Origin of the sequence: Bacillus cereus group sp. BfR-BA-01347 (assembly GCF_022663835.1) — a bacterium.
In the GTDB taxonomy this organism is placed as follows: Bacteria; Bacillota; Bacilli; order Bacillales; family Bacillaceae_G; genus Bacillus_A; species Bacillus_A thuringiensis_K.
On record NZ_JAKUGG010000034.1, the window covers coordinates 1 to 54,215 of the forward strand.

Consider the following 54,215-nt stretch of genomic DNA (forward strand, 5'->3'; position numbering starts at 1 on the left):
TAGTTTGTCTAGCATCTAAAATAAAAATTGACGTTTCACGTTGTTTGTTTCGTTCAGTTTTCAAAGAACTACTTGGTCGCTCATTTGCGACTTCCTTATGTTAACATCTTCGTTTTTCGATGTCAACTAAGTTTTTCAATTTCTTTTTTGTCGTTTTCTGCGTTTCCGCATCAGCGACGGTTATTAATATATCATGCAGTAAAATGAAATGCAACACCTTTTATAAACTTTTTTTAAATTAACTACATTCCTTTTTTATTATCATATACTTAAACGAAATATCTCTTTCATTTCTAAGAGATTCCTACATATATTCTATATAAAGTCACTCTACCCAAAAACGTTTCTTTCTATAATAAACGTTTTATTTATATACGATATCATACAAGGAGGAATATATATGGACTATACCGATTTATTAATCAAACTAGGTCTTTCGGCTATTTTAGGGTTCGCCATCGGTTTAGAGCGCGAATTAAAACGTAAACCACTTGGTTTAAAAACGTGTTTAGTTATTTCTATTATCAGTTGCCTCCTGACGATTGTTTCTATTAAAGCAGCTTACAATTTACCACATACCGATCATATGAATATGGATCCACTTCGACTTGCCGCCCAAATTGTATCAGGAATCGGTTTTTTAGGTGCCGGTGTTATTTTAAGAAGAGGAAACGATAGTATTGCAGGACTAACGACTGCTGCTATGATCTGGGGCGCATCTGGTATTGGTATTGCTGTTGGAGCTGGATTCTATATCGAAGCAATTTTCGGGATGTGTTTCCTTATGATTAGTGTTGAACTTATACCGTTAACAATGAAATTCGTAGGACCTAGATCATTTCGTCAACGTGATATCGTAGTAAAACTTGTTGTGCGAAATATGGACAATATCCCAGTTGTAATTGAAGAAATAAAAGAAATGGATATAAAAGTGAAGAATATGAAGCTTAAAACGTTAGAAAATGGTTCTCATTATTTACATCTTAAATTATGTATCGATCAAAAAAGACATACTGCCGATGTTTACTATGCTCTCCAGCATCTTGAAAGTGTTCAACAAACTGAAGTGGAAAGTATGTAACGTAAAACAAACTCTCTTTATAAATTAGAGAGTTTTTCTTTTTTCTATAATGGCAACAATGAATGTAGTCCTGCAAAATAAGGAGGAATTGGCAATTGAAATCCCGTCCAAAATTAGTAGATACATTTCGTGATTCCATTATTTTTCGTTTAATTTGTTTTATTATTATACTTACCGCTTTTTCCGGCTTTCTTATACATAGATTAGAACCATCTCACTTTACCACATGGTTTGATGGAATTTGGTGGTCAATCGTTACAATTTTCACTGTTGGCTATGGTGACTTTGCCCCGCATACACTAATCGGCAAACTTATCGGTATGGGTATTATTTTATTTGGAACTGGTTTTTGTTCTTATTATATGGTGCTATTCGCCACTGATATGATTAATAAACAATATATGAAAGTTAAAGGAGAAGAAGCCGCGACTTCTAACAGTCATATGATTATTGTCGGCTGGAACGAACGGGCAAAACATGTTGTAAAACAAATGCACATCTTACAACCTAACCTGGATATCGTTTTAATTGATGAAACACTTTCTTTACTGCCAAAACCATTTCATCATTTAGAATTTATAAAAGGATGCCCCCATCACGATCAAACATTATTAAAAGCTAATATTACAACCGCTCACACTATATTAATAACTGCTGATAAAGAAAAAAACGAAAGCTTAGCTGATACACAGTCCATTTTAAATATTTTAACCGCAAAAGGGCTCAACCCAAACATTCACTGCATCGCTGAACTTCTTACTTCTGAACAAATACAAAATGCAACGAGAGCTGGCGCATCAGAAATTATAGAAGGAAATAAATTAACGAGCTATGTATTTACCGCTTCTCTTTTATTCCCTTCCATTTCAGGTGTACTATTTTCACTTTACAATGAAATCTCTGATAATAAATTACAACTGATGGAACTTCCATCTTCCTGCACCGGACAAACGTTTGCAAATTGTAGCTATACTCTTTTAAAGCAAAACATTCTCTTACTAGGTATAAAGCGCGACGAACAATATATGATTAATCCAGTTCATTCCTTTGTTCTCATTCAAAGCGACATACTCATTGTTATTCACCATTAGTAAAATGTTTTTCTAGTTCTTGCATGAGTACTTTCCCAATATCGATATACTTTCTTTTTACATCTCCATCTGGATCTTTCGGCTCAGCAAATTGATCCATTCCACTCGTTCCGGCTGTTAAAGTATTAACATGATCATCTAGTTCGTCTTGATATACGTGCGAAAGAATATACGGCGTTCCAAGACGAACTACTACACCAGGTACATCTAGTTCTCCATCAACCGCTGTAAATGGTACTCGTAAAAATTGATAGCCATCTTCTTCATCAATTTTATAATCAAAGCATCCTTTCTCATAATCCCAATTGCCGCCAATGCTATACCCAAGTGGCTTCATTATTTCTTCTAACTTATATAACGCATATGTACGTCCCTCTAAATTTGATTGAATCGGAATCAAGCCCATCCCTCCTAGACTTTTTCTTTAGCATACCCACTCTAGTTTGAATATACTAATGGACTTTTCGATGAAATAATAAAAAGCGGCCGGATTACGGCCGCTTTTTATTATTTTAAACGCTCTTCTAATTCTGCTTTTAATTCTTCAAATCCTGGTTTACCAAGTAAAGCAAACATGTTTTTCTTGTATGCTTCTACTCCAGGTTGGTCAAATGGATTTACGCCTAATAAGTAGCCGCTCATCGCACATGCTTTTTCGAAGAAGTATACAAGGTAACCAAATGTGTACTCATTTAATTCAGGAATATTGACGATTAAGTTTGGTACTCCCCCGTCGCTATGTGCAAGTAATGTACCTTCGTATGCTTTTGTGTTTACGAAGTCTACAGTTTCACCAGCAAGGTAGTTTAATCCGTCTAAATCGTTTTCTTCGGATTCGATTGTTAGTTCATGTGTAGATTTACCTACTTTAAGAACTGTTTCAAATAAGTCACGACGACCTTCTTGAACGTATTGACCTAATGAGTGTAAGTCAGTTGAGAAGTTTGCTGAAGATGGGAAAATACCTTTTTGATCTTTCCCTTCACTTTCACCAAATAACTGTTTCCACCACTCAGCGAAGTATTGAAGTGCTGGCTCATAGTTAACAAGCATTTCAATTGTTTTTCCTTTATTGTATAAAGCATTACGAACGACTGCGTATTGGTAAGCTGGGTTTTCTTCTAGTTCTGATGTTCCGAAGTCATCATGACCAGCAGCTGCACCTTTCATCATCTCTTCAATATTTAAGCCACTTACTGCGATTGGTAATAAACCAACTGGCGTTAATACAGAGAAACGACCTCCAACATCATCCGGAATAACAAATGTTTCGTAACCTTCGTTATCAGCTAATGTTTTTAATGCACCACGTGCTTTATCTGTAGTTGCATAAATACGTTTGCGAGCTTCTTCTTTTCCATACTTTTCTTCTAATAACTTACGGAAAATACGGAATGCTAGTGCTGGCTCTGTTGTTGTACCTGATTTGGAAATAACGTTAATAGAGAAGTCTTTACCTTCTAATACGTCCATTAAATCTTTCATGTAAGTGGAGCTAATGTTTTGTCCAACAAATAGCACTTGTGGAGTTTTACGTTGTTCTTTAGAAAGCGTGTTGTAGAAAGAATGGTTTAACATTTCGATTGCTGCGCGTGCTCCTAAGTAAGAACCACCAATACCTACAACAAGTAAAATGTCAGAGTCATTTTTAATTTTTTCTGCGCATTTTTGAATGCGAGCGAATTCTTCTTTGTCATATTGAAGCGGAAGATCTACCCACCCAAGGAAATCGTTCCCAGCTCCAGTTTTTTCGTGGATTGCGTGATGTGTTACTTTCACTGCATCACGTAAATAAGTGATTTCATGTTCACCGATGAAGGATAACGCTTTAGAATAGTCGAACGTTACATGTGTACTCATCTTTTTCCCTCCAATTATGGATATGTATTTCTGTATTCACTTTAGCGAAACTGAAGTTGTAAATCAAGCGATTCAAACATTGTAAACGTAACCAATATATATTTTTTAGAAAAAGTTCATTTTTTGCATAAAAATTCGTATTTTTCGGTATAGATGTATATACATCGTCTTTCGAACATTTTTTATGTATAAAAACAACATAACTACCCCATTCTATAAAAGAGTTAATTAACTCATCGCTTGCTCATGCTTCACAATTAAAAGGGGGGCTTTTTCATGAGTACTCTGCAACGTATCGCATTAGTCTTTACTGTAATTGGCGCTGTGAACTGGGGACTAATCGGGTTTTTCCAGTTTGACTTAGTAGCAGCCATTTTCGGTGGACAAAATTCAGCTCTTGCACGTATTATTTACGGCATCGTTGGTATATCTGGGCTTATCAACCTTGGTTTACTGTTTAAACCATCTGAAAATCTTGGTACGCACCCAGAAACAAACGAAATTCGATAATCAGTATGTCCTTTCACCTCCGACATACGAATATGATTGCATGCAATCATATTTGCAAATATATATCATAAGATAAAGTAAAAGAGGAACGCTCATATGCGTTCCTCTTTTACTTTGTTAACTCGGACTCTTCAATCCATTCTGCCAACTTTTCTCGCAGCGTATTAAATCCGTTTTCAGATGGGTTCGGTATAAGAATCCTTCCTTGCTTTCTTTTCGCCGCTTTTAACGATAAACTCATTTTTCTGTGCTCTTCATCAATTGAAAGTACCTTTACTTCTACTGTATCGCCGACTTTTAAAAAGTCATGAATATCCTTTACATATCCATTTGTAATTTCAGATATATGCACAAGTCCTTGTGTTTCTGCATCTAACGCTACAAACGCACCGTAATCTTGAATTCCAGTCACTTTCCCTGTTACAACCACTCCTGTTGTATATTGTTCTGACATATGAAACACTCCCATACGTTTACCATTCTCTCTACAATTATAGAGAGCAAAGCAGATATATTTATTTTAAATATCCGATTGGTTAGTACGCATTCTAGATAACGTTATCTAGAATGCGTATACCTTATATTAGTAAATTATACCACTATGACAGAACTCATTCAAAATTCATGAAAAATTTCCCTTAAAGAAGTATAATTCTCCAATATTGGGATAGACTACTAACACATGGCTTTCTAGTATTCCCCCCCTTTTATGGACAAAACGTATTACGTTTTGTCCTTTTTTTATTTTCGACAAACCGCTCCATTCTCTTCATTGCTTCCATAAGTTGTTCAAGCGACGTCGCATAAGAACAACGAATAAAACCTTCACCACTTTCGCCAAATACGCTACCAGGGACAACGGCCACTTTTTCTTCCAGCAATAACTGTTCTGCAAATTCCGCTGAAGATAATCCTGTTGAAGATATAGAAGGGAAAACATAAAATGCTCCGCCTGGCACATGACACGTTAAGCCCATTTCATTGAAAGATGTCGTCATGAAGTTACGACGCTTCTTATAACTATCTCTCATTCGAATTACTTCATCGTTCCCTGCGCGTAACGCCTCAAGTGCTGCAAACTGAGACATCGTCGGTGCACACATCATTGAATACTGATGGATTTTGAGCATTAATTCTGAAAATTGAACAGGAGCTGCAATCATACCGAGGCGCCATCCTGTCATCGCAAATCCTTTTGAAAATCCTGAAATTAAAATCGTATGCTCACGCATATTTTTAATACTCGCGAAACTCGTATATACTTCGTCGTATACAAGCTCTGCATAAATTTCATCAGATAATACAATTAGATTGTACTTCTCAACAATCACTGCTATTTCTTCAAGCTCGGATTTATTTAGCATTGCACCTGTCGGGTTATTTGGTGAACAAAGTAAAATTGCCTTTGTTTTCGCTGTAATAGCTGCTTCAATTTGTTCTGGTTGTACTTTAAACTCGTTTTCTAACGTAGTCGTCACAGGAACCGGAACTCCTCCAGCTAATGTCACAAGTGGTGCATAAGAAACGAAGCTTGGTTCAATAATGAGCACTTCATCATCAGGATTTATAATGGCGCGCATCGCTACATCTAACGCCTGGCTCGCTCCAACTGTAACAATGATTTCATCACTTGGATCATAAGATACTGCAAATTGTTTTTTTAGATACTTTGCTATTTCTTGACGGAGCTCCAATAATCCTGCATTTGCTGTATATGACGTATACCCTTGTTCCAAAGAACGAATACATGCTTGCCTTACATTCCAAGGTGTAACAAAATCCGGCTCTCCTACCCCGAGGGAAATAACACCTTTCATATTTGCTGCTAAATCAAAAAATTTTCGAATACCAGATGGTTTTAAAGATTCTGCTGATCTAGATAGTTCAAATTGCTTCATGGTGTCACCACAATTCGCTTATCATCATCGTCTTTTTCATAAATAACGCCCTCATGTTTATACTTCTTCAAAATGAAATGAGTAGTTGTAGAAACGACAGATTCAATTGTTGCTAATTTCTCAGAAACAAACATCGCTACTTCCCCCATCGTTTTCCCTTCTAATGTAATAGAAAGATCATATGTTCCTGACATTAAATAAACGGATTTCACTTCTGAATAACGATAAATTTGTTCAGCAACCGCATCAAACCCAACGCCGTGCTTTGGCGTAACTTTCACATCGATCATTGCCGTTAAACCTGTATGCTCTTTCACTTTCGTCCAATCAATATGTGTTACATAATCCACAATAATCTTTTCATTTTCTAATCTTGCAACCATCTTCTTTACTTCTTCTACTTCTATATTTAACAGCTTCGCTAATGTATCTACAGATAATCGACTACTCTTTTCAAGACAAGCTAATAATTCTAATTCTTTTTCTGTCACCATATAAATCATCCTTCCTTTTCGTTTGTGTCTAAATTATACAAATACCCTTTCCAGTTTGAAAAGAAGATTTTTCTATTGAATTATGTCAAAATAAAGTGAAACTTTAATCAGCGGAAAAATGTGGGATAAAGCGAAAGGGGATGGAACCGTGAAACCAAAAGTTTATATTGCTGAACCAGTTCCAACATTTGTAGAAAACTATTTATCAAAACACTGTGATTATGAAAAATGGGATCAAAATGAGAAAGTACCTCGTGATATTCTATTAGAGAAAATACAAGATAAAGATGGGTTATTAAATTTCGGATCTGCTATTAATGAAGAATTACTGACAGTAGCTCCTAACTTAAAAGTAGTGAGCAACATTTCTGTCGGTTACGATAATTTTGATTTACAAGCGATGAAAAACCGAAATGTTATCGGAACGAATACACCATACGTATTAGATGATACAGTAGCTGATCTCGTTTTCGCCCTTATGCTATCAGCTGGGCGCCGCGTTTGCGAACTCGATTCTTACGTGAAAAATGGTGAATGGAACGCTGAAATCGGAAAAGAACACTTCGGACTAGATGTACACCATAGCACAATTGGTATTATCGGTATGGGCCGAATTGGAGAAGCCGTTGCAAAACGAGCAAAATTCGGATTTGATATGAATGTTCTTTACTATAACCGCCGTCGTAAAGAAGAAGCTGAACAAAAATTCGATGCTACATATTGTGATTTACAGACGCTACTGAAGCAGTCTGACTTTATTGTTCTTCTTACTCCATTAACAGATGAAACATATCACCTTATCGGAGAAAAGGAATTTTCATTAATGAAAGACACAGCAATCTTCATTAATGCTTCTCGCGGCAAAACAGTAGATGAAGAAGCGTTAATCCATGCTTTAACAGAAAAGAAAATCTTTGCAGCAGGTATCGATACATTTACACAAGAGCCGATTCAAAAAGATAATCCACTCTTATCATTACAAAATGTTGTGACTTTACCACACATCGGATCTGCAACATTAAAAACTCGTCAGCAAATGGCTATGACCGCCGCTGAAAATTTAGTTGCAGGATTACAAGGAAAAACACCGCCTAATATTGTGCGCGGGTAATACCGAATAAGTGAAAGGCAAGATGACATCGTCATCTTGCCTTTTTTTGTTAACATATTTTCTTCTTCCTTGGAGATGATATGAACAAAAATCAATGGAGTGACAAAAAATGAATCATGAATATACTTGTCCTTATTTCACTTTTTCCACTCGCGGCACTACTGTTCATTACGAATTGTATGAACATGATAATAAAACAGAACGTCCTACTTTCGTACTCGTTCACGGCTTTTTATCTTCCTCATTCAGTTACCGCCGCCTCATTCCTTTACTATCGAAGGAAGGAACAGTCATTGCTCTTGATTTACCACCGTTCGGAAAAAGTGATAAGTCTCATCTGTTTAAGTATTCTTATCATAATTTAGCAACGATTATTATTGATTTAATTGAACATTTATCTCTCTCAAACATTGTATTAGTTGGACATTCTATGGGTGGGCAAATTTCTCTCTATGTAAACCGTATACGTCCTGAACTCATTTCAAAGACGATTTTACTATGCAGCTCTAGCTATTTAGCACGTGCAACCTTACCTTTACTATACTCTTCTTATTTACCGTTCTTTCATTTATACGTAAAGAACTGGATTATTAGGCGCGGCATCGTTCATAACTTAATGAATGTCGTTCATGATCACTCATTAATTGACGATGAAATGAAAAAAGGTTACTCCGCTCCTTTTTATGACGACCGTATATTTCCCGCTTTAACTCGCATGATACGAGACCGTGAAGGTGACTTATCTTCAACTGAATTACAAAAAATCGAAACACCTATCTTGCTCATTTGGGGTGAAAAAGACCGCGTCGTCCCTGTACATGTAGGTCATCGTCTACACAAAGATTTACCGAATTCAAAATTTATTTCTTACGAAAATACAGGACATTTACTACCTGAAGAAAAGCCTAAACATGTTTATGAAGAAATTATCGCTTTTTCCGCGCAATAAAGTGAAAATTTAATTAGTCCCGACCTAACTTCTTTGCTTCCGCTGAATTTTGAGGTGGGGTCTTACTACCAAGCAAATAGCGGGATAATATAAAAAAGGCTGTCGGAAATTCCGACAGCCTATAATGAACAACTTCCGCCTTCTTTTATTACAAGTAATTCCACAGCTAACTTCTCACATTTTTCAAGCGCAGGTACTTCCTCAAAAGACATAAAGTATATGTGTTGAATCTTCTTTGCGATGTATTTTGGATCATCAAACACACTTGCGACGTTCACAACATCGCTCGCTTCTGTTTCATAAAACTCCGGTCCCATTTGAAACGGATCCCAATTCTTCACAACCTCTATCATCTTTTCATATGTACCCATTCGCTTCCCGCCTTTTCACTTTTTAATACTTTTCTTTATCCTATCACATCAGCTATTCTATAAGAAGAGAGAGAACTTTCGTAACTTATTGGTTTTACAGAAGAAGGGGGCAAACTTATGCAACTATTTCATAAAGCAATCAATCGACGTGGAACGCATAGTATAAAATGGGATACATATAAAAACGAAGAACTTATCCATGCTTGGATTGCTGATATGGATTTTGAAGTACCAAAACCAATTCAAACTGCCTTAAAACAACGGATCGAACATCCGATTTTTGGCTATACACTTCCCCCTGAAAATATTGGGGATATTATTTGTAACTGGACAAAACAACAATACGACTGGGACATTCAAAAAGAATGGATCGTCTTTAGTGCAGGGATCGTTCCAGCTCTTAGTACGAGCATACAAGCTTTTACAAAAGAAAACGAATCCGTTCTCGTACAACCACCTATTTATCCTCCATTTTTCGAAATGGTCACAACAAATAATAGGCAGTTATGTGTGAGTCCATTACAGAAACAAAATGATACATATGTGATAGACTTCGAGCATTTAGAAAAGCAGTTTCAGCAAGGCGTCAAACTCATGCTTCTTTGTAGCCCTCATAACCCCATCGGACGCGTTTGGACGAAAGAGGAACTTGTGCAGCTCGGATCGTTATGTACTAAATATAACGTAATCGTTGTCGCGGATGAAATTCATTCCGATATCATTTATGCAGACCATACACATACACCGTTCGCTTCCTTATCTGAAGAATTAGCAGCGCGCACTATCACTTGTATGGCTCCAAGTAAAACATTTAATATCGCTGGATTACAAGCGTCGATTATTATCATTCCAAACGAAAAACTCCGTCACGCCTTTACAGCTATCCAGTATAGACAAGGCTTCCACGGGTTAAATATCTTCGCTTATACAGCGATGCGAAGTGCCTATACAGAATGTAATGATTGGCTAAACGAAATTCGATTATATATAGAAGATAATGCTCAATTTGCTTGTGAATATATTAAAACTCACATATCTGCTCTTTCTGTAACGAAGCCTGAAGGTAGCTTTTTATTATGGATTGATTGTTCTCGTCTAAAGCTTTCTCAAAACGAGCGTACCGCACTACTTGAGGAAAAAGGAAAAATCATTGTTGAACCTGGTGAGAAATACGGGTTAGGTGGCGAAGAACATATTCGAATTAACATCGGCTGTCCACGATCTGTTTTAGAAGAAATTTTGAACAGACTGCGTCATACGTTTTCATAATAAGAAAGGAGGCTATCTCCAATTATTTTGGACAACCTCCTTTATCAATATCTTTTCAATTACATTTCACAAAGAAAGCTACCATTCACGGTAGCTTTTATTTTTTCTTCATATCCGATGCTTTTTTTACAATTACGCCACAAGCAATTCGATCCCCTGATTTACCTGTCGGCTGTGTCATACCATCATCAGGATTTTCTGTAATAATAATAGACGCTCCATCTTTTCTATGAATCGTCGTTTTTCCTTCTTCAAGTGTAATGTGGGGTGCATCGATTTCCGCTTTAATCTTTCCAGAACCGTCTGCAACTACGTTCGGTAAATCACCGTTTTCTGCACCCTTCGGATTAAGAAGACCATGTTTTTTATCATCGGGATTAAAATGATTCCCAGATGATTCAAAACGAGGTGCCTTACACTCTCCGATTTCATGTACATGTAGTCCGTGTGGTCCTGGCGTGAAACCTTCCCCTTTAATCGTAATCTTCACTCCACTTGTTTGTTGAACTACTTTCGCAGTCCCTACTTCATCTCCTGAAGCATTATGTAATTTCACTTCAATTTCTTTCGGCTTTCCTTGGTCACAACCTGCCATCAGAAATAATAAACAACAACTGAAAAAAAGCCGTTTCTTCATTCTATTCCCTCCAAAATATATTCTGCCCTTAGATTGTCCGAGCATAGAGGGAAACATACAAAAATGCGTTACTGTTTCTTTTCAGCTAATAGTTTTTCTTCAACTTTCTGTAATCGCTCTGCTTCTCTTTTTGATACACGAATAAACATGCGCCACGTGGCAATAGCACCGATAATAAATAGAACGCAAACAATCCCTGGAATAATATATTCTGTTTTATCTTCCGGAAAATATAAAGGCATCATATAGAACACTCCTTATTATAGGATTTATAAAACATCAGAATTTTCTGTTATATCATTTTAAATTATAGTGGAACCTATCCATATTCTCAAGGGGCGTTCTGAAAACGAATGATTTCTTTGACTCCTTCCCGTACTTTCCTTACTATAAACTTGAGGTGAAAAATATGAGAGAAACATTTGAAATTGGCGAAATCGTTACTGGTATTTATAAAACAGGAAAATACATAGGCGAAATTACAAATAGCCGTCCTGGTAGTTATGTCGTAAAAGTATTAGCTGTTTTAAAACATCCGGTGCAAGGTGACTTACATAACGTAAAACAAGCTGACGTGCCATTTTTCCACGAAAGACGCGCTTTAGCTTATCGTGAGCAAACGAACATTCCAGAGCAAATGGTAAAGAAATATGAAGGAGAAATTCCGGATTATACCGAGTCACTAAAATTAGCATTGGAAACTCAAATGAATTCATTTTCTGAAGATGATTCACCTTTTGCGGTTCGTAGTCTAGAAACATTAGAACAGTTAAAAAAGGACTACAAACTTTAAAAAAACAAAACGACCAAATTACATACTGTGCAATTTGGTCGTTACTGTGTGCTCACTTTCTTTAACACTTTTGAAAAATCAACGAGTTCCCCTAACGTTGGAGGTGCTGGTTTTACTAAATACTCTTTATCTTTTTCTACTAGTTTAAAAATATTGTACGTCGTCATCGCATCGTCAAGCGCACAATGATGCTTCCCTGTCCCTACTTTTCCATACGCCTCAATTGCTTTCCATAATCCTGTTTGATTTCTTTCTCCAAAAAACTTCTTATACTCAAGCGATAAATCACGACACTGCCCGAAGAATGGAAAAGCTATCCCTGCCATTTCACAATTATGCTTCAGCACTTTCATATCCATATTTCCCCACGTTACAATTGTCGGTTTACATTTCGTTTCGTATTCTGCAAGCTTCTTAACGAGTTCAGGAAATGAAATCCCTTTATCCACGACTTCTTGTTTTATTCCTAAAAACTTCTTGCATCGATCCGTTAAAGAGGGAAATGTTTTCGGTCTGACATGTGATGAATACGTATCTTCTACCTTACAGCCAGCAACTGAAACGAGTCCTACCTCAATAATCTCCGGAAAAAATCCTTTCGGTTTCTTTCTATGCTGGGGCATCGTAAACTCAAAGTCTAAAAATAAAAATCGTTGTTCATCCATACAATCCCTTCCTTATCATTTTTGTCATTCCTTTCTATTTGACACTCCTACACGAACAAGCTCGAATGCTAATTCCATTTTAAATATTCAGATTGGATGTATCTTATATATATGTCAAATGCCCACAAATATTTTAAAAAATAAGAAAAAATGACCTATGCAGAAAATATGACAAAATCCCCCCTTTCATTTACATCCGCCATTTTCCTACTTTATAATGACGTTATGTGTGTTTCTTCTAGAACATTTTTGACACACTAAGAAAAAGTGAATGAAAGGAGATGAGATTTTTGCACGAAACAACGCAAGAACTCGCTAACTGGCAGTATTATTTTGCTATCGCAGTCTTTTTAATTACATATGCCATTATTATTTCTGAAAAAATTAATCGTGCTGTCATCGCACTTCTTGGTGCAGCACTCATGGTAATTGTGGGAGTCGTCGATTTACACAACGCCTTTACGAAACATATTGAATGGGGAACGATTACGTTACTTATCGGTATGATGATTTTGGTGAACATTACGAGTAAATCAGGTGTTTTCCAATACGTTGCTATTAAAGCAGCAAAAGGAGCTCAAGGAAATCCAATTAAAATTTTAATTTCACTTTCCTTACTTACCGCGCTTGGCTCCGCATTTTTAGATAACGTTACAACTGTACTTCTTGTTGTTCCAGTTACTTTATCTATTACGCGCATACTGCAAGTAAATCCTGTTCCTTATTTACTTTCTGAAATTATTTTTTCAAACATTGGAGGAACAGCAACATTAATTGGTGATCCACCTAACATTATGATTGGTTCTGCCAATAAGCATTTAGACTTCAATGCTTTCCTATTGAATCTAGCACCAATCGTAATTATTATTATTGCAGTTACAGCGATAATACTTTACTTTATGTATCGCAAACAATTAATTGCCGATCCTGTACAAGTTAAGAAATTAATGAGCCTAGATGAAAAACAATACATTAAAGATCCAGTATTAATGAAAAAATCTTTAACAGTACTTGGACTTACAATTGTAGGTTTCATGACTCATTCGATTTTCCACGTTGATGCAGCTATCATCGCTTTAACTGGTGCTACTGTACTTATGTTAATTGGTGTGAAAGAGCATGAAATTGAGGAAGTATTTGCAAGCGTAGAGTGGGTAACAATCTTCTTCTTCGCAGGGCTATTCGTACTTGTTGGAGGACTTATCGATATCGGTCTTATCAAAATGTTAGCTCAAAAAGTAATCGGTATAACAGGCGGAGATATTTCTTACGCATCCATCCTTATTTTATGGGTATCTGGTATCGCCTCTGCAACAATTGATAACATCCCATTCGTTGCAACAATGATTCCACTTATTAACGATATGGCAGTTGGGCTAGGCTTATCACCATCTGACGCACAAATCGATGTATTATGGTGGGCATTAGCACTAGGTGCTTGTCTGGGCGGAAACGGAACGTTAATCGGAGCTTCTGCTAACGTAATCGTTGCAGGTATCGCGAGCCGCGAAGGACATAAATTTAGTTACATGGACTTCCTAAAAGTCGGTTTCCCAATTATGATCGTTTCATTAATCATTTCTCACATTTATATTTATTTACGCTACCTTATGTAGTAGAAAAAGCGCTCTGATAATCAGGGCGCTTTTTTACTTATATATAAAATATATCGACTTATCAACAAAAACGAAAAATCTATTCTTTATATCTCACCGGTTCATTTCGAATAATAAATAAATGAATCGGTAAGAATACCGAAAATGTGATTACATGAATAATCGTAAATAATATAGAGTTCGTTCCGTATCTGTCTAAAATAGCGTAGATAAGGTAAATGGACAATACAATCGATACAGCTGTTGCTAGTAAACTTATAATTGGTACGAAATTAAAAATAAAACATGCAACGTATATGCCGAATACTTTCCACCCTGCTTCTTCTTTCAAAAAATCTGGTAATTTATCTTTCGCTAAGTCACCCCACGTCTTACTATTCAAAAACGGAATAAACGCAAGCACCCCGTCCGTTGCACCATCATTTTTCGCCATCGAATAAAGTGCAAAAGCCGTTAACAAATATGAAATAATTGCCCAAATCAATATAACAAGAATAAACGCAAAACTAAGAGCAAAGAAACCTGCTAATACGCCTTGATCCTCCATCTTATCCTCTCCTCTCTACTTTCAACATATTTCATTACATTGCAAGTTATGTTTTAAAATTTATCCAAACTCTTTGTATAATAAGAAAAGAAAGAGAATAAGAGAGGAGCAACACCTATGCATCCATTTGTAAAAGCATTACAAGAGCATTTTACAGCTCATCAAAATCCTGAAAAAGCAGAACCTATGGCTCGTTATATGAAAAATCACTTCCCCTTTCTAGGTATTCAAACACCGGAAAGACGTCAATTATTAAAAGACATCATTCAAATACATACTCTCCCAGATCCAAAAGACTTCCAAATTATCATACGTGAGCTTTGGGACTTAACAGAACGTGAATTCCAAGCGGCCGCACTTGATATTATGCAAAAATATAAAAAGCATATAAACGAAACTCATATCCCCTTCTTAGAAGAACTGATTGTCACAAAATCTTGGTGGGACTCTGTCGATAGCATCGTCCCTACATTTTTAGGCGATATCTTTTTAAAACATCCAGAATTAATTTCTGCCTATATTCCAAAATGGATTGCATCAGATAACATATGGTTACAACGTGCCACTATTTTATTCCAACTAAAATATAAACAAAAGATGGATGAAGAACTTCTTTTCTGGATTATTGGACAACTACATTCTTCAAAAGAATTTTTCATTCAAAAAGCGATTGGCTGGGTCCTTCGTGAATATGCAAAAACAAATCCGGATGTAGTTTGGGAATACGTGCAAAACAATGAGCTCGCTCCATTAAGTAAGCGTGAAGCAATTAAGCATATTAAGCAAAATTACGGAATAAATAATGAAAAAATAGGCGAGACTCTATCATAGATAGACGTGTTCCTCTATTGAGATTTAAAAAAGAACGTGTTAGAATATGTTCATTATTATTAATATAAGTAGCGATGACGGACTTATAAGTACTTGCATAAAAAGCGATTCAGGGATAGTGAAAGCCTGAAGCCGCAAGGAAACGGCAGTCTTGAGCAATACATGATAAAGTGGATGCACCTTTTGTGTATCAACTAGGGTGGAACCGCGGGCAAACGCTCGTCCCTAGGCAAATAAGCCTTGGGATGAGCGTTTTTTTATGTTCTTTTTAGCATATACTGCTCGTTTCCAAAGTATCAGAGTATGTCATCGCCAATACGTTAACTTTCAAAAGGAGGATTTTCTTATGTATTCAATGGAACAAGTTGTAAACTTAGCGAAACATCGCGGTTTTGTTTTCCCTGGTTCTGAAATTTACGGTGGTCTTGCAAACACTTGGGATTACGGTCCACTTGGAATCGAATTAAAAAATAACGTTAAAAAAGCTTGGTGGAAAAAATTCATTCAAGAATCTCCACACAACGTTGGTTTAGACGCAGCTATTTTAATGAACCCTAAAACTTGGATCGCTTCTGGTCACGTTGGTAACTTCAACGATCCAATGATCGACTGTAAAAAATGTAAAGCTCGTCACCGTGCTGACAAATTAATTGAAGATGCTTTAGATGCAAAAGGCATCGAAATGGTTGTTGACGGTCTTACTTTCGACCAAATGGCTGACTTAATGAAAGAACATGAAGTAAAATGCCCTGATTGCGGTAGTGAAGAATTCACTGAAATCCGTCAGTTCAACTTAATGTTCAAAACATTCCAAGGTGTTACAGAGTCTAGCACAAACGAAATCTTCCTTCGTCCTGAAACAGCACAAGGTATTTTCGTAAACTTCAAAAACGTTCAACGCTCTATGCGTAAAAAGCTTCCATTTGGTATCGGCCAAATCGGTAAGAGTTTCCGTAACGAAATCACACCTGGTAACTTCACATTCCGTACACGTGAATTCGAACAAATGGAACTTGAATTCTTCTGTAAGCCTGGTGAAGATTTAGAGTGGTTCGCATTCTGGCGTGAAACTTGTAAAAACTGGTTACTTTCACTTGGTATGTCTGAAGAGAGCATGCGTCTTCGTGACCACGGTGAAGAAGAGTTATCTCACTACAGTAATGCAACAACTGACATTGAATTCAAATTCCCATTCGGTTGGGGCGAACTTTGGGGCGTTGCATCTCGTACAGACTTCGACTTAAAACGTCACATGGAACACTCAAACGAAGACTTTAATTATATCGATCCACAAACGAATGAGCGTTACGTACCATACTGCATCGAGCCATCTTTAGGTGCAGACCGCGTAACATTAGCATTCTTATGTGATGCATATGAAGAAGAGCAATTAGAAAACGATTCTCGTACAGTTCTTCGTTTCCACCCTGCTTTAGCACCATACAAAGCAGCTATCTTACCATTATCTAAAAAGCTATCTGAAGGTGCTACTGAAGTATTCGCAGAATTAGCTAAAGACTTCATGGTAGACTTTGATGAAACTGGTTCTATCGGTAAACGTTACCGTCGTCAAGACGAAATCGGTACACCATTCTGTATCACATACGACTTCGACTCAGTTGAAGACAAAGCTGTTACAGTACGTGACCGTGACACAATGGAACAAGTTCGTATGCCAATTAGTGAACTAAAAGGTTTCTTAGAGAAGAAAATCCAGTTCTAATTATAAGAAAAAGAGGCTGCTCATAAGAGCGCCTCTTTTTTACTTTTCACGTTTTTCTTTAATTGCTACTGTACATCTTGATATACATAGTAAATCATCATTTTCATCAATAATGCGAACATCCCAAACCATTGTCGATTGTCCTCTATGTATCGGTGTTCCGATCGCTGTTACAATTCCATCTTTCTTTGAACGAATGTGGTTTGCATTAATTTCTAATCCGAAACAAATACATTTTTCTTGATCAATTAAATTGTATGAACCAACACTTGCCACTGTTTCCGCTAATGCAACCGATGCACCGCCATGTAAAAATCCAAACGGCTGATGCGTACGCTCATCAACAGGCATCGTAGCAACCACCTTATCTTCTGTCATCTCTAACAACTCAATTCCAAGTGAATCCATTAAAGTTTTTGCCATATCGCTTCCCCCTTCTCTTACTTTAATTAAATGTATAATTTTACCTATTTATTTTCAAACTACTTATAACACTTATATAAGGAGGCTTCACCTAAATGAAACAGAAATTTTGTATATTACTGCTTATGTTCTCCTTGCTGACTATTGTACCAAATTGTGCAATAACAGCCAAAGCATCTAACCTGACAATCGATGTTAAGACTGTAACGCAAAAAGGTAAGAAACCTTATATAGAATATCAAATAAATAGACCTTCTTTTCACAACTTTTCTGACTCTAAATTTCAAAACAAACTCAATTTATACTACAAAAAATCCACCGACAAATTTAAAAACAAATTAGAAAAAGAAGCAAAAAAATATTATAAAGAGACAGAAGGATCTAGTACACCATTTCATCCGTACGTAGCAAATGTTGATTATAAAGTCTCTTTAAACAAACCACCTTTCCTTAGCCTATATGTGAATTACTATCAATATACTGGCGGAGCACACGGTCTTTATACGTGGAAGGCAAATACATTTGATTTAAACGAAAAAAAGGTACTGCACTTAGACGATTTGTTTCAACAAAAGGATAATTATAAAGATGTAATCCGTGCAGAGATTGTACGACAAATTAAACAAAATGAAAGCATTTATTTTCCTGATGCAACTGAAAAGGTAATGAGTATGAAAAAGTTTCACTTCTTTTTAGAGCCAGACAATCTCGTCATTTATTTCCCTTTATATGAGATTGCTCCCTATTCAAGTGGAATTCCGCAATTTCGTATTCCATATACGTTGCTAAGAGACTATTTAAAGCCTTCTTATCAAAATATTTTGATTGACAACAAGTAAATATTTTCGCTACGATAATGTTAACCTAAAAACAACAGGAGGTTAACATTATGAGGAGATTTCATGTTTTAGATTTAGCATTAGCTGCCATGTTCGTTGCTCTTATGGCCATCGGTGCAAATATTGTATCTTGGGCACCATTCCTTCAAGTAGCAGGCATCCCATTATCTATGCAACCATTTTTCGCAATTTTAGCAGGTCTTCTTCTTGGAAGTAGACTTGGTGCCTTATCCATGACTGTATATATGGTCGTTGGCGTAGCCGGCGCACCAATCTTCGCTAACTTCAAGGCTGGATTTGGAGCACTTTTAGATCCTACTGGTGGTTTTATTATCGCATTTATTATCGTTGCTTATGTGTCGGGAAAACTAGTAGAACAAAAAGAAAGACCAACATTCATTACATTTGCAATTGCCTCTTTCACAGGAATTATTTTAACTTATATAATCGGTACTACTTACATGTACGGGGCAGTCAATCTCTTTATGGACGGTAATATGAGCTATAAAGCTGCTTGGATGATTATGATGTGGTTTGCAGTAAAAGATATTGCATTTACAATTATCGGTGCTATTATCGCACCTCGCATATACTATGCTGTGCGTCGTTCTGCTTATCAGCATTCTCATTCAACGATTTCATAATAAAAAAAACGAGTTATTTCAGTATACTGAAATAACTCATTTTTTTATTATGAATCTTGATTCGCTTGTTCTTCTAAAATTTTCTTCATCATTGCAACCATGTCATCACGTAATTCTGGGTGTTGCAGGGCCATTTCGATTGTCGTTTGAACGAATCCTAGCTTTTCACCTACATCGTAGCGCTTTCCTTCGAAATCGTAAGCAAATACACGTTGGATTTCATTTAAGCTTTGGATTGCATCTGTTAACTGAATTTCACCACCAGCACCGACATGTTGCTGTTCTAAGAACATAAAGATTTCAGGCGTTAAAATGTAACGACCCATAATTGCTAAGTTTGAAGGAGCTGTACCTTGTGCTGGTTTCTCAACGAAATTGCGGACTTGGTAACGACGACCTTCTTGTTCTAATGGATCGATAATTCCATAGCGATGTGTTTCCGACTCTGGAACAGTTTGTACACCAATAACAGAAGAAAGTGTTTTTTCATACTCATCCATTAATTGACGTAAACACGGTTTCTCAGCTTGGACAATATCATCACCTAGTAACACTGCAAACGGCTCATCACCAATGAATTTACGCGCACACCAAACAGCATGTCCTAGTCCCTTCGGCTCTTTTTGACGGATATAATGAATATCTACCATTTTTGAAGAAGCTTGTACTTTTTCAAGCAACTCATATTTTTTCTTCTCTAATAAGTTTTGTTCTAGTTCAAATGCGTTATCAAAATGATCTTCGATAGAACGCTTTGTTTTACCAGTAACAATAATAATATCTTCGATACCCGATTTCACTGCTTCTTCTACAATGTACTGGATCGTCGGTTTATCTACTATCGGTAACATTTCTTTTGGCATTGCTTTCGTTGCTGGTAAAAAACGTGTTCCTAATCCAGCTGCTGGGATTATCGCTTTTCTTACTTTTTTCATCACAAAATACCCTCTCTCCTGTCGGAATCAATAGCAATCATTTCCTACATAAAACAAAAGGGAGATTTCGCTCCCTTTTGTTCCTTACTACTTAAAATTACTTTGTATTATAAACGATTCATAATGTCTTCTTTAATAGTAAGTAACTTTTGTTCACTATTTTGTAAAGAACTATCTTTCACACCAAAGTAAAACTTAATCTTCGGCTCAGTTCCAGATGGACGTAGGCAGAACCATGAACCATCTTCTAATTGATATTTTAACACATTTGATTTCGGTAAGTGAATCTCTTCTTTATGTCCATCTTGTAAAGATGTAACGATGCTTGCTTTATAGTCTTCCACTGCTACGACTGTTAAGCCCGCTACTTCTTTCGGAGGATTCTCACGGAACGTTGCCATCATCTCTTGGATTTTTTCCGCTCCATCTTTTCCTTTTAACGTTAACGATACAAGGTCTTCACGGAAGAAGCCGTACTTCTCAAATACTTCTAATAGACCGTCATATAACGTTTTCCCTTGTGATTTGTAGTATGCAGCTACTTCACATGCAAATAGGACAGATTGTACTGCATCTTTATCACGGCAGAATGGGCGGATTAAATAACCATAGCTTTCCTCATAACCGAATTGGAATTCATATTGTCCGCTTTCTTCATACTGTCTAATTTTCTCACCGATAAATTTAAATCCAGTTAACGTATCAATTGTATCTAAACCGTATGCTTTTGCAATTGTACGACCAATTTCAGACGTTACGATTGTTTTTAATACGACACCGTTCTCTGGAAGCGTTCCGTTTTCTTTCTTTTGAGATAGTAAGTAATCAAGCATTAATGCACCTGTTTGGTTTCCTGTTAATACTTGGAACTCACCATTATGATTACGCACTGCTACACCAAGGCGATCTGCGTCAGGATCAGTTGCGATTAATACATCTGCGCCTACCTTTTCACCGTCACGAATTGCATACTCAAACGCTGCGTGCTCTTCTGGGTTCGGTGATTTTACTGTAGAGAAGTTTGGATCTGGTAACTCTTGCTCTTTTACAACTGTTACATCTGTAAATCCAACTTCTTTTAAACCACGGCGTACAGAAATATTTGATGTTCCGTGTAATGGTGTAAAGACGATTTTCAAGTCTTTACCAACCTTTTGCACCATTTCTTTATTAATGATGACATTGTTCAATTCTGCAGCATATGCATCATCTACTTCTTGTCCAATAATATGTAATAAACCGTCAGCTTTTAATTGCTCTACATCAGCAACTTCAACTGTTAATTCATCTTCTACTGCATTTACGTAGCTAATTAACTCATCTGCCTCTTTTGGAGGTAACTGTCCACCATCTTCACCGTATACTTTGTATCCGTTATATTCAGGCGGATTATGGCTTGCCGTAAGAACGATTCCACTTACTGTATGTAAATGACGAACTGCGAAAGAAAGTACTGGCGTTGGACGTAAGCTTTCAAACACATATGTTGTAATGCCGTGTGCACCAAGTGTAGCAGCAACTTCCATTGCGAACTCAGGTGATTTATGACGAGAATCATAGGCTACAACAACACCGCGTTTTTTCGCTTCCTCACCTAACTTTTCGATAAAGCTTGCTAATCCTTTTGTTGCTTTACGAACTGTATATACGTTTAAACGGTTCGTACCAGCACCAAGTTCACCACGCATACCACCTGTGCCAAACTCTAGATTTTTATAAAAGCTATCCTCGATTTTCTTCTCATCTTGCTTCATATTTTCTAGCTGTTCTTTTAATTCTGCATCTAATTGTGCGTAAGAAAGCCAGCGACTAAATTCTTGTTTCCAATTCATTCTTCTCTCTCCTCTCGCTCGTCATACCTTTATTATATGAAAAAAACATGCTGTATCTCAATATTTTATAAAATCTAGCAGGATTTTACTAGGAATATTTGTATACACTATTGTTAAATACTCCACTAAAGGGAATGAGGATTATGCACGAATGGGGCTTGTCAGAAGAACTCAAAATACAAACAAAGCAAATGATTGAAATTGCTGAAAGAGAACTATCGATTATGAGGAACGCAATCGATAAAGAAGACGAATGTATTTTATGCAAAATGGAAGATATTCATCATATGCTGGCAAATGTACAAACATTGGCAGCTACATACTATATTCAGGCATATTTATCACCTTATACGGAAAGTTCATCTTTTATTACGACAGCTATCCAACATTTAAGCGCTAGAAAACATGGTGCTCTTATCGTTGTAGAACGAAACGAGACGCTTGAAGCTTTCATTCAAACTGGAACGACATTAAACGCTCATTTAACTGCACCATTACTCGAATCAATATTTTATCCAGGTAACCCTCTTCATGACGGTGCCGTTCTCGTAAAAAATAATCATATTGTCTCAGCTGCTAATATTCTTCCTTTAACGAAAAGTACAGAAGTTGATCCTGAACTAGGAACACGTCACAGAGCTGCAATTGGCTTATCAGAAAAGAGTGATGCACTTATATTAGTTGTCTCTGAAGAAACGGGCCGTACTTCTTTTGCTTTAAATGGGATTTTGTATACGATTTCTTTATAAACACTTTTTAGCATTTTTTTGAACAGCGCGGTAGTAAATGAATTTATATCGAATTACCAACAAATACACCTACCATATCAATAAAAAAGGCTGTCTCCAAAATTTGAGACAGCTTTTTCTTCAAAAAATTATTCTTCTACAAAATGCTCGAAAAGTATACGAATTACCTACACCATTGCTCGAGCTGACCATAAATTATGTGCTCACAGGGATGTCTAAGTACAATAATTATCTCTTCATGGCTTGCTACTCTTTTTGTACTCAAAACATGTTTAGAGCTCTTTCATAACAACTACATTTTTCTAAAATGCTTCACTTCCAGCTATTATTTTCTATCTATTTTTAAGAAATAGTAAAAAAGGGTACTTTAGAAATCCTATCTAAAGTACCCTTTTATTAAAAATCTATTTTATTATAAAGAATAATTGGAGACTGCAAAATGATAAAAATATAGCATACTTTCAAAGTTATTTATAATTATTAATATTAATATTAAACATAAAGCAACTACTTTTACACGTCTCATCACTTTAAAACCATATGCCAATAATAACGGTATTGTAAACAGCATATGTGCGCCATAAATAAATGCTTCAGATGCCCCAAAACCAATAATTCCATGTAAAACAATATTAAATAGTAAACAGAAACTTAAAAACCTTACGAAAGGCTCTTTTCTAAAGTTTTTCCATACAGCTACTATTATAAAAGCATACACAGATACAATCACAATCCACCCGATCATAGTATGCGATGGAAGTATATTTAATTGTGCGAATTGCTCACCTTGTCTTAAAGTAACTTCCGAGAATGGTCCAAAGATGAATGAAGATCCTAATAATAGATGAAATACTAATATACCTGATGGCTTAACGTATTCTGGTGAAAAATTCTGTCCTTGCGCAGCAAAGTCCATACTACCCTTTAATCCTTCGATAAGAACTACATTATTTGCGTTCATTGCTAATACAAACAGGACCACGACAATAACAATCGAAATACCAGTCCAAATAATTTTTTTCCGTAGTTTCTTATAACTCATCACACTACCTAAAAACCACATAAACGAATTGGTTAATGTAACCCCTGTTATTCCTATTGCCAACAATACATTCGCAATACTAAATCCTATTTTCGCTTCTTTTTCCCCTGTAATAAATGGATAGCATACAAAGCACATAAGTACCAATGTGAAATTTGCATAGCTAAAAGATTCTGGTGTCCACGTAATAACTAACATAGTAGCTGAAAATCCATACATGACCGCTAGTAAAAAAGAAACAATCGTATTCTTACAAATTTTACAACATAATGTATAAATCATCACTACACTGAGCGCGCTTAAAAACGTTTGAATGAATATAATACCATGTATAATATCCCCTACTTTTACTGTCTCCAGCATCCACATGAATTGTTGAATAAAATAATAAAGGAATGGATGTCGGAACCAGGTCGCCGCTGCTACATCTACTTTTTTAAGGAAAAAGGAGATGATATAATATCCTTGATCAAAAGAAAAATAGGTATCAACCACCCACGCTTCAATAAAAAGCTTAGAGTGAGTATCCATTTTCCAACCGATAAAAAAATAAAATGACCAATAAAAAATGAAAAGGACAAGGGCTAACATCCCCTTTCCTTTATAATCATTCCAAATATTCAATACTTCTTCTCCTCTCTACGGTAGAAATAACATAATTAGATGTGCCACGTACCCAATAACTGTTCCTAACACAAGTCCACCAAAAATCTCATGCCAATGATGTCCTTGGCGCTCTCTTAATTTTTCTTCTTCCGAACTTATATGTTTATTCAACATTTTTGCATGTTTACCAACTGTACGGCGAAGTCCTGTGGCATCAATGATAACAATTGTTAAAATTGCCATCCCGATTCCAAACATCGGTGTATTAAACCCTTCATGAAACCCTATTGTCATGACCATACTTGATAAAATCGTTGTATGCGTACTAGGAAATCCACCATTTCCTACTAAACGAAAAGCATCTTTTCCAGAACGAAGATAATTCACTAAAAATTTTAATACTCCCGAAGCTACCCAAGCTATAAATGGAAGTATACAATATAAATATGTTCCCATTGCTTTACCTCCTATGATTTTGCAATAAATAAAATGCCAGCTACTATACATACCATTCCAGCAATTTTCATGAAATTGATTGTTTCACCAAATAATAATGCTGACGCAATAATAACAAATACATATCCGAAACTCACCATTGGGTATGCATAACTTAAATCAACCTTTCTCAGTACAATCATCCATAATAATGCACTTAAACCGTAAAAAGCTAGTCCGAAAAAGTTCGGTACGTTAATGAAATTCATAATACCTACAGCCGCTGAACTTTGTGATTTCATTGCGCCAAACTTTAATAAAATTTGCCCTACAACTCCCATACCAACTGATAAAATAATCATCAAAAATTGTTGCATCTCTATACTCCTTAACTGTTTATATTCAAAAAATGTTTTATTCCAAATAAAAAACGTTTAAGACACTCCTCTTAAACGTTTTAACAAACCCGAATAGAGTAATTAAAAGTTCAATAGTATAATAATAACTGTTATCGCATATAACAACACTGTTATTAAAATATGCTGATCCTCTAATAAAACTTTATCTGGTTCTCCACCTTTATCTTCCATGTGAACTAAATATAAATAACGAAAAATCCCGTAAATTACAAATGGGATTGTCCACATTAAATAGATACTTTTCCCTGCATTAAAAGTAAAGATAGCATAAGTTACAATAGTTGCCGATGTAACAATTGTACTTAATTGGTCTAACAAAGCAGAGGAATAACTTTCTAATACTTTTCTATGAGAACCTTTATTATTCTGTAACAATACTAATTCATGTCGTCTTTTATTAATAGCCAAGAATAGTGACAGTAATAATGTACATAATAAAAACCAAGGTGTAAATGGCACTTGAATAACTAATCCACCGGCCAACGCTCGTAAAACAAATCCAGATGCAATAATTAAAATATCAATGATTACAACGTGCTTTAAACGAATTGAATACGCTACATTTAAAATAAAATAGACTGCTAATACTAAGCACAATAACGGATTTAATACATATGAAACTACTAAAGACGCTACTAAAATAACACAACCTGCCGTAATAGCAAAGTACGGATTTAATGCACCCGATGCCATTGGTCGATATCGCTTAACAGGGTGCTGTCGATCTGCCTCGATATCCATAAAATCATTTAAAATATAGACACAGCCAGATATTGCACAAAATAGCGCAAAACAAATTGCAGCTTGTGCCACCATAGTTAAAGATACTTGTTTTATTGAAAAGACTAACGCTGCAAATACAAGCAAGTTTTTAGTCCATTGTTTCGGGCGTAACTGTTTAAAAAACAATACAACTATATTTTGTTGAGATAAAGTTCCTTCCCTCATAATAATAAGAGTGCTTCTATTTTTGTCACTCTCTTCTTCCCCTCCCTATTCAATTGTTATTTACTTCTAATACAGGAAAGATTATATCACATAAGTATAACATTGAAAATCAACTATTAAATACCAATAAAGAGGTCTCTCATCCATATTGGTATTTCTAATAGACAAAGCTAAAACAGCATTACACGCTCATTAATGAAATCAAAATTTTCTAAAAGTAACCATCTTCATGATAATGTATTCTCGTTAAAATAATCGTATCGTCTTCATTGCTAATATTCTTTCATTAACATAATTACAGAAGTTAATCTTGAGCTCGGGACACGCCTCAAAGTTACAATTGGCTTACCCGAAAAAAGCGATGCACTTGGTTCTGTAAAGAAACAGACCGTACTTCCTTTTTCAAATAGAATCTTATACAAGATTTCTTTATAAACATTTTTTTCAATAATGTAGTAGCAAACGAAGTTATATCGAATTACCAACAAAAAAGGCTGCCTCAAAAATTTGAGACAGCCTTTTCTTCAAAAAATTATTCTTCTCCGAAACGCTCCACAAGTGTTGCAAGTGTACGTACCATTGCACCAGTTGCTCCAGCTGGTCCTAAGTCGTGCGCGCCTTTTGTTTCTGATGTTCCAGCAATATCTAAGTGTACCCACGGTGTATCTTCAGCGAATTCGCCTAAGAATGTACCTGCCATAACCGCATGTCCTTCACGACCTGGTGAGTTATTTAAATCAGCAAACTTACTGTTTCGAACGCGTTCTTTATCACGATCAAAAATCGGTAGTTGCCAAATTGGCTCATCTGTTTCCATAGAAGCCTCTAGTACTTGCTCAAACAACTCTTCATTATTTGTCATTGCGCCTGTCGTATGGTTTCCAAGTGCAACAATTACACCGCCTGTTAATGTTGCAACATCAACAAGGTAGTTTGCACCAAGTTTTTTGGCATACGTAATACCATCAGCTAAAGCTAGACGACCTTCTGCATCCGTATTTAATACTTCAATTGTTTTTCCGCTCATTGATGTAATTACATCGTCTGGCTTAAATGCCGTACCACTTACAACGTTATCAGTTGAAGGAATAACAGCGATCACATTTTGTTCTGGGCGAAGTTCACCGATAATTTCCATCGCACCTAATACAGCAGCTGCACCGCCCATATCACCTTTCATACCGACCATGCCTTCACGTGGTTTTAAAGAATAACCACCTGTATCGTATGTAATACCTTTTCCAACGAACCCAATGACATCTTTCCACTCTTCTTTTCCCTTATAAATAAGAACGATCATTTTTGGTGGCTCTACACTACCTTGGTTTACTGCAAGCAACGCACCCATACCAAGATCTTCCATCTCTTCTTTCTCAAGAACTTTATAGTCCATATCATACTTCTCCGCTAACTCAACAGCATACTCAGCAAGCTTTGTCGCTGTTAATACGTTTGGCGGCATATTTACAAGTGTACGAGCTGAATTTGTTGCACGTCCATGTACGTAGCCAACTGTTAATGCTGCTTCAATTTCTTGTACATCTTCCGCTGTAATAGCCGTAAACTTCTCTAATTCCACACGATCCTTTTTATCTGATTTATACGTTTCTAATTCATATGTACCAAGACCTTGTACTTCTGCTGCAATATGAGCTACATCAATCACATCTAATTTCTCTGTTACGAAAGAATCCAGTAAGATTGCTGCATCTTGTACTTTTACTGCTTGCAGTGTTTTAAATGCCTTACCAAGAGCTACACGTAACGTTTCCGTCGTATAAGATTCTTTCTTACCTAAACCAACGAAATAATAACGTTTCACATTTGTTTTTCCTAAACTATGTACTTTTGAAATAGCTTTCTTCTTAGTAGAAAGTTCTTTCTCTTCTAATAAAACTTGTAATTGTCCTTCAAACGCTTTGTCCAGTTCTTGTACAAAACTACTTGTTTTCTCTTCTTCAAATAAGGCAACAATTACCGCTTCATGGCTTGCTAATTCTTTTTGTACTTGAAACATGTTCAGACCCCCTAAATTTCTCTATCACCATTATAACTTTATTTTCGATAAAATGCGACAATTCTAACTACAGTTATATGACGTTTAAAATCTCCTCTATTATGAAATAAGCCAAGAAAAAAAGTCTAGCGTAATTACGACTAGACTATCTTTGTTTTAAATATTGACCACGAAACACTTGCATCGTTTCGTCTTGATTTAACATCGTTAACTCTTCTTCTGTAAACTTACCATTTCCTACTTTTACTACGTACACATTGACTTTTTTCTTACCCCATTGGCTATAAACATCTTTCACCGTATCATAATATAGATCAAGACGGTTTCCTTTTATTGCACCGCCCTTATCAGCTACTACACCATATCCATAACCTGGTACGAATAGAATCGTTCCAATCGGAAATACGCGTAAGTCCGCAGCAATTGTGGAATATAAATCCCTTTTCACTTTGACACCTGAATATGTAATACCATACTCTGGATGCCCTGGCCTCTTACCGGTTGACTCAATCCCCGATGTATAACCTGTTGCAGTCATTTCAATTGAACGATATTTAGACCAGTCGTTTGCCTGCTCTAAAGCATTTATCACTTCTTTACTCGGAGCAACATTTCTCTTAACTTCTGCTGCATGTACTTCTTTTGCACTCATTCCTTCATATGTCTTTACAATCTCTAATAAAGAAACTCCTGTGAAAGCCTTCCATGTTACGCATAATGCAATTGCAAGTAAACAAGTCATCATAATGCGAATACAATATCGTTTTAACATTTTTATATTCCACACTCCTTCATCGTTAATCATTCCCTATAAGATGAAGGAATATGCAAAAAAAATAATCTCCAACTTAATTGGAGATTAAAACATTTGATATCCGCTTTTCCGAAGTTTCTTGATTACGACTCCTGCTAAAGCAGCCCCTACTAATCCAGTAGATAGAATAAACACATCTGCTTGTCCTAAATGCGATACACTTGTCCCAAATGAAGAAAATGTTTCTTTCGGTTTTGAAAAATAATCCCACATACTCGCTTTATTAATAATAAGCATACAAACAATCGGATACACAATAACCATTACCCAAGTAGCTCGCAAAATCATGTTGAGTAAAAATCCAATTCCAAAGAACAAAATAAAAAATAACATCATTGAAATAAGTAATACCGGTATACTCACTCTTTCTCCCTCTCCTTCGCATGCGCCGTAAATACGTGATAGGCTGTATAACCAAATGGTTCTCCTGGATTTAATGTTTTGTCCACTTCAAGATGTAGTTCTGATCTTCCTTCTAACAAATATTTAATAAGCACAGACGTATTCGGATCACCCGCAATCTTATCCGGATGTAAGAACGCCACTTCAGACAATTCTTTCTCCTGTACAATAATATTTTCTCCTTCAGGCTCCAAAAGGAAAATAATCATATTATCACTAATCTCATTACGAATAACACCCGATCGAACACCAATGATCCCCTTCACATGAGCGACAATGCCTGTCTCTTCTAACACTTCGCGTTTCACAGCTTCATCAACCGTCTCACCTTCATTTACAAAACCAGCCGGTAAAGACCATTTCCCTTTTAATCCACTGTATTTCTTCTTAACAAATAGCCACCTACCATCTTTTGTAGCTACTAGGCCACTAACAGCTAGCCATACCTTCCCTCGTTTCTCCATGATGTAATAACCTCCTCTATTAGAACGGACAGAATATTCTTTCTTTTTTTATATATTATACTATATTTTTAATATGAAAAAAGCAGAAACAGCTCTTAGCCGTTTCTGCTTTTTCTACTATATATTAAAAGAACTTTAATTTACCTTTTTTAAGAACTAATAAAGGTCCACCTAATAAGAATAGGTAACGGTTATCGATTACTTTCTTCATGAAGGAAGCTTTCCAACCTGTTAACTTTTTGCCCATAACAACGCCCATTGCATCGTCATGGCCTAAAGAACATACAGATCCTTTATTATCGAATACGAATTTCTTCATTTCACCCTTGCCACGAACTAATACAGTTAAGTTGTGTGCAATATTGTAACCTTGTTGAATTGCGATTTGTGCTGTTGGTGGGTATGGACGGTTAATTTCTTCGTTAATGATTAGCGCTGCGTCACCAACCATGAATACATCTTCGTATCCTGGAGCGTGCATGTACTCATCAACTTTTACACGTCCGCGCATTGCTTCAAAGCCAGACTCTTCCACAATGCCGTTACCACGAACACCTGCAGCCCAAACTACTGTTTCAGACTTAATTAATTCCGTATCATCGCCATTTGCAACGATAATACCTTCTTCAGTTGCTTCTTTAATTGCTGTACCGATGCGGAATTCTACGCCTTTTTTCTCAAGTTGTTTTACAGCGTATTCTACCAATGCAGGATCGAAACCTGGAAGTGCTGTTGGAGCAGCTTCTACACAGATGATACGTGCTTTTTCGCGTGGTACATTGTACTGTTTGCAAAGTTCAGGAACACGGTTTGCAAGCTCACCTACGTACTCGATACCAGTAAATCCAGCACCACCAACAACGATTGTTACTAACTCATCGCGCTTTTCATCTGCATATTTAGCGAAACTAGCTTCCATATGCTCACGAATTTGACGAGTTGCATTAATGTTAGCAATTGAGAATGCGTACTCTTTTAATCCTGTAATTCCGAACGTTTCTGATTCGAAACCAAGACCGATTACTAAGTAGTCATACTCTAACTCGCCGTCTTTTAAGATAATGCGTTTTTCAGCAGCTTTAATTTCTACTACTGTATCTTGCACAAAGTTCACTTTATTTGTATCAATAACGTCTTGAATATCTAGACAGATTTTTTCATCTTCTAATGTACCAGCTGCGCTCTCATGTAACCAAGTCGCTTGGTAGTGATAGCTGTTGTTGTTTACTAGCGTAATTTCAGCTTCATTTACAGATAATGCTTTTTGCAGACGAACAGTCGTAATCATCCCGCCATAACCTGCACCTAAAACTACGATTTTTGGAGTCTTCACCAAATCACAACCCTTTTCTTTATATAATAGTAATAAAAAATAATACCAAGTACTAAAAACTCTATTTGTCAAGAATGTGGAATTTATCACATTCTATATCATAACAAAACGCAGTCAAAAAATCGTACGAATTTTGTCATAGAAATTTAACATAATACTTCCCTATATTAGTCGGTTTTATTCCAGAATTCAAGCGTCTGGAGAATTATCAATATTTTAAAATAACATAGCGTTTTCAAGGGTTTTTTAGCCTTTTTTTCATGTATTTTCCTTTCTGTATATTTTATACAACAAAAAAGAACCTATGCGAAAACTTACACACAATTCAGTCGTTTTCAGAAGTATTATGAACTCAAATATGCTATCATTTATTTGAAAGTGTCATCATTTGCAGGATTTTCGTGTACATATGAACAATATATGAAATCAATATCAAAATTCCATCTATAGGGGGAATGAAAGTGGCAGAAAATCAAAAAGTTTACGACATAACAATTATTGGTGGTGGTCCAACGGGACTGTTCACAGCATTTTATGGCGGTATGAGACAAGCAAGTGTAAAAATTATTGAAAGCTTACCTCAACTTGGCGGACAATTATCCGCACTCTACCCTGAAAAATACATTTATGATGTGGCTGGATTTCCAAAAGTGCGCGCACAAGAATTAGTTGATAACTTAAAAGAGCAAATGAAGAAATTTGACCCAACTGTTTGTTTAGAAGAAGCTGTCGATACGCTTGAGAAACAAGCTGACGGTATATTTAAACTTGTTACGAATAAGCAAACTCACTATTCTAAATCAGTTATTATTACTGCTGGCAATGGTGCTTTCCAACCACGCCGCTTAGAATTAGAAGGTACTGCGAAATACGAAAAGAAAAACTTACATTATTTCGTTGATGATATGAATAAATTTGCTGGTAAGCGCGTCGTAGTATTTGGCGGTGGCGACTCAGCAGTAGACTGGACAATGATGTTAGAACCGATCGCTGAAAAAGTTACAATCGTTCATCGTCGTGATAAATTCCGTGCGCATGAACATAGTGTAGAAAGCTTAATAAATTCTCGTGCAGAAGTAAGTACACCGTACGTTCCAGTAGAACTTATTGGTGATGACAAAATTGAACAAGTCGTTCTTCAGCACGTAAAAACTGAAGAAAAAGTTATCATCGATGTTGATGATGTAATTGTAAACTACGGCTTCGTTTCTTCTCTTGGCCCAATTAAAAACTGGGGCTTAGATATACAAAAAAACAGCATCCTTGTGAATTCAAAAATGGAAACAAATATTCCTGGCATTTACGCTGCTGGTGACATTTGTACATATGAAGGAAAAGTAAAACTTATCGCTTGTGGATTTGGCGAAGCACCGACAGCAGTAAACAATGCAAAAGCTTACTTCGATCCAAATGCAAAACTTCAACCGATGCATAGCTCAAGTATGTTTTAATATGCAAAAATAAAGCTCCTTCCATACGTGGAAGGAGCTTTCCTTTTATATAACATGAAAGCACACTGAGTCCGATAAACTATCGAACTCAGTGTGCTTTTCGTCTAAAAAATTATTGTTTTCTTCTTCTACCTAATACGAATAATACTCCGCCAACTAAGAATGAAATTCCCGCACCAACTGACATCATCCATGAATGTGCTGCCCCTGTTTTCGGTAATTCTTTTTCTACTTTTACTTGCGGTTCTTTAATTAACTTTTCCAGTCTTACTTCCGGTTTCTCCGGTTTTACTTCTGGTTTCTCCAGATCTTTCGGCTTCATTTCTGGTTCCTTCGGTTCCTTCGGCTCTTCCGGCTTCACTTCTGGCTCTTTCGGCTCTTCCGGTTTCATTTCTGGTTCCTTCGGTTCTTTCGGCTCTTCCGGCTTCACTTCTGGTTCTTTCGGCTCTTCCGGCTTCACTTCTGGTTCCTTCGGTTCTTCTGGTATCTTAAAATCTTCTTTTGTTTTCGGTAAAATTGTAACTGTAGGCTCAAGTGGTGGATTTATTTTATCGTCCACTACCGCTCTATTTGTTATCCCTTTACTTGGTGCTGCTTTTACCTTCACTTTAAAAATAATACTACGTTCTTTCGTATCTGTAATTTCTAGATACTTCGCTATTACTTTTCCAAATTCCATTTTTAACTCTACTGGATTTGGTTCAGCCCCTTCAAATCTAATGCTATCTTGCACATACTCTAAACCGGCTGGAATTTCATCTTCTACCTTTACCTCAGCTATTTTTCCATTTTCTACTGTATTTTCAAAGCTAATTCGATATTCGATTTCTTCTCCTAGCTTCGGTTCTTTATTACTTACTGTCTTCGCTGCTTTTAACTTACCATCTTTATATTCTGGCTTTATTGTCGCTGTCGGTTCCATAACTGGATGATTTGGATCATCTACTTGAATGATCGCTTTATTTGTTATTTCTCCTCCAACTTTTGCTGTTTCTTTTACCTTTACTTTAAAGATGACACTTCTTTCTTTCGTATCCATAATTTCTGGATACTTCGCTGTTACTTTTCCATTCTCGACTTTAAGTTCTGTTGGTACAGGCTTATCACCTACGGCCTCCAGACTATCTTTCACATACTCTAAACCAGACGGAATTTTATCTTCAATCTTTACATCAACTAACTTCCCGCCATCTACCGTGCCGTTAAAAGTAATTCGATATTCGATTTCTTCCCCTAGCTTTGGTTCATGATTGCTTACTTCTTTCCTTGCCTCTAGTTTCCCATCTTTATATTGCGGTGTAATTGGTATAAGTGGATCAACTGGTGGATTGGTTGGATTATTATCATCCACAACCGCCTTGTTTATAATTTCTTTTCCTACTTGTACCGTTTCTTTTACTTTCGCTTTAAAGATGATACTTCTTTTTTTCGTATCCGTAATTTCTGGATACTTTGCTGTTACTTTTCCATTCTCAACTTTAAGTTCTACTGGATTTGGTTCCGGCCCATCAGACTTTATACTATCCTGTACGTATTCTAAACCAGCTGGAATTTCGTCCTCTACTTTTACCTCAGTTAGTTTGCCGTTTTCTACCGTATTTTCAAAACTAATTCGATATTCTACTTCTTCTCCTAACTTCGGTTCATGGTTACTCACTGTCTTTTCAGCTTGTAATACACCCTCTTTATGTTGAGGCTGTATCGCGACATTCGGTTTCTCTGGTGGATTTACAGTATCTTCCACAACCGCCGTATTCACAATCGCTTCGCCAATTTTAGCCTTTTCTTTCACTTTCGCTTTAAAGACGATACTTCTTTCTTTCGTATCCGTAATTTCTGGATATTCTGCGAGTACTGTGCCGTTTTTCACTTTTACATGCAACGGTTTTGGATTATCCCCCTCAGCTCTTTCGCTACCTTCTACAAACTCTAAACTGTTTGGTAATTCATCCTTAATTTTCACCTTCGCTAATTTTCCGTGCTCAACTACGTTACGGAACGTAATTCGATACTCTACTTCTTCTCCTAATTTTGGAGCTGGGTTATTTACTGTTTTCTCAGCTTTTATTTTTCCATTCTTATACTCCGGTGTAATAATCGCTTCTGGTTTTTGCGGAGGATTCTTCGGATTATCATCATCCACAACTGCCGTATTCACGAGTTTCTTACCGACTTTTGCTACTTCCGTTACTTTCACTTTAAAGATAATACTACGCTCAGCTGTATCAGTGATATTCTCATACTTCGCGATAATTTTCCCAGCTTCTTCTTTTAACTCTACTGGCGCTGGCTCATTACCTTCTGCTTTTAAACTATCCTTCACATACTCTAATCCATTTGGTAGTTGATCCTCAATTTTCACTTCTGCTAGTTTTCCATTTTCTACCGTGTTTTTAAAACTAATTCGGTACTCTACTTCTTCTCCTAGCTTTGGATCTTTTTTACTTACCTTTTTATTAGCTTTAAATTTACCAGCTTTATGCTGCGGTGTAATATCTACTTCCGGTCGCTCTGGTGGATTTTTTGTATCATCAACAATTGCTTTATTTACAATTGCTTTGTCCACTTCAACGGAATCTTTCACCTTCACTTTAAAGATAATGCTTCTTTCTTTCATGTCAGTGATATTTTCATACTTCGCACTAACCTTACCAGCTTCTTCTTTCAACTCTACTGGGGCTGGCTTATCACCGTCTGCTTTTAGACTATCTTTCACATACTCTAAACCAGACGGAATTTCATCCTCAATTTTAACCTCTGCCAGTTTTCCATCTTTCACCGTATTATTAAATGAAATGCGGTATTCGATTTCTTCCCCTAGCTTCGGTTTATGATTATTCACCTTTTTATGAGCAGCAATTTTACCGTCTTTATGTTGCGGTGTAATTTTTGCGGTTGGTTCAATTATAGGATGGTTCGGATCATCCACATGAATAATTGCTTTATTTGTAATGTCCTTCCCTATTGTAACCGAGTCTTTCACCTTTACTTTAAAGACAATACTTCTTTCTTTTGTATCCGCAATTTCTAGATACTTTGCCATTACCTTGCCGTTTTCAAATTTCAATTCTACCGGACTAGGCTTAGATCCTTCTGCTTGTAAACTGTTCTCTACATACTCTAATCCAGCTGGAATTTCATCTTCTATCTTCACCTCTGCTAGCTTTCCATCTTTCACCGTATTATTAAAAATAATTCGATATTCGATTTCCTCACCTAACTTCGGTTCATGGTTACTTACTTCTTTTCTTGTCTCAATTTTCCCATCTTTATATTGTGGTGTAATCGGTACATAAGGCTCTTCTGGCAGATTCTTTGTATCATCTACAATTGCCTCATTTACGATTTCTTCTCCCACTTTTACGCTTTCTTTTACCTTCGCTTTAAAGACAATGCTTCTTTCCTCTGTATCTGTAATTTCTGGATATTTTGCCATTACCTTATTATTTTTCACATGTAGCTCTGCTGGTTTCGGTTTAGACCCTTCTGCCGTGATACTGCCTTCCACATACTCTAAACCATTTGGTAATGCATCCTTTATATTTACCTCTGCTAGTTTTCCGTTTTCTACCGTATTTTTAAAACTAATTCGGTATTCTACTTCTTCTCCTAGTTTCGGTTTATGATTATTGGCCACTTTCTGCGCAGCAATTTTACCATCTTTATATTGCGGAGTAATTTCCACATAAGGCTCTTCTGGCTCATTTTTTGTATCTACTACGATTGCTTTATTAACAATCTCCTTGCCTATTTCTGCCTCTTCTTTTACTTTCACTTTAAAGATAATACTTCTTTCTTTTGTATCCGTAATTTCTAGATACTTTGCCATTACCTTACCGTTTTCAAATTTCAATTCTACCGGACTAGGCTTAGATCCTTCTGCTTGTAAACTGTTCTCTACATACTCTAATCCAGCTGGAATTTCATCTTCTACTTTAACCTCTACTAGTTTTCCGTTTTCTACCGTATTTTTAAAACTAATTCGGTATTCTATTTCTTCTCCTAATTTCGGTTTTTTATTGTTTACAAATTTCTCTGCTTTAAGCTTACCGTCTTTATATTCTGGCGTAATTGTTACTTCTGAAGTTGTTGGATCTTTTGTATCATCAACAACTACTTTATTGACAATACCTTCACCAACTTTAAATTCTTCTTTTACTTTCGCTTTAAAGACGATACTTCTTTCTTCTGTATCCGTAATTTCTGGATATTTTGCGATTACTTTTCCATCTTTCACTTTCAGTTCTACCGGATCTGGCTTAGAACCTTCTGCTTTTACACTATCTTTCACATACTCTAATCCATTTGGTAAATCGTCTTCTATTTTCACCTCTGCTAGCTTTCCGTTTTCTACCGTATTTTTAAAGCTAATTCGGTATTCCACTTCTTCTCCTAACTTCGGCGTTTCATTATTTACCGTTTTCTTCGCTTCCACTTTTCCGTCTTTATGCTGCGGAGTAATTTCTGCCGTCGGTGTTTCTGGCGGATTTTTCGTATCATCAATAATTGCTTTATTGACGATTTTTTTACCGACTTTCACTTCATCTTTTACTTTCACTTTAAAAGTGATACTTCTTTCTTCTATATCCGTAATCTCTGAATACTTCGCCATTACCTTACCATTTTCCACTTTCAATTCTACTGGATCTGGCTTAGAACCTTCTGCTTTTACACTATTTTCTACATACTCTAAACCTTCTGGTAAAGTATCTTCTATTTTCACCTCTGCTAGTTTTCCGTCTTCTACCGTATTTTTAAAGCTAATTCGGTATTCTACTTCTTCTCCTAACTTCGGCGTTTCATTATTTACCGTCTTCTTCGCTTTGATTTTTCCGTCTTTATGTTGTGGAATAATTTCTGCTGTCGGTGTTTCTGGCGGATTTTTCGTATCGCTCACAATCGCTTCATTAACAATTGAATCGCTCACTTTACCTTTTACTTTCACTTTAAAGGTAATACTTCTCTCTTTTGTATCTGTAATCTCAGGATACTTTGCCATTACCTTACCGTTTTCAAATTTCAATTCCACTGGATCTGGCTTAGAACCTTCTGCTTTTAAACTACCTTTCACATACTCTAATCCATTTGGTAAATCATCTTCTATTTTTACCTCTGTTAGCTTTCCATGTTCTACCGTATTTTTAAAGCTGATTCGGTATTCCACTTCTTCTCCTAACTTCGGCGTTTCATTATTTACCGTCTTTTTCGCTTCAAGTTTTCCATCTTGATACTGAGGAATAATTTCCGCTGTCGGATTAACTGGCTTGTTTTGCGAATCATCAATAGTTGCTTTATTAATGATTTTTTTACCGACTTTTACTTCTTCTTTTACTTTCACTTTAAAAATGATACTTCTTTCTTCTGTATCCATAATTTCTGGATATTTTGCTATTACCTTACCATTTTCAAATTTCAGCTCTACTGAATCTGTTCCGGCACCTTCTGCTTTCAAACTATTTTCTACATACTCTAAACCTTCTGGTAAAGTATCCTCTATTGTCACGTCTGTTAGCTTTCCGTTCTTTACCGTATTTTTCATACTAATTCGGTATTCTACTTCTTCTCCTAACTTAGGTGTTTCATTATTTACGCTTTTCTTCGCTTTAATTTTTCCATCTTTGTGTAATGGTGTAATTTTTGCTTCTGGTTCTTTCGGATGTTTCATATCATCAACAATTGCCTTATTGATGATTTCCTTACCCACTTCCGCTTCTTCCTTCACCTTTACCTTAAAGACAATACTTCTTTCTTTCATATCCGTAATATTGTCGTATTCAGCAATAACTTTTCCATCTTTCACACTTAACTTTAATGGAGCTGGTTTATCACCTTCAGCCTTTTCACTGCCTTTTACATACTCTAAACCGTTAGGAATTGTATCCTCTATTATTACCTTTTCTAGTTTTCCGTTTTCTACCGTATTCTTAAAGCTAATTCGGTATTCTACTTCTTCTCCTAGTTTTGGTGATGGATTATCTACTGTCTTCTTCGAATCAATTATTCCATCCTTATGTTGCGGAGTAATTCTTTCCTCCGGCTCAATCGGTGGATTTTTCGTATCATCAACAATTGCTTTATTGACAATCTCTTTATCTACTCTTACTTCTTCCTTTACCTTTACTTTAAAGACGATACTTCTTTCTTTCATATCCATAATATCGATATACTTAGCTTTGACTATCCCATTTTCAACAGCTAATTCTACTGGTCCAGGTGCTTCTCCTTCAGCCTTGATGCTATTTTCTACATATTCAAGACCTTTTGGAATTGTATCTTCCACTCGCACCTCTTCTAGTTTTCCGTTCTCAACCGTATTATGAAAACTAATGCGGTACTCGATTTCTTCGCCTAGCTTCGGTTTCTTATTATTAACTACCTTTGTAGCAGCAACTTCACCTTTTTTACTTTGCGGTGTAATAACAACCTTCGATTCAACAGGCTCATTTTTCGGATCTTTTGCAATTGCTTTATTTACAATTGCCTCCCCTACTTTTGCCGAATCTTTTACTTTCACTTTAAAGACAATACTTCTTTTTTCTGTATCCGTAATTTCTGGATACTTTGCCATTACTTTGCCGTCTTCCACTTTTAGTTCTACTGGCTCTGGTTTTATACCTTCTGCTTTCAAACTATCTTTCACATATTCAACACCTTTAGGTAGTGTATCTTCTACTAGCACCGTTTCTAGTTTTCCGTTTTCTACCGTATTATAAAATGTAATTCTGTATTCCACTTCTTCTCCTAGTTTTGGTGTTTGATTCGTTACGTTTTTTTCTACATCCACTTTACCGTATTTATAATCCGGCGTAATCTTTTCTTCTGGATGCTCAGACTGTCCATTTGGCTCACTCACAACCGCTTTATTAACGATCGTTTCTCCCGCTTTTGCCTCTTCTTTTACTTTCACTTTAAAGGCAATGCTTCGCTCTTTTGTATCCGTAATCTCTGGATATTTTGCGATTACCTTACCATTTTCTACTTTTAACTCTACTGGATTTGGTTCAGTACCTTCAGCTCTCTCACTGCCTTGAACAAATTCTAAGTTAGCTGGAATTTCATCTTCTATTGTAACTGCATCTAGTTTTCCGTTTTCCACCGTATTTTTAAAGCTAATTTGATATTCAAATTCTTCTCCTAGCTTCGGCTTCTTATTTGTCGCTTTTTTCTTTGCGACAATTTTACCAGCCTTATGCTGTGGTGTAATCTTCTCTTCTAGATTCTTTGGTGGATTTGTTTTATCACTAACGGTTGCTTTATTAACAATTTCTTCACCAATTTTTGCAGTTTCTTTTACTTTTGTTTTAAAGACGATACTTCTTTCTTCCATATCCATAATTTCTGGATACTTTGCCATTACTTTGCCATTTTCAAACTTCAGCTCTACTGGCTCTGGTTTTGCACCTTCTGCTTTCAAACTATCTTTTACGTATTCAAGACTACTTGGTAATTCGTCTTCAATCGTCAATACATCTAGACGTCCATCTTTCACCGTATTTTTAAAGGTAATACGATACTCTACTTCATCACCTAACTTCGGTGTTTTATTAGATGCTATTTTTTTAGCTTCTATTTCTCCAGGGATCTCTTTTGGAGTCGTAACCGTAATATCTGCATCGTCCTCAGTTTCATACTTTATCTCGGCACTATCTTGTCCCTTTACAACAACGATATTTTTTACTGTTGTATCTGATTGTACAGAATGTTTCACTTTTACTTTGAATGTAATAACGGCACTTTCCCCCGGCTTTAAAACACCGCCGTCTTTAGCATTAGCACCTTCACCAACACGGAAATCAATTTGATTATTTACAAACTCCGCTTCATCATCGCTTGCATCATCTGTTTTATTTCCTTTATTACTTCCAGAAATATATTGTATAGATCCCGGAACATACTCTAAACGATCATCTAATTTATCAAAACCTTTTACATTCGATACCGGCGCTTGATTATTTTTCGTATCATTTTTCACTTCAATTTGATACGTAAACTCTTCACCGGCTTTAATTTCCTTAACTTCTTTACCGGTACTATCTAATGCCTTTTTATCAACTTGTAAGTTTGGAGCATTATGTTCTGTAACAAATGTGGCGTTATTTAATACGTAAATATCACCAGTACCACCATATGCTCTAAAACGCATTTTCCCTTCTTTCAAACCATTCTTTACTTGAGTCGGTCCTTCAAGATGATACGTATGAATGTCAGTACTGAATGAATTTGTCCAAGCTGGTTTATATCCTGGATATTTTTTTGTAACAAACTCGTTAGTGCCATCTACTTGTACTTCTGTCATAGATGAGTCATTAACATCATTATCTTTACCTTTAATATTTTTAAACTTTTGATACCCTAACCCAAAATCATATTCTCCATAATCATAGGCATATCCATCATTATCAGCTGGATCACCTTGCGATGAAAAATAACTAAATTTCGCTTTAAAAGCACCTTCTTTTGGTGTGTTTATTTTATTAACACTAATATCCGTCCAAGCTGTACTTTTTTGAGAAACTAACCCTTCCCAAATTTTCATATCTTTTACTGTTTCTTTATAGTTTTCATAAACTAATATGAGGTTCCAGTTACCCCAGTAATAGCCGCCACCTGTTACATCTTTAATTTGTGGCACATTCGCAACTGTCAACGTTTGAGAAATACCTTGCTGTGCAATTACATTTGTTACATCTGCATACGCAACATATCCTGCACCACTACCTGAGTAATTAGAAATATAGGGTAGATAATCAGCTTTTCGTATGCTATCAGCACGTACCTCTGCATATTCTTTATTTCCCATTTTCATTTTGACTGGTTGTCGTACATCATTATCACTAACTCTTTGATTAACATTTGTACTAGTTACAGTTCCCATTGCAGCTGTCCAAAACAAATACGCCTTTTTCACTTTACTTCCAGCAGGAATGTTAGGAAATGCACCTGTTGACGAATTAAAAGTACTATCATCGTTATCAACGTCCACAGTCATTTTATTCGTTTTATAACCCATACTTTGTCTGCCATAATGATCAGTTGTCAAACCAAGGGTCACATTACCAGTTTGTACTAAATTACCAGGAGCAATTGTAGAATACAGCGGGTCTCCAAATCCTTGTTTATCTCCTGTTTGGATTTGAACCTTCGAAGCATTTTCTGATGCAGCTTGTACTTCTGCATCCTTCTGCTTTATTGTTAGAGGTGATTGCTTTTCCTCTTTTTCTAGTTGCTTTTCAGCTTCAGGTTGTTTTACCTTCTCTATTTCTGTTTTTTGTGTAGATGTATTTTTATCTTCTACAGATACTTTTAATTTTCCATCCACTTCTTTAGTTTTTGAATCAGTTGTTGATCCGATAGCTTTCTTACTACTGTCAGCCTCATCATCGGTATTAGCTTCTAACTTCTCTTCAGAAGGAAGCCCTTCAACATCTACAGACATGTTTCCTATTTGTAGTTGATCCTTTTGCACACTAATTTTTTGCTTATACTCTTTATTAAAATGTTGCGCACGACGAGCTTTTATTAATACATTCATTTTTTCATGTGATTTTAAATCTTGAATTTTAAGATTAGAAGAAAGAACCTTTCCTCCATTATCTTTTTCCTCTACATAGAAATCCGCTACCTTATTTTCAAGTAACTTCTCTCCGTTTACTTTCACAGATTGCGAAAGAAACTCAATTCCATTGTCATTATTTTGATTAATTACTAATTCTCGGATTGGTGTATCTCCCGTATTTTCAATCTTATATTGAAATACGTGCTCCCTCTCCGCTACTTCTCCCTTATACATTTCAGCATTCACTTGCTCTGCCTTAATTTTCACATCATTTCCTTGTAACTCATCCCAGCTTTTTTTATTTATCTCTGTAGCAAAAGCACTGGGCGAAGGCAATATGATGGATAGAAGAAGTGTGATCATTGTTACGACATTAAAACACTTCAATACTTGTTTCATATTTTCTACCTTTCTCCTTTCTATATACTTGCTATCCGTCTACTTAATTTCAGTAATCCTTTCATTTAGTAGCCGAATACATAGCAATATATATCCACTCGCAACAATCCGACCTACGAAAATGTATCGTTGAAATCCCAATGTCAACAATATAAATCTCATAGAATATTACTATTTTAATTTATCAAAAATAGCATATATATCGGACACTTATACAAACCTTTACCATATTTTTAATATAGTAAAAACACCGTGCTGTATAGGTTTATATAACAGTTAAAGGATACTTAAAAATTTTAACATACTCATTATCCTATTTATACATACAATAGAAATTTTACCATTTTTTAGTTATTTTCAGTTTGTTTTTTATGATTGAAATTTTCTAAAAATAACAACCGTTACATGTAAAAATATGTTATATTAAACAAGAACAAATGTTCTTATTTAAAAGGAGGAATTTTTTATGCTACACGAACCCATTATCGTAAAAAAAGAAGCTTTCCACGCAATCGGCGTTTCGGTTACAACGACTAATGAAAAAGAGGCATCTACTGAAGGAAACATTCCACAACTTTGGAACCGATACTTTCAAGAACAAATGATGCATCACATCCCAAATCAACAAACGAAAGAAACATTTGCTTTCTATTCCAACTACGAGTCAGATGAAACTGGTACATATACATTTACAATCGGTATGCCAGTTTCTTCACTAAAAGACGTTCCTGAAAATATGACAACTTTAACAATACCTACCGCTACATATGCGGTATTTACAACAAGAAAGGGACCAGTTGCTGAAGTCGTTTGTGAAGCTTGGGAATATATTTGGCAATGGTCGAAAGAAAATAAACGTGCCTTCACAACAGACTTTGAGCTTTACGACGAAAGAGCATTAGACCCAAATCAGGCACAACTGGATATTTATATTGCGTTAGCCTAAAAAAAGATGCCCATTCGGCATCTTTTTTTGTCGTTAAATAGCTACTGGGCAAATCCATTATTATTGTCTACAATGAGAAAGTGCAGTATAGAAATATTAGAAACTGTATAAAGTGAAACTATACTCAGCTGTGGGTATCTCCCATTGAGTATTAGCCCTTACCAATTGGGCGTTTACTGGTTTTTTAGTTTAAATTTGTCACATAGAAAGGAAGCAATATGGAGGAACTACAACAAAATAAAACTGCTTTAGAAGGAAGCGGAAAACCGTTATTAAAAAATACGAATTTCCTTTTTCTTTGGGCAGCTACTCTTTTTTCAAGCTTTGCTTTAGCCTTTTTTACTTTTTCACAAACGTGGTACATAGCAAAAACATTAAACCTTGAAGCTTCACTCGGTGTTGTTTTCGTAGCCCTTAGTGTTCCAAGGCTTATTTTTATGATTGTCGGCGGCGCTGTAGCTGATAAATTCCCGAAAAAAAACATTATGTTTTACTCCAATATCATTCGAGCGATTCTTGTCGCAACCATTCTCACATGGTTCATTGTCGGTGATGTAACGCTATATACATTTGCTTTATTCGCTTTATTCTTTGGACTTGCTGATGCTTTCTTCTGGTCAGCAGATGGATCTATCTTACCGGAATTGGTAGAAAAAAGCCGGTTAACACAAGCGAATTCACTTACACAAATGACGAACCAAGCATCGGTCATCTTAGGCCCTGTACTTGGCGGAATTCTCATTAAATTTACGAATTATGAGACAATATTTTCCATTACGATTTTATTACTGATTGTCGCGGCCATACTCGTTCAAAAAATACAATTTACGATGCCAGAACAAAAAGATACAGATAAAGGTATGTTCACTTCCATTAAAGAAGGAATCTTATATGTAAAGGAATCGCCATTCCTTTCAACTTTCCTTATTTGTAGCGCTTTTTTAAACTTATTTTTAATCGGCCCGATGCAAGTTGGTTTCCCGCTTTTTGTTAAAAATGTGCTGCATGGTGATTCGCTCCAGTTTAGTTACTTAGAAGCATCTGTAGGCGGCGGAATGGCAATCGGTGCTGTCATTGTCGGTTTAAGAAATATTAATCGTAGACGCGGTCTATTTTGTATTATCATGATGCTATTGTCTGGTGTCTTCTTCTTAGCCATCAACTTTAGTACCGTACTTTGGCAAGCACTATTAGCCGGCATGTTTTACGGTATTACAATCGCAATGGCTATCGTTCCGCTTATGGCGATGATTCAATCGACAGTAAAAGAAGAAATGATGGGACGCGTAATGAGTTTACTTATGCTATCATCAATGGGCTTTATCCCGCTCTCTTATGCATTCACATCCATTGCACTTGCAATAGGAATTCCAATCGTAACCGTTATGAAAAGTGGTGCAATAGCTGTTATTGTCTTCGTACTATTTGTAGCGATTCGTGTTCCAGTTGTAAGGAAGTTCGATTAGCTAATTAGAGTCATGTATTATACACATGACTCTTTTTTGAATGGATCAAATAGTGTTATTCCCTTACTTCTCCTTAATGCTGCTCCCCATTCTAATCCAACCTCTAAAAATAGATCCCGCACTGTACTATATAAAAGAGCCTTCACATTTTTACGGATTTCTCCGTATTTATAAGCTCTCACAACACTCTTTACTCGCCAAATGAAATTTCCGTACACTTCTTCATCAGCTAATATTTGCTCCAGTAAAACACCTTGTTCTAGTAACCCGCTCTTTTTATATGCAAGCTCGACCTTACTCCAAAATATATTAATTTTCTTCGGATTACTCGTCATCGGCACCAGTGCGTATATAAAAGGCTTCGGTATATCATGACGGCAATACGTCTCATCAAGCTCGTACGTTCCTTTTCTTTTCTCTTTTATTTGTGGAATGTTTTTAGAAAGAATTGTTTCCCCAGCGCTTTTTTGCTCATTTTTACTACAGCCAGTTGCATTATCCTCACTTTTACAAGCGGACATTTTCATACGGTCATCCATGCGGTCAATCGCAGATATAAGAAATACATATAGGTTCGCACTATACCCGCCGCGCTTATGTCTCTCTTTTGTTGCAACACGCTTTATAATTCCTAGTTCCTCTAACTTTGCAATTGACCGGCGTACTGTACGAATACTCTTTCCAACATTCGTCGCAATCGTCTCCATTAATGGACAAGCGACCCCTACTGTTTTTTGTTTCTCATTTACCGCATATTTTCCTAAAAAATGAATGATGGTAGCATCCGTTTTATTTAATTGAAATCGATAATATTTCAAAACTTGCTTTTGATATGTATTAAACTCTTCTTTACTTCGAAATTCACTGTATGGTTTCATTAAGTTATATAAACTTCCCATTTTTATCACCTCACTTATAAATAAGAGGCAGGAAGAGAAATTGGCGTGACATTAAATATTTTTTATTGGAGATGAAAATATGATCGTAATTAGCGCTTGTTTAGGTGGGATTGCTTGCCGGTATGATGGAAATGACAATCTCTTTTCAAAAATAGAGGAGCTTCTGCAACAAGAAGATACAGTCCTCATTTGTCCTGAAGTATTAGGGGGATTACCAACACCTCGTCCCTCAGCCGAAATTATTGGCGGGAATGGCGATGACGTTTTAGACGGAAAAGCAAAGGTAATGACAAAAGATGGTGAAGATGTCACAGCAGCTTTCGTAAACGGTGCTTATAAAGCATTAGAACAAATCAAAAATTTACACCCAGAATATATTATTTTAAAAGAACGCAGTCCATCTTGTGGTAGTTCTACGATTTATACTGGAGAATTTAACGGTAATAAGCAAACTGGTTTCGGAGTGACAACTGCTTTATTTAAAAGACACGGATTTACAGTCATTTCAGAAGAAGAATTTGAAAACAAAAAAAGGAATTGACCCTGTTCGTCAATTCCTTTTTATCTGTCTTATTTCACACTTAGTTTTTCTTTCACTTTCGCTGGAAGCTCGTCTTTTTTCACTTCTTCCCAAGCTGTTACACCTTTTTTATCTGAGTGGTATACGCGTAAGAATGCATCTTTACGTAAGTTTTTTTGAGCTGTGAATTCTAATTCTTTCTCTTTACCATCTTTATCAAAGCCAGTCAGCTTATATTCGTAATCTTTATACGGCTCACCGTTATCAGCTTTACCATTATATTCTTTTCCATCTACTGTAATTTGAACGTAATACTCGTCTTTACCCATACGATTTAAATCACAGCCAACTAATAGGCTTGCAAATACAACTAAAATACTAAAAAGTGCAATATATCTTTTCATTTCCTTCACCTCATGTGTTTTTTCTTATATTCTTATCTTAAAGCCTAAACTTTAAAGAAGAAATTCAAAAACATGACATGAACATTACACTTTTGTAAGATAATAATTATTTCTTCACTTTAGAAATTGTCATTCCATTAAGCTTCTGTATAACGTTTTTGTTTCGCACGCTCATCAGCTACACTACCGCCAATAACGTCTTTCACGCCAATTTCGCCACTTATCACGTAATTTCCTTATACCGTTTATTACGCCTTCTATTATGCCCTCAATTATAATCTCTATTACAAAATATCTTATTAAACTAATAATAGGTTTAATCACGTATCTCCCTATAAATTCAAGAATATCCTCCATCATATTTTCCTCCTTCTTTCAAAAGGAAGCTGCTACTCCTCTGCGGCCTTTTACGTCCAGTTACAATTGCTGCCCTACTGCGGTATATATCAACAAAAATAATACGACAACAACATCCACAATAACGCTATTGAATTTGGAAGAACCTTCGGTAAATACTAATACTGTAGTTAACATGGCTAAGAGAATTATTTTTTCACCTATATTCGGAGATGCTCCCAAAAACTTTATAAAATCAAAGACAACTTTACTACAATTCTTCCCGTAACTAATTTATTATCGTGGTAAACCGTTTTCCACTACATCCGTAACAGTTCCATTCGGTTCAAAGATTACACGTAATGATCCTTCTCCACCATAACCAGTATAGTCATATACTGAATATGATTTATATTTCTCAATCACATATGGCTGTCCAATTGCAGCTTTTACTTGATTCGCGGCCATACCTTTTTTGATTTTCAAATAGTGATTGTAACTTACTGCTACCGAATTGTTATTTACATCTTTATACCACGGTACACGATCGTTTTTTTCTTCATATTCCTTTACAGGCTCTTCACTACGTTTCGTAAATACCTGATTCTCTTTATCTGTATCTTTATCTTTATCTTTATTCTTTATAGCAGTACGTTCAATATTTACAACATAACCATATGTATTTAATTCAACCATAATTTCATATGTACCATCCGTATCTTTTTCAGTATAAAATACGCGTTTTTCATGGTTATTATAATGTTTTATGTTCTCACCACCATAGTCAATCGTATTAAGAATATCCGTATACGTCATACCTTCCTCAATCTTTTGAGATTCATCATGAGAAATATAACGCTTTTGTGATGATGGTGCATCCTCATTTTTAATACTTTCACGTTTGCTCGTAGTCATAGGTGTTTTCTTCTGATCTTTTAGTACTTCACCTTCCGCCTTCGCTGGTTGCTTTGCTCCTACTTTTGTTAATACGTCTGTATCGCTAGAACAAGCTCCCAAAATCGATACTGTAATCAACGCCATCCCTACTATAAGTACTTTCTTAAATGACTTCACTCTAATCCCCCCGGTATTTTTAATATCTAGTAATCAACGTATTTTAATTAATACGGAACTATTCAGTTCTATACAATTGGCTATAACCTTCTCCCTTATGCACCTTTTTTGTATAAAGTGAAACTTTAATCAGTGGGGGGGTTCTTCATCCCCACTGATTATTAGTTGAACCAATCGTGCTGCATAAATCTACCTATTAGTAATAACCGATGCATTTACAACTATTTCGAACATAATTCCCAATCATCTTCGTTACAAATATTAACATTAAATATAACTAATAAATAGTATATTTTTGCTAATTATTTACATTTTGTCTACATAATCTTATCTTAAAACGAATAATATGAATCTCGAATTCACAGTGTAAATTATATATACTATATATAATAACATTTAAATTAAAATCTAAAGTAACTTTACATGCATTTTCTGTTTTAACACAAAAAGAAAAGACCTTTCTAACGATTTTATTCTATCGCTAAAAAGGTCTTTCTCTATTTCTGCTAAAAACTTAGCACTCTTCTGGCTTACCAGCATTCGATGCTGTACGGAAAGATGATCCACATCCGCATGATGCGATTGCGTTTGGATTGTCGATTGTGAATCCACCGCCAAGCATAGATTGTTTATAGTCAATTTTTACTCCTTTAACAATTGGAGCACTTTCTGTATCGATAACAAATTCAACACCGAAAAACTCAAGAACTGTGTCGTCTTCTTTTGGTTCTACTTCAAATCCTAAGCCGTAAGAAAGACCGCTACATCCGCCGCCGTGGACAGCAAGGCGCACGTACTTCTCTCCATCTTCAGCATCTTTTAACATATCTTTAATTTGAAAAGCTGCTTGTTCTGTTACTTCAATCATGAAATACACCTTCCTTTCTGTTCTTAGTCCATTATACATCTTTACGCTTCTATCTTGTACTCATACACTCCGCGACAAATTACTTCCGCAGGTCCTTTCATCAACACGCTTCCTTCTTCAGTCCACGCAATCATTAAATCGCCGCCAGCTAAATGAACTGTAATTTCCTTACCACGTTCCATCTTTCCATTCAAAATAGCAGCTACAACTGCAGCACACGCCCCTGTTCCGCAAGCTTGCGTTACACCAGATCCACGTTCCCAAACGCGGAAGTTCATCTCTTCATCATTCAAAATTTCGATAAACTCAACATTTACTCGCTCTGGAAACATTTCATGTGTCTCAAGGACGGGTCCAAGTGTTGTAAGAGGTGCTTTTTCTACATCATCAACAAAAATAATCGCATGCGGATTTCCCATTGAAACAGCTGTAAATGCATAACGATGATTATTATATAAGAAGTTTTCACGAATAAATGGTGTTTCATCTTCACCAAGCATCGGTATTTCTGCACGTGTTAGACGCGGTGCCCCCATATCGATTTTCGCTAATGTAACTTTCCCTTCTTCTACCGTTACTTCCGCCGTTACAATGCCAGCTAACGTTTCAATTGTGAAAACTGTTTCTTCTACTAGTTTATGCTCATACGCATATTTCGCTACGCAGCGTAAACCGTTACCACAGCTCTTTCCTTCAGAACCATCATTATTAAACATACGCATTTTCACCGGAGCTACGTCTGAAGGGCAAATTAAAATCATCCCATCTGCTCCAATACCAGTATTAATATTTGAAACCTTTTCCGCCACAAGGGCTAAATCTTCTTCAGAAATTTGCTCTTCAAACATATTTACATATATATAACTATTGCCAAGACCATGCATTTTTGTAAAAGAAAATTGGCTCATTTATATTCACTCCAAAAATAATTTGTTATGTTAAGTATAAAATGCATGCTTTTAGAACACAATATGAATGTCCCCCGTTTCTCATATTTGACAACGTTTGGCGATGAGCCACTCTTACACAATTTGTGTAAGAAAAAAGCCCTTCTAAAAAGGGCCTTTTTTTATTTATCCCACTATTTTCGATTGGGGAAGGCTAATAATCAGTATTAGCCTTCCCCACGAAATAAAGTTTTATCTAATGAAAAAGGTGCTGCTGATTCGCAACACCTTAAAACATTGGATTTTCATCCAAATACTCATATACATTATTAACAAGCTCTTCTACTGTTGCACCTTGTACAACTTCACCATTTACAAGTGCAAACGGTCCCTCAAAACAAATACCACAATATCCTAAACAACCATACTCCATTACATCTAAATTCGGATCTTTTTCTAATTTTTCTAGAGCTGCTTGCGAACCACTTGCAAGGTTACCTACACAAAATTCAATTAATGGTTTAATCAAAATTCTCCCCCCTGTACTACAAAACAAATTACCTTCTGACTTTATCTATAAGAAGAAAACTAAGCTGTTTCTTGTTGTTTTCGTTACACAGTCTAAACTATTTAGTTACTTCATTACTTCACTTCAAAGTAGATGACTTCTTCTATATAACATGCTACTTCTAATGAAATAGTAACTACAAAGGAAAAACAGTTTACTTTACTTTTCTTCTTATTGTACAACAGAGTATTCATTCATGCATTGTTATTTGTTCACAAATTCGATATAATTTGATTGAGTAAAGTCAAAATATTTTATTAATATAAAATTTTATGATTAGGGGATATTTCAACAGAAAAGGGGTAATCCATCATGAAACACCTCGTAATACTAGGTGGCGGCTACGGTGGAATGAGAATTCTGCAAAGGCTACTTCCAAGCAACCAACTTCCAGATGATGTACAAGTGACATTAATCGACAAAGTACCATACCATTGCTTCAAAACTGAATATTATGCATTAGTTGCGGGTACTATTTCAGAAACGCATATTCGTATACCGTTTCCTGAACACCCACGCCTCAATATTCAATACGGCACAGTAACAAATATTGACCTCGAAGAAAAAGCTGTTCATCTCGATGGCGGCGAAGCGATCCAATATGATGATTTAATTATCGGACTTGGCTGTGAAGATAAATATCATAACGTTCCTGGGGCTAGGGAATATACACATAGTCTACAATCAATTGAACAAACACGTAAGACATATGAACAATTAAATAGTCTAGAACCAAATGCAACAGTAGCTGTCGTTGGTGCTGGCTTAAGTGGTGTTGAAGTAGCAAGTGAACTTCGGGAAAGCCGTTCTGATTTAAAAATCTACTTATTTGATCGAAAAGATAGAATTTTATTCCCATATCCAGAGAAATTAAGTAGATACGTAGAAGAATGGTTTGTAAAGCATAAAGTTAACATTATACGAAACTCTAACATTACAAAAGTAGAACCAAATATTGTGTACAACCACGATGAACCACTTGAATGTGATGCAATCGTCTGGACAGCTGGTATTCAAGCGAATGAAGTTGTTCGAAACCTTCCAGTTGAACAAGATGGTAGCGGACGGGTTGTCTTAACTAAATATCATAATATTCCAAATAACGATCATGTTTACGTTGTAGGAGATTGCGCAGCACTTCCACATGCACCATCTGCCCAACTTGCTGAAGGTCAAGGAGAACAAATTGTCCAAATATTATTAAAACGTTGGAATAATGAAGCACTTCCTGACGAACTACCTGTAATTAAATTAAAAGGTGTTCTCGGTTCTCTCGGTAAGAAGCACGGCTTTGGTTTACTAGCAAACCAACCATTAATGGGACGTGTACCGAGATTATTAAAATCTGGTCTTCTTTGGATGTACAAATATCATAAAGGTTAATACTTTACAGGCTGTCTACTAAGTAGGCAGCCTCTTTTATGAGTTAACATATAATTATCAGACACATCTTTTTCAATATGTATAATGATTTATTTTTCATTTTCATATTAAAAACTATTGATAAAAAGTGTATGCTATTTGTAAGTTGTCTTATTATTTCCTTTAAGACCGAATTCATTCGGTCTTATTTTTTATGTGATAAATACTTTTGTAGGAGGCATTACATTCAACTTATGAACTTATCGAAACTAAACAATCGAATAGAAGCGAAAAAGAAAGAGTTAATCTATCTCGTTGAACAATACGGATTCACTCATGATAAAGTGATTTCTTTCAGCCAAGAATTAGATCGTTTACTTAACTTATTAATAAAACTCAAGATGAAGAAAAAACGTTGTTCGTTATAACCATTTCCCCCTCTTTTTTGATACGATATAACTAGAATCAGAAAGGAGCGATTTATGTTTATATTAAAAGACGTTATATATAAAGATATACTACACATTCCTTATTTACGGATTCAAAAAGAAAAGATTACTTGCATTATCGGTGAAAGCGGAAGCGGAAAAAGTACATTGCTTCGGATGTTAAACGATTTACAATCTCCAACATCCGGTACAATTGAATATAACGGAAAGTTAATTTCTAATTATCCACCTATTCAATTACGTCGTGACGTAGTTATGCTTGGGCAAACTCCACCTATTTTTGATGGAACCGTTAAAGACAACCTATTAATGGGACTTCGTCTTTCTGAAAAACCATTTCCAAATGATGATGCCCTGCGGAGTGCACTAAAAACCATTAGTTTAGACAAGCAATTAGAAGATAGCGCTTCCTCATTATCCGGCGGTGAAAAACAAAGGCTTGCCTTTGCTCGTATTGTACTTATGGATCCACCTGTCTATTTATTAGATGAACCTACTTCAGCATTAGACAGTGATACAGAACGACGCGTAATGAAACAATTTACTGAACTAGCACGAAAAAAGAAAAAAACAGTTATCTTCATCACACACTCGCAACAACTTCCAGAAGAAATTGCAGACGACATTATTGAAATTAGTAAGGCAAACGGTGCAACTAGAAAGGAAGTGCTCTCTGTTGAAGGGCGTTATTGAACTCCAAATTTGGCAACTTGCGGCTGCCTATATTTTCATTCTTATTTTAATCGGGATTGTGAAATTAAAAGGGATACCTCGCGAAAAACAAATCGCGCTCGCAACATTCCGTATGACCATCCAACTCGTACTTGTTGCATATGTCCTTACATACGTATTTGAAAATAGTAATCCATTTTATACAATTGCTCTCATTACTTCTATTACTACCTTTGCAATTTTTAATATTTATAAACGAGTTAGCATCCCAATGTCTAAAGAATTAAAACGAGTAGCCGCCCTTTCCATGGTCGCCGGATCAATTGGGCCACTTCTACTATTTATCTTTGTTATTATCGGTCATGACCCTTGGTATGCTCCGCAATATATCGTCCCTATTACAGGAATGTTAGTTGGGAATGCCATGACTGGTGTTTCTCTCGGTGCAAATACGTTCTTAAACAATATGAAATCGCAAAGAGGTCAAATTGAAGGTGCACTTATGCTGGGCGCAACACCGAAAGAAGCTGCTGCTCCGCTCATACGCGACGCTTTTGACTCTGCCATTTTACCTACAATCAATTCTATGGTCGGAATGGGGATTATAAGCCTACCAGGCATGATGACAGGACAAATCTTATCTGGTGTATCACCGTTCACAGCTATTCAATATCAAATTGCCATCATACTCGGTATTTCTGGAAGTACTGCCTTTGCTGTCATTATCTTTTTACAGCTTGGATATAAAACGTTCTTTAATAAGCGATGTCAGTTGAAAGAGGTTGACTATAGTGCGCGGTAAATGATACTTCTTGCTCGGTAAATCATGCTCTGTTCATCGTAAATGAAATCATATCGACTTACCGAAAAAAAAATGACAATAAAAAAGAGGAGGCTACTGGTATTATCCCCTATAGGTAGACAGTAAAAAAAGAGTCCATCTGATATGATGGACTCAATACTGTTTTATCTGGAGGGGATTTTTTTATGGCAAGAAAAGGACAATCATT

The 54,215-nt window shown here is 36.0% G+C and carries 50 protein-coding genes and 2 pseudogenes; 21 read left to right on the plus strand and 31 right to left on the minus strand.

The window, feature by feature from the left end; genetic code table 11:
• The first annotated feature begins 400 nt into the window (after positions 1 to 400).
• The gene (locus MR143_RS29620; protein WP_000386685.1) at positions 401 to 1,081 is read left to right on the plus strand and encodes an MgtC/SapB family protein; all 681 of its coding nucleotides are present in this window, start codon (positions 401 to 403) and stop codon (positions 1,079 to 1,081) included.
• 95 nt (positions 1,082 to 1,176) lie between these two features.
• Positions 1,177 to 2,172 (plus strand): potassium channel family protein, encoded by a 996-nt coding sequence (locus tag MR143_RS29625; protein WP_000842314.1) that lies wholly within the window; start codon positions 1,177 to 1,179, stop codon positions 2,170 to 2,172.
• Here MR143_RS29625 and MR143_RS29630 read toward each other — a convergent pair.
• Positions 2,159 to 2,572: a YugN-like family protein gene (locus MR143_RS29630; protein ID WP_000612342.1), complete on the minus strand. Its 414-nt coding sequence runs from the start codon at positions 2,570 to 2,572 to the stop codon at positions 2,159 to 2,161. The two genes, MR143_RS29625 and MR143_RS29630, sit on opposite strands and share 14 nt — an antisense overlap.
• Before the next feature lie 107 nt (positions 2,573 to 2,679).
• Positions 2,680 to 4,032 (minus strand): glucose-6-phosphate isomerase, encoded by a 1,353-nt coding sequence (locus tag MR143_RS29635; protein WP_000103654.1) that lies wholly within the window; start codon positions 4,030 to 4,032, stop codon positions 2,680 to 2,682.
• Positions 4,033 to 4,308: 276 nt separating this feature from the next.
• Here MR143_RS29635 and MR143_RS29640 point away from each other — a divergent pair, with 276 nt between their 5' ends.
• The gene (locus MR143_RS29640) at positions 4,309 to 4,542 is read left to right on the plus strand and encodes a DUF378 domain-containing protein (protein WP_000105788.1); all 234 of its coding nucleotides are present in this window, start codon (positions 4,309 to 4,311) and stop codon (positions 4,540 to 4,542) included.
• Positions 4,543 to 4,651: 109 nt separating this feature from the next.
• Here MR143_RS29640 and yugI read toward each other — a convergent pair whose 3' ends face one another.
• From yugI to MR143_RS29655, 3 genes are all read right to left on the minus strand, one after another.
• Positions 4,652 to 4,996, minus strand: a complete 345-nt coding sequence (yugI, locus tag MR143_RS29645) for a S1 domain-containing post-transcriptional regulator GSP13 (RefSeq protein WP_000003764.1) — start codon at positions 4,994 to 4,996, stop codon at positions 4,652 to 4,654.
• 253 nt (positions 4,997 to 5,249) lie between these two features.
• A complete protein-coding gene (locus MR143_RS29650) occupies positions 5,250 to 6,440 on the minus strand; it encodes an aminotransferase (RefSeq protein ID WP_000808532.1) in 1,191 nt (396 codons plus the stop codon).
• Positions 6,437 to 6,934, minus strand: a complete 498-nt coding sequence (locus MR143_RS29655) for an Lrp/AsnC family transcriptional regulator (RefSeq protein ID WP_000255696.1) — start codon at positions 6,932 to 6,934, stop codon at positions 6,437 to 6,439. Before MR143_RS29655 ends, MR143_RS29650 begins: the two co-directional genes overlap by 4 nt.
• 118 nt (positions 6,935 to 7,052) lie before the next feature.
• Between MR143_RS29655 and MR143_RS29660 the strand changes: the two genes are divergently transcribed.
• A complete protein-coding gene (locus tag MR143_RS29660) occupies positions 7,053 to 8,045 on the plus strand; it encodes a 2-hydroxyacid dehydrogenase (RefSeq protein WP_002164218.1) in 993 nt (330 codons plus the stop codon).
• A 109-nt stretch (positions 8,046 to 8,154) separates the two neighbouring features.
• On the plus strand, positions 8,155 to 8,994 hold the full coding sequence (locus MR143_RS29665; protein WP_001015217.1) for an alpha/beta fold hydrolase: 840 nt from the start codon (positions 8,155 to 8,157) through the stop codon (positions 8,992 to 8,994).
• A gap of 119 nt (positions 8,995 to 9,113) precedes the next feature.
• On the opposite strand, the gene MR143_RS29670 is transcribed toward MR143_RS29665, so the two are convergent.
• Positions 9,114 to 9,365 carry a YugE family protein gene (locus tag MR143_RS29670; RefSeq protein ID WP_000537632.1) on the minus strand — a complete coding sequence of 84 codons (252 nt, stop codon included), beginning with the start codon at positions 9,363 to 9,365 and terminating at the stop codon, positions 9,114 to 9,116.
• A 117-nt stretch (positions 9,366 to 9,482) separates the two neighbouring features.
• Between MR143_RS29670 and MR143_RS29675 the strand changes: the two genes are divergently transcribed.
• Complete coding sequence (locus MR143_RS29675) at positions 9,483 to 10,634, plus strand: MalY/PatB family protein (RefSeq protein ID WP_001175810.1); 1,152 nt, start codon at positions 9,483 to 9,485, stop codon at positions 10,632 to 10,634.
• A 97-nt stretch (positions 10,635 to 10,731) separates the two neighbouring features.
• On the opposite strand, the gene sodC is transcribed toward MR143_RS29675, so the two are convergent.
• Together sodC and MR143_RS29685 are read right to left on the minus strand one after the other, a co-directional pair.
• Positions 10,732 to 11,271, minus strand: a complete 540-nt coding sequence (sodC, locus tag MR143_RS29680) for a superoxide dismutase [Cu-Zn] (RefSeq protein ID WP_000746520.1) — start codon at positions 11,269 to 11,271, stop codon at positions 10,732 to 10,734.
• A gap of 68 nt (positions 11,272 to 11,339) precedes the next feature.
• The gene (locus MR143_RS29685; RefSeq protein WP_000982757.1) at positions 11,340 to 11,516 is read right to left on the minus strand and encodes a hypothetical protein; all 177 of its coding nucleotides are present in this window, start codon (positions 11,514 to 11,516) and stop codon (positions 11,340 to 11,342) included.
• A gap of 164 nt (positions 11,517 to 11,680) precedes the next feature.
• On the opposite strand from MR143_RS29685, the gene kapB reads away from it, so the two are divergent.
• Positions 11,681 to 12,064 carry a kinase-associated lipoprotein KapB gene (kapB, locus tag MR143_RS29690; protein ID WP_001209329.1) on the plus strand — a complete coding sequence of 128 codons (384 nt, stop codon included), beginning with the start codon at positions 11,681 to 11,683 and terminating at the stop codon, positions 12,062 to 12,064.
• 41 nt (positions 12,065 to 12,105) lie between these two features.
• Here the strand turns inward: kapB and kapD are convergent, their stop codons facing one another.
• On the minus strand, positions 12,106 to 12,729 hold the full coding sequence (gene kapD, locus MR143_RS29695) for a 3'-5' exonuclease KapD (RefSeq protein WP_000344356.1): 624 nt from the start codon (positions 12,727 to 12,729) through the stop codon (positions 12,106 to 12,108).
• Between the two features lie 290 nt (positions 12,730 to 13,019).
• Between kapD and MR143_RS29700 the strand changes: the two genes are divergently transcribed.
• Positions 13,020 to 14,345 carry an ArsB/NhaD family transporter gene (locus MR143_RS29700; protein ID WP_000545232.1) on the plus strand — a complete coding sequence of 442 codons (1,326 nt, stop codon included), beginning with the start codon at positions 13,020 to 13,022 and terminating at the stop codon, positions 14,343 to 14,345.
• 79 nt (positions 14,346 to 14,424) lie between these two features.
• Here the strand turns inward: MR143_RS29700 and MR143_RS29705 are convergent, their stop codons facing one another.
• Entirely contained in the window at positions 14,425 to 14,892 is a 468-nt protein-coding gene (locus MR143_RS29705) for a hypothetical protein (RefSeq protein WP_000390061.1), read from the minus strand.
• A gap of 117 nt (positions 14,893 to 15,009) precedes the next feature.
• Between MR143_RS29705 and MR143_RS29710 the strand changes: the two genes are divergently transcribed.
• Together MR143_RS29710 and MR143_RS29715 are read left to right on the plus strand one after the other, a co-directional pair.
• Positions 15,010 to 15,723 carry a DNA alkylation repair protein gene (locus MR143_RS29710; RefSeq protein WP_000553307.1) on the plus strand — a complete coding sequence of 238 codons (714 nt, stop codon included), beginning with the start codon at positions 15,010 to 15,012 and terminating at the stop codon, positions 15,721 to 15,723.
• Positions 15,724 to 16,069: 346 nt separating this feature from the next.
• Entirely contained in the window at positions 16,070 to 17,446 is a 1,377-nt protein-coding gene (locus tag MR143_RS29715) for a glycine--tRNA ligase (protein WP_000287147.1), read from the plus strand.
• A 39-nt stretch (positions 17,447 to 17,485) separates the two neighbouring features.
• Here MR143_RS29715 and MR143_RS29720 read toward each other — a convergent pair whose 3' ends face one another.
• Positions 17,486 to 17,869: a hotdog fold thioesterase gene (locus MR143_RS29720; RefSeq protein ID WP_001140612.1), complete on the minus strand. Its 384-nt coding sequence runs from the start codon at positions 17,867 to 17,869 to the stop codon at positions 17,486 to 17,488.
• A 95-nt stretch (positions 17,870 to 17,964) separates the two neighbouring features.
• Here MR143_RS29720 and MR143_RS29725 point away from each other — a divergent pair, with 95 nt between their 5' ends.
• Together MR143_RS29725 and MR143_RS29730 are read left to right on the plus strand one after the other, a co-directional pair.
• A complete protein-coding gene (locus MR143_RS29725) occupies positions 17,965 to 18,708 on the plus strand; it encodes a DUF3298 and DUF4163 domain-containing protein (RefSeq protein ID WP_000810330.1) in 744 nt (247 codons plus the stop codon).
• A 50-nt stretch (positions 18,709 to 18,758) separates the two neighbouring features.
• Complete coding sequence (locus MR143_RS29730) at positions 18,759 to 19,352, plus strand: biotin transporter BioY (protein ID WP_202822320.1); 594 nt, start codon at positions 18,759 to 18,761, stop codon at positions 19,350 to 19,352.
• A 47-nt stretch (positions 19,353 to 19,399) separates the two neighbouring features.
• Here the strand turns inward: MR143_RS29730 and galU are convergent, their stop codons facing one another.
• Both galU and MR143_RS29740 read right to left on the minus strand, forming a co-directional pair.
• Positions 19,400 to 20,287: a UTP--glucose-1-phosphate uridylyltransferase GalU gene (gene galU / locus MR143_RS29735; RefSeq protein WP_002181028.1), complete on the minus strand. Its 888-nt coding sequence runs from the start codon at positions 20,285 to 20,287 to the stop codon at positions 19,400 to 19,402.
• Positions 20,288 to 20,394: 107 nt separating this feature from the next.
• Positions 20,395 to 22,119, minus strand: coding sequence for a phospho-sugar mutase (locus MR143_RS29740; RefSeq protein ID WP_001104205.1), 1,725 nt, complete (start codon positions 22,117 to 22,119; stop codon positions 20,395 to 20,397).
• A 143-nt stretch (positions 22,120 to 22,262) separates the two neighbouring features.
• On the opposite strand from MR143_RS29740, the gene cdaS reads away from it, so the two are divergent.
• Entirely contained in the window at positions 22,263 to 22,868 is a 606-nt protein-coding gene (gene cdaS, locus MR143_RS29745; protein ID WP_000545255.1) for a sporulation-specific diadenylate cyclase CdaS, read from the plus strand.
• 412 nt (positions 22,869 to 23,280) lie between these two features.
• Here cdaS and MR143_RS29750 read toward each other — a convergent pair whose 3' ends face one another.
• The 9 genes from MR143_RS29750 to MR143_RS29790 form a co-directional block, all read right to left on the minus strand.
• The gene (locus MR143_RS29750) at positions 23,281 to 24,534 is read right to left on the minus strand and encodes a DUF6080 domain-containing protein (protein ID WP_001028673.1); all 1,254 of its coding nucleotides are present in this window, start codon (positions 24,532 to 24,534) and stop codon (positions 23,281 to 23,283) included.
• 15 nt (positions 24,535 to 24,549) lie between these two features.
• Positions 24,550 to 24,972 carry a divergent PAP2 family protein gene (locus MR143_RS29755; protein WP_000537658.1) on the minus strand — a complete coding sequence of 141 codons (423 nt, stop codon included), beginning with the start codon at positions 24,970 to 24,972 and terminating at the stop codon, positions 24,550 to 24,552.
• 11 nt (positions 24,973 to 24,983) lie between these two features.
• Positions 24,984 to 25,328, minus strand: coding sequence for an EamA family transporter (locus tag MR143_RS29760; protein WP_001183889.1), 345 nt, complete (start codon positions 25,326 to 25,328; stop codon positions 24,984 to 24,986).
• A gap of 102 nt (positions 25,329 to 25,430) precedes the next feature.
• The gene (locus MR143_RS29765) at positions 25,431 to 26,318 is read right to left on the minus strand and encodes a decaprenyl-phosphate phosphoribosyltransferase (protein WP_001206696.1); all 888 of its coding nucleotides are present in this window, start codon (positions 26,316 to 26,318) and stop codon (positions 25,431 to 25,433) included.
• 532 nt (positions 26,319 to 26,850) lie between these two features.
• On the minus strand, positions 26,851 to 28,335 hold the full coding sequence (gene pepA, locus MR143_RS29770; RefSeq protein ID WP_000487980.1) for a cytosol aminopeptidase: 1,485 nt from the start codon (positions 28,333 to 28,335) through the stop codon (positions 26,851 to 26,853).
• Between the two features lie 145 nt (positions 28,336 to 28,480).
• On the minus strand, positions 28,481 to 29,107 hold the full coding sequence (locus MR143_RS29775) for a 3D domain-containing protein (protein ID WP_000920095.1): 627 nt from the start codon (positions 29,105 to 29,107) through the stop codon (positions 28,481 to 28,483).
• Between the two features lie 87 nt (positions 29,108 to 29,194).
• Positions 29,195 to 29,512 (minus strand): YuiB family protein, encoded by a 318-nt coding sequence (locus MR143_RS29780; RefSeq protein ID WP_000027016.1) that lies wholly within the window; start codon positions 29,510 to 29,512, stop codon positions 29,195 to 29,197.
• Positions 29,509 to 30,015 carry an NUDIX hydrolase gene (locus MR143_RS29785; RefSeq protein ID WP_000415319.1) on the minus strand — a complete coding sequence of 169 codons (507 nt, stop codon included), beginning with the start codon at positions 30,013 to 30,015 and terminating at the stop codon, positions 29,509 to 29,511. The genes MR143_RS29780 and MR143_RS29785 overlap by 4 nt, the downstream gene beginning before the upstream one ends.
• Before the next feature lie 124 nt (positions 30,016 to 30,139).
• The gene (locus MR143_RS29790; protein ID WP_000856598.1) at positions 30,140 to 31,348 is read right to left on the minus strand and encodes an NAD(P)/FAD-dependent oxidoreductase; all 1,209 of its coding nucleotides are present in this window, start codon (positions 31,346 to 31,348) and stop codon (positions 30,140 to 30,142) included.
• 461 nt (positions 31,349 to 31,809) lie between these two features.
• Between MR143_RS29790 and MR143_RS29795 the strand changes: the two genes are divergently transcribed.
• The gene (locus tag MR143_RS29795) at positions 31,810 to 32,799 is read left to right on the plus strand and encodes an NAD(P)/FAD-dependent oxidoreductase (RefSeq protein WP_000829786.1); all 990 of its coding nucleotides are present in this window, start codon (positions 31,810 to 31,812) and stop codon (positions 32,797 to 32,799) included.
• 112 nt (positions 32,800 to 32,911) lie between these two features.
• Here the strand turns inward: MR143_RS29795 and MR143_RS29800 are convergent, their stop codons facing one another.
• Positions 32,912 to 42,754, minus strand: a complete 9,843-nt coding sequence (locus MR143_RS29800) for an isopeptide-forming domain-containing fimbrial protein (protein WP_242281227.1) — start codon at positions 42,752 to 42,754, stop codon at positions 32,912 to 32,914.
• Between the two features lie 466 nt (positions 42,755 to 43,220).
• Here MR143_RS29800 and MR143_RS29805 point away from each other — a divergent pair, with 466 nt between their 5' ends.
• On the plus strand, positions 43,221 to 43,700 hold the full coding sequence (locus MR143_RS29805) for a GyrI-like domain-containing protein (protein ID WP_000902161.1): 480 nt from the start codon (positions 43,221 to 43,223) through the stop codon (positions 43,698 to 43,700).
• Positions 43,701 to 43,918: 218 nt separating this feature from the next.
• Complete coding sequence (locus tag MR143_RS29810; protein WP_000391945.1) at positions 43,919 to 45,166, plus strand: MFS transporter; 1,248 nt, start codon at positions 43,919 to 43,921, stop codon at positions 45,164 to 45,166.
• 17 nt (positions 45,167 to 45,183) lie between these two features.
• Here the strand turns inward: MR143_RS29810 and MR143_RS29815 are convergent, their stop codons facing one another.
• On the minus strand, positions 45,184 to 46,065 hold the full coding sequence (locus tag MR143_RS29815) for a helix-turn-helix domain-containing protein (protein WP_000535278.1): 882 nt from the start codon (positions 46,063 to 46,065) through the stop codon (positions 45,184 to 45,186).
• A 79-nt stretch (positions 46,066 to 46,144) separates the two neighbouring features.
• Here MR143_RS29815 and MR143_RS29820 point away from each other — a divergent pair, with 79 nt between their 5' ends.
• Positions 46,145 to 46,606 carry a 2-thiouracil desulfurase family protein gene (locus tag MR143_RS29820; RefSeq protein WP_000635464.1) on the plus strand — a complete coding sequence of 154 codons (462 nt, stop codon included), beginning with the start codon at positions 46,145 to 46,147 and terminating at the stop codon, positions 46,604 to 46,606.
• 29 nt (positions 46,607 to 46,635) lie between these two features.
• On the opposite strand, the gene MR143_RS29825 is transcribed toward MR143_RS29820, so the two are convergent.
• The 7 genes and pseudogenes from MR143_RS29825 to MR143_RS29855 form a co-directional block, all read right to left on the minus strand.
• A complete protein-coding gene (locus MR143_RS29825; RefSeq protein ID WP_000833153.1) occupies positions 46,636 to 46,989 on the minus strand; it encodes a YxeA family protein in 354 nt (117 codons plus the stop codon).
• Positions 46,990 to 47,132: 143 nt separating this feature from the next.
• Positions 47,133 to 47,201, minus strand: a pseudogene (locus tag MR143_RS33335) (methyltransferase); the annotation flags it as partial.
• A 128-nt stretch (positions 47,202 to 47,329) separates the two neighbouring features.
• A pseudogene (locus MR143_RS33605) lies at positions 47,330 to 47,523 on the minus strand (hypothetical protein).
• 99 nt (positions 47,524 to 47,622) lie between these two features.
• On the minus strand, positions 47,623 to 48,399 hold the full coding sequence (locus MR143_RS29840) for a hypothetical protein (protein ID WP_202822324.1): 777 nt from the start codon (positions 48,397 to 48,399) through the stop codon (positions 47,623 to 47,625).
• A 514-nt stretch (positions 48,400 to 48,913) separates the two neighbouring features.
• The gene (locus MR143_RS29845) at positions 48,914 to 49,267 is read right to left on the minus strand and encodes a HesB/IscA family protein (RefSeq protein WP_000573825.1); all 354 of its coding nucleotides are present in this window, start codon (positions 49,265 to 49,267) and stop codon (positions 48,914 to 48,916) included.
• A 41-nt stretch (positions 49,268 to 49,308) separates the two neighbouring features.
• Positions 49,309 to 50,175 carry a diaminopimelate epimerase gene (dapF, locus tag MR143_RS29850; RefSeq protein ID WP_000077413.1) on the minus strand — a complete coding sequence of 289 codons (867 nt, stop codon included), beginning with the start codon at positions 50,173 to 50,175 and terminating at the stop codon, positions 49,309 to 49,311.
• A 268-nt stretch (positions 50,176 to 50,443) separates the two neighbouring features.
• Complete coding sequence (locus MR143_RS29855; RefSeq protein WP_000595026.1) at positions 50,444 to 50,683, minus strand: YuzB family protein; 240 nt, start codon at positions 50,681 to 50,683, stop codon at positions 50,444 to 50,446.
• Positions 50,684 to 51,034: 351 nt separating this feature from the next.
• On the opposite strand from MR143_RS29855, the gene MR143_RS29860 reads away from it, so the two are divergent.
• The 4 genes from MR143_RS29860 (at position 51,035) to MR143_RS29875 (ending at position 54,007) form a co-directional block, all read left to right on the plus strand.
• Entirely contained in the window at positions 51,035 to 52,105 is a 1,071-nt protein-coding gene (locus MR143_RS29860) for an NAD(P)/FAD-dependent oxidoreductase (protein ID WP_000682076.1), read from the plus strand.
• A gap of 233 nt (positions 52,106 to 52,338) precedes the next feature.
• Complete coding sequence (locus MR143_RS29865; protein WP_001054086.1) at positions 52,339 to 52,512, plus strand: aspartyl-phosphate phosphatase Spo0E family protein; 174 nt, start codon at positions 52,339 to 52,341, stop codon at positions 52,510 to 52,512.
• Positions 52,513 to 52,566: 54 nt separating this feature from the next.
• Entirely contained in the window at positions 52,567 to 53,226 is a 660-nt protein-coding gene (locus MR143_RS29870) for an ABC transporter ATP-binding protein (protein WP_000470269.1), read from the plus strand.
• The gene (locus MR143_RS29875; RefSeq protein WP_000679238.1) at positions 53,210 to 54,007 is read left to right on the plus strand and encodes an ABC transporter permease; all 798 of its coding nucleotides are present in this window, start codon (positions 53,210 to 53,212) and stop codon (positions 54,005 to 54,007) included. Before MR143_RS29870 ends, MR143_RS29875 begins: the two co-directional genes overlap by 17 nt.
• The last annotated feature ends 208 nt before the right edge of the window (positions 54,008 to 54,215 follow it).

Excerpts from the sequence above, each read along its gene's own strand:
- MR143_RS29620 (WP_000386685.1), top strand. The coding sequence starts at position 401 with ATGGACTATACCGATTTATTAATCAAACTAGGTCTTTCGGCTATTTTA.
- MR143_RS29635 (WP_000103654.1), bottom strand. The coding sequence starts at position 4,032 with ATGAGTACACATGTAACGTTCGACTATTCTAAAGCGTTATCCTTCATC.
- MR143_RS29640 (WP_000105788.1), top strand. The coding sequence starts at position 4,309 with ATGAGTACTCTGCAACGTATCGCATTAGTCTTTACTGTAATTGGCGCT.
- yugI (WP_000003764.1), bottom strand. The coding sequence starts at position 4,996 with ATGTCAGAACAATATACAACAGGAGTGGTTGTAACAGGGAAAGTGACT.
- MR143_RS29650 (WP_000808532.1), bottom strand. The coding sequence starts at position 6,440 with ATGAAGCAATTTGAACTATCTAGATCAGCAGAATCTTTAAAACCATCT.
- MR143_RS29655 (WP_000255696.1), bottom strand. The coding sequence starts at position 6,934 with ATGGTGACAGAAAAAGAATTAGAATTATTAGCTTGTCTTGAAAAGAGT.
- MR143_RS29660 (WP_002164218.1), top strand. The coding sequence starts at position 7,053 with ATGTGGGATAAAGCGAAAGGGGATGGAACCGTGAAACCAAAAGTTTAT.
- MR143_RS29665 (WP_001015217.1), top strand. The coding sequence starts at position 8,155 with ATGAATCATGAATATACTTGTCCTTATTTCACTTTTTCCACTCGCGGC.
- MR143_RS29670 (WP_000537632.1), bottom strand. The coding sequence starts at position 9,365 with ATGGGTACATATGAAAAGATGATAGAGGTTGTGAAGAATTGGGATCCG.
- MR143_RS29675 (WP_001175810.1), top strand. The coding sequence starts at position 9,483 with ATGCAACTATTTCATAAAGCAATCAATCGACGTGGAACGCATAGTATA.
- sodC (WP_000746520.1), bottom strand. The coding sequence starts at position 11,271 with ATGAAGAAACGGCTTTTTTTCAGTTGTTGTTTATTATTTCTGATGGCA.
- MR143_RS29685 (WP_000982757.1), bottom strand. The coding sequence starts at position 11,516 with ATGATGCCTTTATATTTTCCGGAAGATAAAACAGAATATATTATTCCA.
- kapB (WP_001209329.1), top strand. The coding sequence starts at position 11,681 with ATGAGAGAAACATTTGAAATTGGCGAAATCGTTACTGGTATTTATAAA.
- kapD (WP_000344356.1), bottom strand. The coding sequence starts at position 12,729 with ATGGATGAACAACGATTTTTATTTTTAGACTTTGAGTTTACGATGCCC.
- MR143_RS29705 (WP_000390061.1), bottom strand. The coding sequence starts at position 14,892 with ATGGAGGATCAAGGCGTATTAGCAGGTTTCTTTGCTCTTAGTTTTGCG.
- MR143_RS29710 (WP_000553307.1), top strand. The coding sequence starts at position 15,010 with ATGCATCCATTTGTAAAAGCATTACAAGAGCATTTTACAGCTCATCAA.
- MR143_RS29715 (WP_000287147.1), top strand. The coding sequence starts at position 16,070 with ATGTATTCAATGGAACAAGTTGTAAACTTAGCGAAACATCGCGGTTTT.
- MR143_RS29720 (WP_001140612.1), bottom strand. The coding sequence starts at position 17,869 with ATGGCAAAAACTTTAATGGATTCACTTGGAATTGAGTTGTTAGAGATG.
- MR143_RS29725 (WP_000810330.1), top strand. The coding sequence starts at position 17,965 with ATGAAACAGAAATTTTGTATATTACTGCTTATGTTCTCCTTGCTGACT.
- MR143_RS29730 (WP_202822320.1), top strand. The coding sequence starts at position 18,759 with ATGAGGAGATTTCATGTTTTAGATTTAGCATTAGCTGCCATGTTCGTT.
- galU (WP_002181028.1), bottom strand. The coding sequence starts at position 20,287 with ATGAAAAAAGTAAGAAAAGCGATAATCCCAGCAGCTGGATTAGGAACA.
- MR143_RS29740 (WP_001104205.1), bottom strand. The coding sequence starts at position 22,119 with ATGAATTGGAAACAAGAATTTAGTCGCTGGCTTTCTTACGCACAATTA.
- cdaS (WP_000545255.1), top strand. The coding sequence starts at position 22,263 with ATGCACGAATGGGGCTTGTCAGAAGAACTCAAAATACAAACAAAGCAA.
- MR143_RS29755 (WP_000537658.1), bottom strand. The coding sequence starts at position 24,972 with ATGGGAACATATTTATATTGTATACTTCCATTTATAGCTTGGGTAGCT.
- MR143_RS29760 (WP_001183889.1), bottom strand. The coding sequence starts at position 25,328 with ATGCAACAATTTTTGATGATTATTTTATCAGTTGGTATGGGAGTTGTA.
- MR143_RS29765 (WP_001206696.1), bottom strand. The coding sequence starts at position 26,318 with ATGAGGGAAGGAACTTTATCTCAACAAAATATAGTTGTATTGTTTTTT.
- pepA (WP_000487980.1), bottom strand. The coding sequence starts at position 28,335 with ATGTTTCAAGTACAAAAAGAATTAGCAAGCCATGAAGCGGTAATTGTT.
- MR143_RS29775 (WP_000920095.1), bottom strand. The coding sequence starts at position 29,107 with ATGTTAAAACGATATTGTATTCGCATTATGATGACTTGTTTACTTGCA.
- MR143_RS29785 (WP_000415319.1), bottom strand. The coding sequence starts at position 30,015 with ATGGAGAAACGAGGGAAGGTATGGCTAGCTGTTAGTGGCCTAGTAGCT.
- MR143_RS29800 (WP_242281227.1), bottom strand. The coding sequence starts at position 42,754 with ATGAAACAAGTATTGAAGTGTTTTAATGTCGTAACAATGATCACACTT.
- MR143_RS29805 (WP_000902161.1), top strand. The coding sequence starts at position 43,221 with ATGCTACACGAACCCATTATCGTAAAAAAAGAAGCTTTCCACGCAATC.
- MR143_RS29810 (WP_000391945.1), top strand. The coding sequence starts at position 43,919 with ATGGAGGAACTACAACAAAATAAAACTGCTTTAGAAGGAAGCGGAAAA.
- MR143_RS29815 (WP_000535278.1), bottom strand. The coding sequence starts at position 46,065 with ATGGGAAGTTTATATAACTTAATGAAACCATACAGTGAATTTCGAAGT.
- MR143_RS29820 (WP_000635464.1), top strand. The coding sequence starts at position 46,145 with ATGATCGTAATTAGCGCTTGTTTAGGTGGGATTGCTTGCCGGTATGAT.
- MR143_RS29825 (WP_000833153.1), bottom strand. The coding sequence starts at position 46,989 with ATGAAAAGATATATTGCACTTTTTAGTATTTTAGTTGTATTTGCAAGC.
- MR143_RS29845 (WP_000573825.1), bottom strand. The coding sequence starts at position 49,267 with ATGATTGAAGTAACAGAACAAGCAGCTTTTCAAATTAAAGATATGTTA.
- dapF (WP_000077413.1), bottom strand. The coding sequence starts at position 50,175 with ATGAGCCAATTTTCTTTTACAAAAATGCATGGTCTTGGCAATAGTTAT.
- MR143_RS29860 (WP_000682076.1), top strand. The coding sequence starts at position 51,035 with ATGAAACACCTCGTAATACTAGGTGGCGGCTACGGTGGAATGAGAATT.
- MR143_RS29865 (WP_001054086.1), top strand. The coding sequence starts at position 52,339 with ATGAACTTATCGAAACTAAACAATCGAATAGAAGCGAAAAAGAAAGAG.
- MR143_RS29870 (WP_000470269.1), top strand. The coding sequence starts at position 52,567 with ATGTTTATATTAAAAGACGTTATATATAAAGATATACTACACATTCCT.